The organism is Acidovorax sp. K2F (assembly GCF_025246485.1).
Lineage (GTDB): Bacteria > Pseudomonadota > Gammaproteobacteria > Burkholderiales > Burkholderiaceae_C > Acidovorax > Acidovorax delafieldii.
In genome coordinates this window covers 1-54,656 of sequence record NZ_JAOBSQ010000001.1, presented here as the reverse complement: position 1 = coordinate 54,656, position 54,656 = coordinate 1, and the positions used below count along the sequence as shown (strand labels likewise).

General features: G+C 66.7%; 54 protein-coding genes and 1 riboswitch (1 of these 55 running past the window's edge). Of the genes, 35 read left to right on the top strand and 19 right to left on the bottom strand.

Annotated features, from left to right (window positions below; translation table 11 throughout):
- On the top strand, window positions 1-239 hold the 3' portion of the coding sequence (locus N4G42_RS00270; protein ID WP_260665714.1) for an acylphosphatase. It extends 64 nt beyond the left edge of the window; 239 of the gene's 303 nt are visible here — the last part of the coding sequence; its start codon lies beyond the left edge, outside the window; its stop codon occupies window positions 237-239.
- Here the strand turns inward: N4G42_RS00270 and N4G42_RS00265 are convergent.
- From N4G42_RS00265 to N4G42_RS00255, 3 genes are all read right to left on the bottom strand, one after another.
- The gene (locus N4G42_RS00265) at window positions 217-1,029 is read right to left on the bottom strand and encodes a DUF72 domain-containing protein (RefSeq protein ID WP_409557787.1); all 813 of its coding nucleotides are present in this window, start codon (window positions 1,027-1,029) and stop codon (window positions 217-219) included. The genes N4G42_RS00270 and N4G42_RS00265 overlap by 23 nt on opposite strands.
- A gap of 61 nt (window positions 1,030-1,090) precedes the next feature.
- Window positions 1,091-2,410: an ATP-binding protein gene (locus N4G42_RS00260; RefSeq protein ID WP_260665712.1), complete on the bottom strand. Its 1,320-nt coding sequence runs from the start codon at window positions 2,408-2,410 to the stop codon at window positions 1,091-1,093.
- A complete protein-coding gene (locus N4G42_RS00255; protein ID WP_056743182.1) occupies window positions 2,407-3,165 on the bottom strand; it encodes a response regulator in 759 nt (252 codons plus the stop codon). The genes N4G42_RS00260 and N4G42_RS00255 overlap by 4 nt, the downstream gene beginning before the upstream one ends.
- Window positions 3,166-3,344: 179 nt before the next feature.
- On the opposite strand from N4G42_RS00255, the gene N4G42_RS00250 reads away from it, so the two are divergent.
- From N4G42_RS00250 to N4G42_RS00230, 5 genes are all read left to right on the top strand, one after another.
- Window positions 3,345-3,857, top strand: a complete 513-nt coding sequence (locus tag N4G42_RS00250; protein ID WP_056056836.1) for a DUF2147 domain-containing protein — start codon at window positions 3,345-3,347, stop codon at window positions 3,855-3,857.
- A complete protein-coding gene (locus N4G42_RS00245) occupies window positions 3,854-4,576 on the top strand; it encodes a cytochrome c biogenesis CcdA family protein (protein ID WP_260665709.1) in 723 nt (240 codons plus the stop codon). The genes N4G42_RS00250 and N4G42_RS00245 overlap by 4 nt, the downstream gene beginning before the upstream one ends.
- 36 nt (window positions 4,577-4,612) lie before the next feature.
- Window positions 4,613-5,185, top strand: a complete 573-nt coding sequence (locus tag N4G42_RS00240) for a thioredoxin family protein (RefSeq protein ID WP_056742590.1) — start codon at window positions 4,613-4,615, stop codon at window positions 5,183-5,185.
- Between the two features lie 71 nt (window positions 5,186-5,256).
- Window positions 5,257-6,579, top strand: coding sequence for a serine hydrolase (locus N4G42_RS00235; RefSeq protein ID WP_260665708.1), 1,323 nt, complete (start codon window positions 5,257-5,259; stop codon window positions 6,577-6,579).
- A 47-nt stretch (window positions 6,580-6,626) separates the two neighbouring features.
- Entirely contained in the window at window positions 6,627-8,267 is a 1,641-nt protein-coding gene (locus N4G42_RS00230) for an AMP-binding protein (protein ID WP_260665706.1), read from the top strand.
- Window positions 8,268-8,345: 78 nt separating this feature from the next.
- Here N4G42_RS00230 and N4G42_RS00225 read toward each other — a convergent pair whose 3' ends face one another.
- The 5 genes from N4G42_RS00225 to dnaA form a co-directional block, all read right to left on the bottom strand.
- The gene (locus tag N4G42_RS00225) at window positions 8,346-8,759 is read right to left on the bottom strand and encodes a YkgJ family cysteine cluster protein (RefSeq protein ID WP_260665705.1); all 414 of its coding nucleotides are present in this window, start codon (window positions 8,757-8,759) and stop codon (window positions 8,346-8,348) included.
- A complete protein-coding gene (locus tag N4G42_RS00220; RefSeq protein ID WP_056742599.1) occupies window positions 8,756-9,274 on the bottom strand; it encodes a GNAT family N-acetyltransferase in 519 nt (172 codons plus the stop codon). The genes N4G42_RS00225 and N4G42_RS00220 overlap by 4 nt, the downstream gene beginning before the upstream one ends.
- A 99-nt stretch (window positions 9,275-9,373) precedes the next feature.
- A complete protein-coding gene (gene gyrB / locus N4G42_RS00215) occupies window positions 9,374-11,992 on the bottom strand; it encodes a DNA topoisomerase (ATP-hydrolyzing) subunit B (protein WP_192419351.1) in 2,619 nt (872 codons plus the stop codon).
- 155 nt (window positions 11,993-12,147) lie between these two features.
- The gene (gene dnaN / locus N4G42_RS00210) at window positions 12,148-13,266 is read right to left on the bottom strand and encodes a DNA polymerase III subunit beta (protein ID WP_056056813.1); all 1,119 of its coding nucleotides are present in this window, start codon (window positions 13,264-13,266) and stop codon (window positions 12,148-12,150) included.
- Between the two features lie 156 nt (window positions 13,267-13,422).
- Window positions 13,423-14,847: a chromosomal replication initiator protein DnaA gene (gene dnaA / locus N4G42_RS00205; RefSeq protein WP_082522279.1), complete on the bottom strand. Its 1,425-nt coding sequence runs from the start codon at window positions 14,845-14,847 to the stop codon at window positions 13,423-13,425.
- A gap of 387 nt (window positions 14,848-15,234) precedes the next feature.
- On the opposite strand from dnaA, the gene rpmH reads away from it, so the two are divergent.
- The 7 genes from rpmH to N4G42_RS00170 all read left to right on the top strand — a co-directional run bounded on the left by rpmH (window position 15,235) and on the right by N4G42_RS00170 (window position 21,133).
- A complete protein-coding gene (gene rpmH, locus N4G42_RS00200) occupies window positions 15,235-15,369 on the top strand; it encodes a 50S ribosomal protein L34 (RefSeq protein WP_005798102.1) in 135 nt (44 codons plus the stop codon).
- A 73-nt stretch (window positions 15,370-15,442) separates the two neighbouring features.
- Complete coding sequence (locus N4G42_RS00195; RefSeq protein WP_146870493.1) at window positions 15,443-15,946, top strand: ribonuclease P protein component; 504 nt, start codon at window positions 15,443-15,445, stop codon at window positions 15,944-15,946.
- Entirely contained in the window at window positions 15,943-16,236 is a 294-nt protein-coding gene (gene yidD / locus N4G42_RS00190; protein WP_082522278.1) for a membrane protein insertion efficiency factor YidD, read from the top strand. The genes N4G42_RS00195 and yidD overlap by 4 nt, the downstream gene beginning before the upstream one ends.
- A complete protein-coding gene (yidC, locus tag N4G42_RS00185; protein WP_260665698.1) occupies window positions 16,233-17,969 on the top strand; it encodes a membrane protein insertase YidC in 1,737 nt (578 codons plus the stop codon). Before yidD ends, yidC begins: the two co-directional genes overlap by 4 nt.
- A gap of 89 nt (window positions 17,970-18,058) precedes the next feature.
- Window positions 18,059-19,480: a tRNA uridine-5-carboxymethylaminomethyl(34) synthesis GTPase MnmE gene (mnmE, locus tag N4G42_RS00180; protein ID WP_260665697.1), complete on the top strand. Its 1,422-nt coding sequence runs from the start codon at window positions 18,059-18,061 to the stop codon at window positions 19,478-19,480.
- Between the two features lie 81 nt (window positions 19,481-19,561).
- Window positions 19,562-20,053: a Crp/Fnr family transcriptional regulator gene (locus tag N4G42_RS00175; RefSeq protein WP_043565827.1), complete on the top strand. Its 492-nt coding sequence runs from the start codon at window positions 19,562-19,564 to the stop codon at window positions 20,051-20,053.
- 111 nt (window positions 20,054-20,164) lie between these two features.
- On the top strand, window positions 20,165-21,133 hold the full coding sequence (locus N4G42_RS00170) for a hypothetical protein (protein WP_260665696.1): 969 nt from the start codon (window positions 20,165-20,167) through the stop codon (window positions 21,131-21,133).
- Window positions 21,134-21,193: 60 nt separating this feature from the next.
- On the opposite strand, the gene N4G42_RS00165 is transcribed toward N4G42_RS00170, so the two are convergent.
- Window positions 21,194-21,748, bottom strand: a complete 555-nt coding sequence (locus N4G42_RS00165; protein WP_043565825.1) for an adenine phosphoribosyltransferase — start codon at window positions 21,746-21,748, stop codon at window positions 21,194-21,196.
- Window positions 21,749-21,971: 223 nt separating this feature from the next.
- Here N4G42_RS00165 and N4G42_RS00160 point away from each other — a divergent pair, with 223 nt between their 5' ends.
- The gene (locus tag N4G42_RS00160; RefSeq protein WP_260665695.1) at window positions 21,972-25,025 is read left to right on the top strand and encodes an EAL domain-containing protein; all 3,054 of its coding nucleotides are present in this window, start codon (window positions 21,972-21,974) and stop codon (window positions 25,023-25,025) included.
- Between the two features lie 114 nt (window positions 25,026-25,139).
- Here the strand turns inward: N4G42_RS00160 and N4G42_RS00155 are convergent, their stop codons facing one another.
- Entirely contained in the window at window positions 25,140-27,125 is a 1,986-nt protein-coding gene (locus tag N4G42_RS00155; protein ID WP_260665694.1) for a monovalent cation:proton antiporter family protein, read from the bottom strand.
- Window positions 27,126-27,338: 213 nt separating this feature from the next.
- On the opposite strand from N4G42_RS00155, the gene N4G42_RS00150 reads away from it, so the two are divergent.
- The 4 genes from N4G42_RS00150 to N4G42_RS00135 are packed head-to-tail and all read left to right on the top strand — an operon-like array spanning window position 27,339 to window position 30,353.
- Window positions 27,339-28,340: an SIS domain-containing protein gene (locus tag N4G42_RS00150; RefSeq protein WP_056056797.1), complete on the top strand. Its 1,002-nt coding sequence runs from the start codon at window positions 27,339-27,341 to the stop codon at window positions 28,338-28,340.
- A 2-nt stretch (window positions 28,341-28,342) separates the two neighbouring features.
- Window positions 28,343-28,912: a KdsC family phosphatase gene (locus tag N4G42_RS00145; RefSeq protein ID WP_260665692.1), complete on the top strand. Its 570-nt coding sequence runs from the start codon at window positions 28,343-28,345 to the stop codon at window positions 28,910-28,912.
- Window positions 28,909-29,529, top strand: a complete 621-nt coding sequence (gene lptC / locus N4G42_RS00140; RefSeq protein WP_056056794.1) for an LPS export ABC transporter periplasmic protein LptC — start codon at window positions 28,909-28,911, stop codon at window positions 29,527-29,529. The genes N4G42_RS00145 and lptC overlap by 4 nt, the downstream gene beginning before the upstream one ends.
- Before the next feature lie 41 nt (window positions 29,530-29,570).
- A complete protein-coding gene (locus N4G42_RS00135; RefSeq protein WP_199170858.1) occupies window positions 29,571-30,353 on the top strand; it encodes an SDR family oxidoreductase in 783 nt (260 codons plus the stop codon).
- A gap of 118 nt (window positions 30,354-30,471) precedes the next feature.
- Here N4G42_RS00135 and N4G42_RS00130 read toward each other — a convergent pair whose 3' ends face one another.
- A complete protein-coding gene (locus N4G42_RS00130; protein WP_260665691.1) occupies window positions 30,472-31,023 on the bottom strand; it encodes an RNA recognition motif domain-containing protein in 552 nt (183 codons plus the stop codon).
- 271 nt (window positions 31,024-31,294) lie between these two features.
- Window positions 31,295-31,678, bottom strand: coding sequence for an RNA recognition motif domain-containing protein (locus N4G42_RS00125; protein WP_056056787.1), 384 nt, complete (start codon window positions 31,676-31,678; stop codon window positions 31,295-31,297).
- A 245-nt stretch (window positions 31,679-31,923) separates the two neighbouring features.
- Window positions 31,924-32,116: riboswitch (yybP-ykoY riboswitch) on the top strand.
- Between the two features lie 9 nt (window positions 32,117-32,125).
- Here N4G42_RS00125 and N4G42_RS00120 point away from each other — a divergent pair.
- The 4 genes from N4G42_RS00120 to N4G42_RS00105 all read left to right on the top strand — a co-directional run bounded on the left by N4G42_RS00120 (window position 32,126) and on the right by N4G42_RS00105 (window position 35,870).
- Entirely contained in the window at window positions 32,126-32,692 is a 567-nt protein-coding gene (locus tag N4G42_RS00120) for a TMEM165/GDT1 family protein (RefSeq protein WP_056056786.1), read from the top strand.
- A gap of 246 nt (window positions 32,693-32,938) precedes the next feature.
- Entirely contained in the window at window positions 32,939-34,069 is a 1,131-nt protein-coding gene (locus N4G42_RS00115; RefSeq protein ID WP_146870497.1) for a homoserine O-acetyltransferase, read from the top strand.
- Complete coding sequence (gene metW / locus N4G42_RS00110; RefSeq protein WP_108498592.1) at window positions 34,066-34,650, top strand: methionine biosynthesis protein MetW; 585 nt, start codon at window positions 34,066-34,068, stop codon at window positions 34,648-34,650. Before N4G42_RS00115 ends, metW begins: the two co-directional genes overlap by 4 nt.
- Window positions 34,651-34,733: 83 nt before the next feature.
- Complete coding sequence (locus N4G42_RS00105; RefSeq protein ID WP_260665689.1) at window positions 34,734-35,870, top strand: glycerophosphodiester phosphodiesterase; 1,137 nt, start codon at window positions 34,734-34,736, stop codon at window positions 35,868-35,870.
- On the opposite strand, the gene N4G42_RS00100 is transcribed toward N4G42_RS00105, so the two are convergent.
- Window positions 35,848-36,489, bottom strand: coding sequence for an NAD(P)H-dependent oxidoreductase (locus tag N4G42_RS00100; RefSeq protein ID WP_260665688.1), 642 nt, complete (start codon window positions 36,487-36,489; stop codon window positions 35,848-35,850). The two genes, N4G42_RS00105 and N4G42_RS00100, sit on opposite strands and share 23 nt — an antisense overlap.
- Before the next feature lie 72 nt (window positions 36,490-36,561).
- Window positions 36,562-37,032: a MerR family transcriptional regulator gene (locus tag N4G42_RS00095; RefSeq protein WP_260665687.1), complete on the bottom strand. Its 471-nt coding sequence runs from the start codon at window positions 37,030-37,032 to the stop codon at window positions 36,562-36,564.
- A 170-nt stretch (window positions 37,033-37,202) separates the two neighbouring features.
- On the opposite strand from N4G42_RS00095, the gene N4G42_RS00090 reads away from it, so the two are divergent.
- The 6 genes from N4G42_RS00090 (at window position 37,203) to N4G42_RS00065 (ending at window position 44,730) form a co-directional block, all read left to right on the top strand.
- On the top strand, window positions 37,203-38,036 hold the full coding sequence (locus N4G42_RS00090) for a hydroxypyruvate isomerase family protein (RefSeq protein ID WP_260665686.1): 834 nt from the start codon (window positions 37,203-37,205) through the stop codon (window positions 38,034-38,036).
- Window positions 38,037-38,172: 136 nt separating this feature from the next.
- A complete protein-coding gene (locus N4G42_RS00085; protein ID WP_260665685.1) occupies window positions 38,173-40,236 on the top strand; it encodes a methyl-accepting chemotaxis protein in 2,064 nt (687 codons plus the stop codon).
- Window positions 40,237-40,335: 99 nt separating this feature from the next.
- Window positions 40,336-41,562, top strand: coding sequence for a GGDEF domain-containing protein (locus N4G42_RS00080; RefSeq protein ID WP_260665684.1), 1,227 nt, complete (start codon window positions 40,336-40,338; stop codon window positions 41,560-41,562).
- A gap of 70 nt (window positions 41,563-41,632) precedes the next feature.
- Entirely contained in the window at window positions 41,633-43,123 is a 1,491-nt protein-coding gene (locus N4G42_RS00075) for a M20 family metallopeptidase (protein ID WP_108498586.1), read from the top strand.
- Window positions 43,124-43,190: 67 nt separating this feature from the next.
- On the top strand, window positions 43,191-43,718 hold the full coding sequence (locus N4G42_RS00070; RefSeq protein WP_082522276.1) for a peroxiredoxin family protein: 528 nt from the start codon (window positions 43,191-43,193) through the stop codon (window positions 43,716-43,718).
- A 139-nt stretch (window positions 43,719-43,857) separates the two neighbouring features.
- Window positions 43,858-44,730, top strand: a complete 873-nt coding sequence (locus N4G42_RS00065) for an alpha/beta hydrolase (RefSeq protein ID WP_108497648.1) — start codon at window positions 43,858-43,860, stop codon at window positions 44,728-44,730.
- Window positions 44,731-44,794: 64 nt separating this feature from the next.
- Here N4G42_RS00065 and N4G42_RS00060 read toward each other — a convergent pair whose 3' ends face one another.
- The 4 genes from N4G42_RS00060 to N4G42_RS00045 all read right to left on the bottom strand — a co-directional run bounded on the left by N4G42_RS00060 (window position 44,795) and on the right by N4G42_RS00045 (window position 47,889).
- Window positions 44,795-45,181, bottom strand: a complete 387-nt coding sequence (locus tag N4G42_RS00060) for a hypothetical protein (protein WP_260665682.1) — start codon at window positions 45,179-45,181, stop codon at window positions 44,795-44,797.
- Window positions 45,182-45,255: 74 nt separating this feature from the next.
- On the bottom strand, window positions 45,256-45,690 hold the full coding sequence (locus N4G42_RS00055) for a DUF2628 domain-containing protein (RefSeq protein WP_108497646.1): 435 nt from the start codon (window positions 45,688-45,690) through the stop codon (window positions 45,256-45,258).
- Between the two features lie 216 nt (window positions 45,691-45,906).
- Window positions 45,907-46,389 (bottom strand): YidB family protein, encoded by a 483-nt coding sequence (locus N4G42_RS00050; RefSeq protein ID WP_260665680.1) that lies wholly within the window; start codon window positions 46,387-46,389, stop codon window positions 45,907-45,909.
- A gap of 129 nt (window positions 46,390-46,518) precedes the next feature.
- On the bottom strand, window positions 46,519-47,889 hold the full coding sequence (locus N4G42_RS00045; RefSeq protein WP_260665679.1) for a M20/M25/M40 family metallo-hydrolase: 1,371 nt from the start codon (window positions 47,887-47,889) through the stop codon (window positions 46,519-46,521).
- Between the two features lie 158 nt (window positions 47,890-48,047).
- Here N4G42_RS00045 and N4G42_RS00040 point away from each other — a divergent pair, with 158 nt between their 5' ends.
- Window positions 48,048-48,974 carry a LysR family transcriptional regulator gene (locus tag N4G42_RS00040; RefSeq protein ID WP_260665678.1) on the top strand — a complete coding sequence of 309 codons (927 nt, stop codon included), beginning with the start codon at window positions 48,048-48,050 and terminating at the stop codon, window positions 48,972-48,974.
- Here N4G42_RS00040 and N4G42_RS00035 read toward each other — a convergent pair.
- On the bottom strand, window positions 48,960-50,144 hold the full coding sequence (locus N4G42_RS00035) for an MFS transporter (protein WP_260665677.1): 1,185 nt from the start codon (window positions 50,142-50,144) through the stop codon (window positions 48,960-48,962). The genes N4G42_RS00040 and N4G42_RS00035 overlap by 15 nt on opposite strands.
- 240 nt (window positions 50,145-50,384) lie before the next feature.
- Here N4G42_RS00035 and N4G42_RS00030 point away from each other — a divergent pair, with 240 nt between their 5' ends.
- From N4G42_RS00030 to N4G42_RS00005, 6 genes are read left to right on the top strand one after another with little or no spacing between them, the layout of a single operon-like run.
- Window positions 50,385-51,437, top strand: coding sequence for a peptidase U32 family protein (locus N4G42_RS00030; RefSeq protein WP_260665676.1), 1,053 nt, complete (start codon window positions 50,385-50,387; stop codon window positions 51,435-51,437).
- Window positions 51,438-51,475: 38 nt separating this feature from the next.
- Window positions 51,476-52,438, top strand: a complete 963-nt coding sequence (locus tag N4G42_RS00025; protein ID WP_260665675.1) for a U32 family peptidase — start codon at window positions 51,476-51,478, stop codon at window positions 52,436-52,438.
- A gap of 20 nt (window positions 52,439-52,458) precedes the next feature.
- A complete protein-coding gene (gene trhA / locus N4G42_RS00020) occupies window positions 52,459-53,079 on the top strand; it encodes a PAQR family membrane homeostasis protein TrhA (RefSeq protein WP_056056758.1) in 621 nt (206 codons plus the stop codon).
- Between the two features lie 15 nt (window positions 53,080-53,094).
- Window positions 53,095-53,616: an SCP2 domain-containing protein gene (locus N4G42_RS00015; RefSeq protein ID WP_260665674.1), complete on the top strand. Its 522-nt coding sequence runs from the start codon at window positions 53,095-53,097 to the stop codon at window positions 53,614-53,616.
- Between the two features lie 2 nt (window positions 53,617-53,618).
- Window positions 53,619-54,032 (top strand): putative zinc-binding protein, encoded by a 414-nt coding sequence (locus N4G42_RS00010; RefSeq protein ID WP_056742644.1) that lies wholly within the window; start codon window positions 53,619-53,621, stop codon window positions 54,030-54,032.
- On the top strand, window positions 54,025-54,621 hold the full coding sequence (locus N4G42_RS00005; protein WP_260665673.1) for a UbiX family flavin prenyltransferase: 597 nt from the start codon (window positions 54,025-54,027) through the stop codon (window positions 54,619-54,621). The genes N4G42_RS00010 and N4G42_RS00005 overlap by 8 nt, the downstream gene beginning before the upstream one ends.
- Window positions 54,622-54,656 lie beyond the last annotated feature (35 nt).

Genomic DNA, 54,656 nt, shown 5'->3' with positions numbered 1-54,656 from the left:
TGGGCTACCGCTGGTCCATGGTGCAGGCCGCCAATCGACTGGGCGTGACGGGCTGGGTGCGCAACCGCCAGGATGGCCGCGTGGAGGCCTGCGCCTGGGGCCCGGAACCCGCCGTGCTGGCGCTGATCGACTGGGCGCACCAGGGGCCAGCACATGCGCGGGTGGACCGCGTGGTGGTAGGCAATGTGCCCGATGGCGGCGAGGCGCCGCAGGGCTTCACTCAGCGCGAGACGGTGTAGCGCCCAGCTGCCTGAGCAACTCCATCGCCCCTGCCGGCGCCCGCTCTTTGGCGCCGTTGATGAAGTACACAAACACATCGCGTGGCCGCTCGCCGCTGGTCCAGGAGCGCACGCCCTGTGCCCATTGCGCAATCGCATCGGCGGTGTAGCCCGTGAGCACATCGGCCTGGCTCCGCATCAGCCGCAGGTAGGCAAAGTCGGCCTCCGCATCCGCGATGGCCGGAAATTGGTCGGAGTCGGTGTACACAGGCACGCAGCCATACCGGCGCGCCAGCGCCACAAACGCTGGCGTCGCAAAACTCGTGTGGCGCACATCCAGCGCGTGGCGCAGGCGCAGGCCCTCCACCTGCTGCGGCAGCAGGGCCAGAAAGGCCTCGAAGTCGCCCGGCTCAAACGCCTTGGTCGGCATGAACTGCCACACGATAGGCCCGAGCTTGTCCCTCAGTTCCGAGATGCCACTGTCGACAAACCGCGCGATCGAATCGCCCGCGTCCGCCAGCACGCGCCGGTGCGTGGCAAAGCGGTTGGCCTTGAGTGAGAACACAAAGCCTTCGGGCGTTTCATCGCGCCATTTGGCAAAGGTGGGTGGTTTGAAGGTGCTGTAGTAGGTGCCGTTGACCTCAATCGCGGTGAGCTGTCGGCTGGCGTATTGCAGCTCCCTGCTGTGCGCAAGCCCTGCGGGGTAGAAGTTGCCGCGCCAGGGCTCGAAGGTCCAGCCGCCGATGCCGACGCGGATGCGTGGGTTGCTGGCGCTGATCTCGCTCTGCGGGGTGCTGACAGGTGTGTCCACGGCGTTGCCCTTTTGAGAGTCCACGGAGCGGCCACTGTAGCAGCGGCGCTGGCGCGCATGCCTATGCCGAGAGCGCCTCTGGCAGCTCCACCCGCGCCTCCAGCCCCTGCGCGCCGTCCGCGCGTGGCCCCAGCACCAGGCGGCCGCCCAGGGCCTTGGCCAGCTCGCTGGCAATGGCCAGGCCCAGACCGGTGCCACCGGTGCCCCGGTTGCGCGAATCTTCCAGCCGCACATAGGGCTGAAGCACTGCGGAAAGGTCCGCTGGAGGGATGCCGGGCCCGTGATCCAGCACGCGCACCAGCCACTGGCCCGGCCTCTCTGCCTCCAGCATCAGCTCGGCAGAGCCGGCAAACTTGAGCGCGTTGTCCACCAGGTTGCACAGCAGGCGGCGCAGGGCCTGGGGGCGGGTGTCGCAGGTCACATCCACTGCCTGCAGCACTTGTACCGGCAGGCCGGCATCGGCGTAGTCGCGCGCAATGCTCTCCACCAGCGCGCGCAGGTCCACGCGCTGCGGGGGCTCGCGCACGGCCTGCGATGAGCGCGCGTAGGCAATGCCCTCTTCCACCAGCGACTGCATCTCGGCCAGGTCGGCGTGCAGCTTGTCCCGCAGCGTGGTGTCGTCCAGCAGATCCGCGCGCAGGCGCAGCCGGGTGATGGGTGTTTGCAGGTCGTGCGAGACGGCGGCCAGGATTTGCATGCGTTCCTGGAGATGCGCCTGGATGCGCTGCTGCATATGGTTGAAGGCAACGGCGGCGCGCACCACTTCGCGCGGGCCGTCTTCAGCCAGCGGCACGGTGGGGTGGTCGGCGCCCAGCGCATCGGCTGCATCGGCCAGCGTGCTCAGGGGCCGCGTGGCTGCACGCACGGCCCACGCGCACAGGCCCACCAGCAGCGCCAGCTGCAGTGCCAGCGCGCCCAGCACCCAGGGCGATATCTGCAGCCGGGGCTCGTCCATGTCCACGGCCAGGGGCGTACCGTCGGCCAGGCGCAGTTGCAGCCGCAGCTCGATGCCCGGCACATGGGGGTCGATCACCTGCACCGGGCGGTCAGTGGGCAGTGTGGCCGCCACAGCGCTGGCAACGAGGCGGGCCAGCTGGGACGGGTCGGCAGGTGCGTCCAGGGGTTCGGCCAGTGCAAAGCGGTAGTTGCGGCGCGCCAGCCGGTCCACCCACTGTGCGCGCTCGGTGGCAGGCAGGCGTTCCAGCATGGCGACCGAGCTGGCCACGTCGCTGGCGAAATACGACACCATGGCCCGCCGCATGGTCATGCTGCGCTCGGTGAACGCCAGCACAAACGTCAGCGCATGCGCCAACGCCAGGCCCAGTGCCATCACCAGCAGGATGCGTCCGAACAGTGAGCGCGGCCACCAGCGCGACGTCATTGCGCAGCTCCTGCGGCAGCTGCCGCAGTTTGCACATCGGCGCAGAACACATAGCCCTCGTTGCGCACCGTCTTGATGTAGCGCGAGCCGCGCGCGCCATCGCCCAGCCGCTGGCGCACACGGCTTACCAGCAGGTCGATGGAGCGGTCGAACACATCGGCATCGCGCCCCTGTGTGAGCTGCAGCAGCTGGTCGCGTGTGAGGATGCGCTGCGGGTGGTCCAGCAGCACACGCAGCAGGCGGTATTCGGCGCCCGACAGCGCCACCACTGCGCCCGTGGCATCGAGCAGGTGGCGTGCGGTGGTGTCCAGCCGCCAGTCCCCAAACGTGAGGTGGCGCGCGGGTTCGGCCTTGGCCAGATTGGGCGGCAGCATGCGCGTGCGCCGCAGCACCGCGTGGATGCGTGCCAGCAGCTCGCGCGCGGCGAAGGGTTTGGTCAGGTAGTCGTCCGCACCCAGCTCCAGGCCCAGGATGCGGTCCGCTTCGTCGCTGCGTGCGGTGAGCATGATGATGGGCAGCGGTGGGGCGCCCGGGCTGCGCAGCTCGCGGCACAGTGCGATGCCGTCGGTGCCTGGCAGCATCAGGTCCAGCACCAGCAGGTCGATGCGCTGCGTGGCCAGCACCTCGCGCATTTGCCGCCCGTCGGCGGCCACGCTCACCTGCAGGCCCTGGCGCTGCAGGTACTCGGCAGCCAGTTCGCGGATGCCGGCGTCGTCATCGACGATCAGGATGTGGTCGGGAGCGGGCGTCGTCATGGCGGCCATTGTCCGGGCTTTGGTGGTGCAGCGGTATGGGCCGGGTGGGCAGATATGTATCTCAACTTGTCTGCCCGGTGCATCGACAAGCGCGCATACCAAAAGCCCCTGGCCAGACAAATCGCCGATACCTGCGCTGGCTTCAATGAGGTCTTCCTGAACTTCACGAGGACCTTGCCATGAAACCATCCATCGCCGTGACCGCCCTGCTGACCCTGGGCCTGGCGCAGGCAGTCAGCGCGCAAGAGGCTGCGGCAGCGCCGCCAGCCGCTGTGGCACCAGCGCCGGGCACCGCTCACCCCAAAGCCCCCCTGGGCCGCTGGATCACCGAGAGCGGCAATCTGGAAGTGAACATCGCTCCTTGCAATCCCGCTGGCGGCAACGCCCTGTGTGGCAAGGTGGTGCGCGTGCTGGCCAACCGCTCCATGAGCGCGCCGGGCGCCGACATGGCGGCGGCCGACGCGCGGCCTGCGCTGGGCATGACCCTGCTGTCGGGCCTGCGCCCGGCGGAGGGCGGCAGCAGCGAGTACCAGGGCGAAATCTACAACCGCGAGAACGCCAAGACGTACCGCGTCAACCTGACGCCGGCCGAGCCGGAACAACTGCTGGTGCACGCGTACGTGGGCATTCCGCTGTTCGGCAAAACCCAGGTGTGGCGCCGTCCGGCGGCCGAGCAGGGGAGCGGGCAATGACCATGGCCACCACCTCGCCCTGGCTGGCCGTGGCCGCCGGCATGCTCACGGTGGGGGCGCCCTGCGTGTTGCCCATGCTGCCAGTGGTGCTGGGGGCCTCGGTGAGCGGCGCCGACTCAGCGCAGCGCACACGCCCACTGTTCATTGCCCTGGGCTTTGCGCTGTCGTTCGCGGCCGTGGCCCTGCTGTTCAGCAGCTTCACGCAGGTGCTGGGTGTGTCTCAGGAAGGCCTGCGCCGGTTTGCCGCCGTGATGCTGCTGGTGTTTGGCGTGCTCACGGTGTGGCCCCGGCCGTTCCAGTGGCTCAGCCAACATGCGGGCGGCGTGCTCAACCGCATGGCCAGCCTGGGGATGGGCAGCGGGGGCGGCAACTGGGGCGGACTGCTGCTGGGCCTGAGCCTGGGCGCGGTCTGGACACCCTGCGCCGGGCCGGTGCTCGCCTCCATCCTCACCCTCATCGCTACCGAGCCACCGGGGGTGGGCACCGCCGTACTGCTGCTCGCGTATTCCACCGGCGCAGCGCTGCCCATGCTGGCCATTGCCTATGGCGGCCAGGCCGCGGCCACCCATGTGCGCCGCATTGCACGCCACGCACACCGCGTGCAGCAGGTGTTTGGCGTGGTGGTCATTGCCATCGCGCTGGCCATGCTGTGGGAGGTGGACGGGCAGATCACCGCCTGGCTTACGCAGTTTTATCCCTCGGGCTGGGGCGGCCTGTAAGGGGCGACACCCCACCGATTGCAAGGAGCTTTCACCATGACATTGCACCCCTCTTCCCCGCGCTTTTCCGAGCGCCGCGCTTTCCTGGCGTCGATGGCCGCTGCACTGGCGGCCCCTGGCTTGGCATATGCAGCGGGCCCCGCCAGCCCCGCCGCAGCGTTGCCCGACTTGGGCGCTGCGCCCGAGTTCACCGGCATCGAGCGCTGGCTTAACTCCGAACCGCTGAGCCTGGCGCAGTTGCGGGGCCGCGTGGTGCTGGTGGATTTCTGGACGTACGCCTGCATCAACTGCATCCGCACCCTGCCCCATGTGAACCGCTGGGCCGAGCAGTACACGCCCCAGGGGCTCACCGTGGTGGGCGTGCACACGCCAGAGTTTCCATTTGAGCGCCCGACCGCCAACGTGGAAGCCGCCATGCGCCGCCATGGCGTGAAGCACCCCGTGGCACAGGACAACCGCTACGGCACCTGGAAGGCCTACAGCAACCAGTACTGGCCCGCCACCTACCTCATCGATGCGCAAGGCCGCATTCGCTACAAGCACTTTGGCGAAGGCGAGTACGAGCGCACCGAGGGCGTGATCCGCACCTTGCTGGCCGCGCGGGGCTGATCGGCCCGACCGATTCCGCGTCCTTTTTTGTTCTTCCCCATCCCACGTTTCTTGACCGAGGCCTTCTCACCATGCGCTCTTTTCATCGCCACCTCACCCCTTCCTTCACCGCCGTCGCCTTGGCCTGCACCCTGCTGGGCGCCGCTCCTGACAGTCAGGCCCAGGCTCCGCAGCTGCCGCCGCCGGACGCCACCAACCCTGTGACCCTGCAGCTGATGCAGGGCTTCCCCCCGGCGCCCGACAAGGTCGTGCGCCTGGCCAACATCCTCAAGTACCCCAACGTGCGCTGGGCCGCGCAGCACCTGCGCGAACTGGGGCCCACGGCCACCATCTGGCGCGGTGCAGCAGCGCCCAGCGCACTGCCCGCCGCGCCGCGTGCCTTGCCCGACACGCTGGCGTTTGCCGACGACAAGGGCGCGCCCACCACGCTGGCCGACTGGCAGAAGGCCACCTACACCGACGCCCTGCTGGTGCTGCACCGGGGCCGTGTGGTGTATGAGCGTTATCACATCGGCATGCAGCCGCAGCAGCCACATGTGCTGTGGTCCATGAGCAAATCGCTGGTGGGGCTGCTGGTGACCGAACTCATCCAGGAAGGCGCCATCGACCCCAGTGCGCGCATCGTGCGTTACCTGCCCGAGCTGGCCAACAGCGCCTGGGCCGATGCCACCGTGCAGCAGACCCTGGACATGACCACCGGCGTCAAATACGCCGAAGACTTTGCGGACCCCACCTCCGGTGTCTTTCAGTACCTGGCCGCTGCGGGCCTGCAGCCTGCGCGCCCCGGCAGCAACGGGGCCAAGAGCATGGCCGAACACCTGCCCACCGTGCAGAAGGACGGTGAGCACGGCACCGCGTTTGCCTACAAGTCGGTGGACACGGAAGTGCTGGGCTGGCTGCTGCAGCGCGTGACTGGCAGGAGCTACGCCACGCTGTTGTCAGAGCGCATCTGGTCCAAGCTGGGCACGCAGGAGGACGCGTATGTGTTTGCCGATGCCAACGGCGGCCAGGCCACCAGCGTGGGCGTGAACGCCACTTTGCGTGACCTGGGCCGTCTGGGCGAGATGCTGCGATCCAACGGCCGTTTCAACGGCCAGCAGATCGTCTCGCCCGCCACCATTGCCGAGCTGCGCAAAGGGGCCGACCCCGCCCAGTTCAGCAAGGCCCCGGGCACGGCCATGCGCGCGGGCTACTCGTACCACAACCAGTGGTGGATACCCCACGATGCCGATGGCACCTTTGAAGCCAAGGGCCTGATGGGCCAGCACATCCACATCAACCCGGCAGCCGAGCTGGTGGTGGTGAAGTTCTCCACGCACCCCGTGCCCAACACCGCCTTCACCCACGCGCTGGACCGGCAAGCCTTCGCCGCACTGGCCAAGGCCGTGCGCTGAGCCTGCCCGCACGTTGCTGCTCCACCCCCCACGAGGACCGATTCACCATGTCCCCCCAACCCTGGCTGGCCAGCTACGGCGCCATCCCTGCCCACATCGATCCCGACAGCCATCCCAGCATCGTGCACCTGCTGTGTGCCGCCATGCAGCGGTATGCGCACCGGCCCGCATTCACCTGCCTGGGCCAGACGCTGACCTATGCACATGTGGACCAGCAATCCCGCGCGTTTGCGGCCTACCTGCAGAACGTGCTGCGCGTGCGCAAGGGCGACCGCATCGCGGTGATGTGCCCGAACCTGATGGCGTTTCCCATCGCCATGCTCGGCATTGCGCGCGCGGGCTGTGTGCAGGTGAACGTGAATCCGCTGTACACCCCGCGGGAGCTGGAGCACCAGCTACAGGACGCAGGAGCGAGGGTGATGGTGATTTATGCAGGGTCTACTGCGACCCTGGCTGCCATCCAAGACCGGGTGGAACTGCACAGCATCATCACCGTGGCGCCCGGCGACGGCACCGCAGCCGACCAGCCTGGGCCGCCGGTGGATGCCCACCTGCACACCACCACCTCGTTTGCGCGCGCCCTGGCCGAGGGCGCCACCCTGCCTTTTGCGCCACCTGTGCTGGAGGGGGGCGACCTGCTGTTCCTGCAATACACCGGGGGCACCACGGGTCTGTCCAAAGGGGCCATGCTCACGCACCGCAACCTGGTGGCCAACGTGGAGCAGTTCAAGGCCTTCGTGCCCGATGCCCTGCGCCCCGCACAGGAGGTCGTCGTCACGGCCATTCCGCTGTATCACATCTTCGCGCTCATGGTGAACCTGATCAGCTACTTTGCGGTGGGTGCGCGCAACTGGCTGGTGCCCAACCCGCGTGACCTGGACGCGCTGATCGACGTGCTGAATGCCGCGCGCCCCAGCGTGTTCATGGGGGTCAACACGTTGTACGCCGGGCTGGCGGCGCACCCCGGCACGCAGGGCGTGGATTTCTCCAACCTGCGGCTGGCGGGCGGCGGCGGTGCTGCCATCCTGCCCTCGGTCTCTGCCCGCTGGCAGGCCATCACCGGCCAGTTCATCCGCGAAGGCTACGGCCTGAGCGAGACCAGTCCCGTGGTGGCCTTCAACCCCGCATCGGTCACGGCTTTCAGCGGCAGCACCGGCCTGCCCCTGCCTTCCACCGACGTGCTGCTGCTGGACGACCAGGGCCACCCCGTGCCCTTGGGCCAGCCCGGCGAGGTCTGCGTGAAAGGCCCCCAGGTCATGGGCGGCTACTGGCAGCAGCCCGAGGCCAACGCAGCCGCCTTCACCCCCGACGGCTACTTCCGCACCGGCGACATCGGCCAGCTGGATGAGCGTGGTTTTCTCAAGATCGTGGACCGCAAGAAGGACATGGTCATCGTCTCAGGCTTCAACGTCTTTCCCAACGAAGTCGAAGCCGTGGCCACCGCCTGCCCCGGCGTGCTGGAATGCGCCTGCATCGGCGTGCCAGACGAAAAGACGGGCGAGGCGTTGCGGCTGTATGTGGTGCGCGCGGCGGGCACTGCGCCACCGGTGGATGCAGACCACATTGCAGCCCACTGCCGCGCAGCGCTCACCCCCTACAAGGTGCCCCGGCAGATCGTGTTTGTGGAGGCCCTGCCCAAGTCCAGCGTTGGCAAGATCTTGCGCCGCGAGCTGCGCGACATGGCGTGAGCTCGGGGAGCGGTGGTTTCAGACGGTGGCGGGCTTGTGCAGATGAGAGTTGCGAGACACCTAGGCACTTGTCTGTCATCAGCCCCGCCGCTGCAGATCCCGCGCCCCATAAGCGCAGTAACCCGGCTTGGGACTCTTCTTTTGCGGGTGCAGGCGGCAGGTCTCGGGCCGCTTGTCATACACCGTGCACAGCCGCGTTGTGGGGTCGAGAAAGTTGCAGTCCCCACTCGCCCGCCGCGCCATCGTGAAGATCGCGTTCTTGTGGTTGAAGTGGTCAATCAGCCGCGCCTTCTGCAGCCGCTTGGCAATGTGGCGGATTTCCTCATGCTCGGCCTCGAACGGGTCCACCAGTTCAAGCCGCACCAGGTCCGACAGCTGCACCTCCAGCGGCATGGTGCAGCAGTTGGCCGCGCAGGTGTCGCACAGGCCTGCGCGGTAGCGGGTCCAAGTGTCCAGGCGGTCTACGTCAACGATGGCGATGGGGGATCTCATGGCGCAGTGTTGGACGGCTGCAGGAGCGGCTGCGACTGCGCCGCCAGCGCGTGCAACTCGTCTCCTGTGAGTCGGTAACGGATCCACTCGCTCTGCGGGCGGGCACCCAGGCTGTCATACAGCGCGATGGAAGGTGTATTCCAGTCCAGCACACTCCACTCGAAGCGCCCGCAGTCGTGGTCCACGGCGATGCGCGCGAGTTGCCTCAGCAGCGCCATGCCCGCGCCCTTGCCGCGGTGCTCTGGCGACACGTACAGGTCTTCCAGATACAGACCGTGGCGGCCCTGCCAGGTCGAATAGTTAAAGAAGTACACCGCGAAGCCCACGGGGGTATCGCCGTCCTGGCAGATCAGGCCATGCACCTTGGGATTGGTGCAGAACAGCGTGCGGTGCACATGTGCGGGTGTGGCCAGCGCCTCCTGCTCAGCCTTCTCATAGATCGCCAGTTCCCGCACGAAGTGCAGGATCAGGTCGGTGTCATCGATGGTTGCGGGACGGATGGCAAGATGGGTCATGCGAAGAAGGTCGGGCAAAGGGCACAAAGGCCACCCGAGGGTGGCCTTCCTGAATGCGCGAGCGGCGGCAGGGCGCGGCGGCGACGATCAAGCGATCGATCAGACGTCGATATTCCCCGCCCGCAGCGCATTGGTTTCAATGAAATCCCGGCGCGGCTCGACCTCATCCCCCATCAGCATCGTGAACACGCGGTCGGCTTCGATCGCGTCGTCGATCTGCACGCGCAGCAGGCGGCGTACGTTCGGGTCCATCGTCGTTTCCCACAGCTGCTCGGGGTTCATTTCGCCCAGGCCCTTGTAGCGCTGGCGGCTGGTGGTGCGTTCGGCTTCGGCAATCAGCCACTTCATGGCCTGGCGGAAGTCGCTGACCTTTTCTTCCTTCTGCTTGTCGCCTTCGCCACGCATCGCTTTGGCGCCTTCGGCCAGCAGGCCGCGGAAGGTTTCGGCGGCTTCGGCCAGGGCGGCGTAGTCGGCGCCGTGCACAAAGTCCTGCGTGATGACGCTGCTCTTGATGTTGCCGTGGTGGCGGCGGCTGATGCGCAGCAGGGGCTTGTCGGTGCGGGCGTCGAATTCGCCGGCCACTTCGGCGGGGGCGCCGGTGGTGTTCAGTTCGCGCAGCTTGGCCTGCAGGGCCACGGCGCTGGCTTCGGCTTCGGCCACGGTGTCCAGCTTCAGGCTCACGCCGTCGGCAATGGCGCGCAGGGCTTCGGCGTCCATGAAGTTGCCCAGGCGGGCGATGACGCTTTCAGCGATCTGGTGCTTGCGCGCCAGTTCGGCCAGGGTCTCGCCCGTCAGGGTTTGCGGGTTGGCGCCGCCGGTGGTCACGCTGGCGTGGTTCAGCGCAATGCGCAGCAGGAAGCCGTCGAGCGCGGGGGCGTCCTTCAGGTACAGCTCTTCCTTGCCGGCCTTGACCTTGTACAGCGGCGGCTGCGCGATGTAGATGTGGCCGCGCTCCACCAGTTCGGGCATCTGGCGGTAGAAGAAGGTGAGCAGCAGGGTGCGGATGTGGGCGCCGTCCACGTCCGCGTCGGTCATGATGATGATGCGGTGGTAGCGCAGTTTGGCCACGTCGAAGTCATCACCCCCGGTGGTGCCGCCAGCCTTGCCGATGCCGGTGCCCAGGGCCGTGATCAGCGTGAGGATTTCGTTGCTGGTCAGCAGCTTTTCGTAGCGGGCTTTTTCCACGTTCAGGATCTTGCCGCGCAGGGGCAGGATGGCCTGGAACTTGCGGTCGCGGCCCTGCTTGGCTGAGCCGCCGGCGGAGTCACCCTCCACGATGTAGATCTCGCACAGGGCGGGGTCTTTTTCCTGGCAGTCGGCCAGCTTGCCGGGCAGGCCCATGCCGTCCAGCACGCCCTTGCGGCGGGTCATTTCGCGGGCCTTGCGGGCGGCTTCGCGGGCTCGGGCGGCCTCCACGATCTTGCCGCAGATGATCTTGGCGTCGTTGGGCTTTTCTTGCAGGTAGTCGGTGAGCAGCTTGCCCACGATGTCTTCCACGGGGGCGCGCACTTCGCTCGACACCAGCTTGTCCTTGGTCTGGCTGCTGAACTTGGGCTCGGGCACCTTCACGCTGAGCACGCAGCACAGGCCTTCGCGCATGTCGTCGCCGGTGACTTCGACCTTGGCCTTCTTGGCCAGCTCGTTTTCTTCGATGTACTTGTTGATGACGCGGGTCATCGCGGCGCGCAGGCCGGTCAGGTGGGTGCCGCCGTCACGCTGGGGGATGTTGTTGGTGAAGCACAGCACTTGCTCGGTGTACGCGCTGTTCCACTGCATGGCCACTTCCACGCCAATGTGCGTGCCAGGGATGCCACCGTACGTCTCTGCCGGGCGCTCGCCTGCGGCGTAGAACGAGGTGGGGTGCAACACCGTCTTGCCCTTGTTGATGAACTCGACAAAGCCGCGCACGCCGCCCGCGCCCGAGAAGTCGTCTTCCTTGCCGCTGCGCTCGTCCTTGAGGCGAATGCGCACGCCGTTGTTCAAAAACGAGAGTTCGCGCAGGCGCTTGGCCAGAATCTCGTAGTGAAAGTCGTTGTTCTCTTTGAAGATCTCGGTGTCGGGCAAAAAGTGCACTTCGGTGCCGCGCTTTTCGGTCTCGCCGGTCACCTTCATGGGGCTGACTTCAAAGCCGTCCACGGTGGACAGCAGGCGGTCTTGCACAAAGCCGCGTGCAAATTCGATCTGGTGCACCTTGCCTTCGCGGCGAACGGTCAGGCGCAGCCATTTGCTCAATGCGTTCACGCAGCTCACGCCCACGCCGTGCAGGCCGCCCGAGACCTTGTAGCTGTTCTGGTTGAACTTGCCGCCTGCATGCAGCTCGGTCAGGGCGATTTCTGCGGCACTGCGCTTGGGCTCGTGCTTGTCGTCCATCTTCACGCCGGTGGGAATGCCACGGCCGTTGTCGGTCACGCTGATGGAGTTGTCGGTGTGGATGGTGACCACGATGTCATCGCAGTGGCCGGCCAGGGCCTCGTCGATGGAGTTGTCGACCACCTCGAACACCAGGTGGTGCAGGCCGGTGCCGTCACTGGTGTCGCCGATGTACATACCGGGGCGCTTGCGCACGGCTTCCAGGCCTTCGAGGATGGTGATGGCGCCTTCGCCATAGCTTTCGCTGGCGCCGGCCTGGTTGGTGTCGATCTTGTTGACGGTGGGCTCCACATGGCCGGAGACGCCGGAGGATTCGGGCTCGGAGGGAATGTTGTTGTCAACGGTCATGGTGGGCCTTGGGATCCGTGGAAACCGTGGTTTCCAATATGTTCAATGGTCTAATTGGGCGCAAGCGCATATTGAATATGCGCTTGCAGCTATCAATAAAGTAGCGTTCGCGGTGTGGCGCTGCGACTGTGGTGCACGGCGGGTGTCACGCAGCTTCAGATGCGCATGGGCATCACGACGTACTTGAAGCTGTCGTTGTCGGGGATGGTCAGCAGCGCAGAGCTGTTGCCATCCGAAAGCTCCACCTTCACCATGTCCTGGCCCATGTTGGCCAGGGCGTCGATGAGGTAGGTCACGTTGAAGCCGATCTCGATGGTGTCGCCACCGTAGTCGATGTCGAGCTCGTCCACGGCCTCTTCCTGCTCGGCGTTGTTGGACGCCACGCGCAAGGTGCCGGGCTCCAGGTTCAGGCGCACGCCCTTGAACTTGTCGCTGGTCATGATGGCCGTGCGCTGCAGGCTGGCCAGCAGCGGGGCGCGACCCAGGGTGATGCTGTTCTTGTGGTTCTTGGGGATCACGCGGTTGTAGTCGGGGAACTTGCCCTCGACCAGCTTGGTCACGAACTCCATGCCGCCAAAGGTGAACTTGGCCTGGTTGTTGGCGAACTGCATCTCGATGTGGGGCTGGTTCTCGCCACCCGCATCAGACAACAGGCGCTGCAGCTCGATCACGGTCTTGCGCGGCAGGATGACTTCCTGCTTGGGCACTTCGACGTCCAGCGTGGCGCTGGCAAAGGCCAGGCGGTGGCCGTCGGTAGCGACCAGACTCAGGGTCTTGCCCTCGGCCACGAACAGGATGCCGTTGAGGTAGTAGCGGATGTCCTGCACCGCCATTGCGAACGACACCTGGCCGAGCAGGTCCTTCAGCGTCTTTTGGGGCACGGCGAACACGGGGCCAAAGGCTGCGGATTCCTGCACCAGCGGGAAGTCTTCGGCCGGCAGGCTTTGCAGCGTGAAGCGGCTCTTACCGCCCTTGAGGATGAGTTTGGACTGGGCCGATTCGAGGCTGACCGTCTGGTCGCCCGGCATGGTGCGCAGGATGTCGATGAGTTTGCGCGCCCCCACGGTGGTGGTGAAGTCGCCGGTGTCGCCACCCAGTTCGGCCGTGGTGCGGATCTGGATTTCGAGGTCGCTGGTCGTCAGCTGCAGGGCATTGCCCGTCTTGCGGATCAGCACATTGGCCAGGATGGGCAGCGTGTGGCGGCGCTCCACGATGCCAGCCACGGACTGCAGAACCGCGAGAACCTTGTCTTGTGTTGCCTTCAGGACGATCATGTCATCAACCTCTTGTGGTTTTGGGACGGTGCGTGGACAGCGGCACAGGTCATGCCTCCCCCTGCTATCTATAACCCGCCATTTTGCCCCTTAACGGGGTCGCTTCTTCGTGGGGCTGCCCGACGGGCGTTTCCCGCTGGTTATCTACCCTTGGCGCTACCCTTTGAGCGTCTGCTCCAGCACGTGCAGCTGCTGGTTCAACTCGGTCAGCTGCTGGCGTTCGCCCGCAATCTTGCGCACAGCATGCAAAACCGTGGTGTGGTCGCGCCCGCCAAACAATTCTCCGATCTCGGGAAGGCTCTTTTGCGTCAGCTCCTTGGCCAGGTACATCGCAATCTGGCGCGGGCGGGCAATGCTGGCCGGGCGCTTCTTGCTGTACATGTCGGCGACCTTGATCTTGTAGTAGTCGGCCACCGTCTTCTGGATGTTTTCCACAGAAATCTGCCGGTTCTGGATGGACAGCAGATCACGCAGCGCCTCGCGGGCGAGCTGGATCGAAATCTCTTTCTGGTTGAAACGCGAGTACGCCAGGATCTTGCGCAGCGCGCCTTCGAGCTCGCGCACGTTGGAGCGCACGTTTTTGGCCACGAAGAAGGCGACTTCCTCGGGCATCTCGGTGCCCTCGACGCGGGCCTTGTTGATCAGAATGGCCACGCGCATTTCGAGTTCGGGCGGCTCGATGGCCACCGTCAGGCCCGAGTCGAAGCGCGAGACCAGCCGCTCGTGGATGTTGGCCAGGCCCTTGGGGTAGGTGTCCGACGTCATCACGATGTGCGACTTCTTGGCCAGCAGGGCCTCGAAGGCATTGAAGAATTCTTCCTGCGTGCGGTCCTTGTTGGCGAAGAACTGTACGTCGTCGATCAGCAGCAGGTCGAGCGAGTGATAGCGCTCCTTGAACTCATCGAAGGTGCGGCGCTGGTAGGCCTTAACCACATCCGATACAAACTGCTCGGCATGGATGTAGAGAACTTTGGCATCGGGCTTGTCCTGCAGCAGGCGGTTGCCCACAGCGTGCACCAGGTGGGTCTTGCCCAGGCCCACGCCGCCGTAGATGAACAGCGGGTTGTACAGATGGCCGGGCATGCCGGCCACGTGCATGGCCGCAGAGCGCGCCATGCGGTTGGCCGTGCCTTCCACCAGGGTCTCGAACGTGAGGGCGGCGTTGAGGCGGTTGCGGAACGCGCCCGCTGAGGCCTCATCGTTGCTACTGGAGGGGGTTTCGGCTGGCGCTGCGGGGCTGGAGGGCTCCTGCGATGTGGGCCGTACATAAGTCCTGGCAACGGATTCGCGCTGAGCGAGTGCTAACTCCAGTGTGACCGGTTGGCCATACAGGCCTTCGAGCAGCGCGGCAATGCGGCCGGCGTACTGGGCGCGGATCCAGTCGAGCTTGAAGCGGTTGCCCACGAGCAGCGTGACTTTGGAGAAGTCTTCGGCCACTTGGGCAATCAGGGGCTTGATCCAGGTGTTGAATTGTTGTTCTGGCAGGTCTTGTGCCAGTTGCTCAACGCAGGCTTGCCACAGGCCCTGACCGGCATCTGAGCCGGGCGAATTGATAGGGCTGCGGGTGGGTTCCTCGGTCATTTCTGGGGAATTCTTATTGTGGATAGGAGGAACGGGGTGAGGCGGTGGATTGTAGCTTGTCAAGGAGTTATCCACAATTTGAAGGCGGCTGTCATCCGGGGGAATCCGGGGTTGTCATGCGGGGAAGAAGTGGCCTGAAAGGGTCGGGCACTGCTGCCTCTGCGACCCGCTGGTAAAGGCCTGTCCGTCGAAAGGCATTGCCAGTCGGCCACAAGCCTGCGATAATTTTGGGTTTCCCTGAATGTGTTCAGGGTGATTTGACCCGGCGCGCCGTTATTTCTGCCCCGTGGGTCTGCCTCCAGGCGATGTTTTATACATAGTGTGGGTGTGCAGATTGCAGGGGGTTCAAGAGCAGCAGTCCGGAACTGAACCTCAAGGAATAGCACCATGAAACGTACTTACCAGCCCTCCAAGACGCGCCGCGCGCGCACCCACGGTTTCCTCGTCCGCATGAAGACCCGCGGCGGCCGTGCCGTTATCAACGCACGCCGCGCCAAGGGCCGCAAGCGCCTGGCCGTCTAAGGCCGATACGGTCTACGGCCTGCTCCCCGCCTGTTCCCGGTTTGTACCGCCAGGTTCCAAACGGGGCGCTTGCATGCACAGGCTAAAAACCCGGCCGCAGTTCCAGGCTGCGATGGCGGGGGGCACTGTCTCCCGCACGGCGCATTTTGCGTTGCACCGTTTGGCACTGGACGCCAACAGCACCGCAGTTGCCAGCCAAGCCGCCGCTGTTGCACCTACAGGGCCCGGCTCCTTGCCGCACACGCAAGGGCCGCAGGCCCTGTTTGTCGTTCAGGGCGTCTGGATGGGTGCCATGGTGCCCAAGCGCTGGGCGCGCCGCGCCGTGACGCGCAACACCATCAAACGGCAGATCTACACCGTGGGCGCCACGTTTGAGGCGCGTTTGCCGCAGGCCGCCCATGTGGTGCGCCTGCGCTCGGCGTTTGATCGCAAGCAGTTCGTGAGCGCCACGTCCGACCAGCTCAAACAGGCGGTACGCGCGGAGCTGCTGCAGCTGTTCGGATATGCCACCCGGCATTCGGGCGCAGCGGTTGCTGCGCCTGTGCCGCCGGTGGCAGAGCCGGTGACTGCCCCATGATGCAGCGCCTGCTGATCGGCGTGGTCAAAGGCTATCGGCTGTTTCTCAGCCCCTGGCTGGGTTCGGCCTGCCGCTTTGAGCCGACCTGCTCGGTCTATTCGCTGCAGGCGCTGGAGCAGCACGGCGCTGCAGCAGGCAGTTATCTGACGGTGCGCAGGCTGGTACGCTGCCACCCCTGGTGTGACGGGGGCCATGATCCGGTCCCGCAAGATCTGCCGCGCAGCCTGCGGCTTTTCTCTAGGCTCACCCCTTCCACCACTCCCCCATCCTCACCAAAGAAGTCTTCATGAACGACATTCGCCGCACCATCCTGTGGGTGATTTTTGGCTTTTCCATGGTTCTGCTGTGGGACAAGTGGCAGCTGCACAACGGCAACAAGGCCACCTTTTTCCCGACCACGCCCGCTGTGACAGCGCCTGCTGCTGCCGCAGGCGCGGCCTCCGGTGCGACCGGGGCCGCAAGCGTGCCAGCCACCAGCGTGCCCGCAGCCACAACGGCCGCGCAGGGCGCAGCAGCGGTGCCCGGTCAGCCCGCAGCAGCGGTGCCCGGTCAGCCCGCAGCAGCGGCTGCGCCTGCCAAACGCGAACGCATTGAGGTCAAGACCGACCTGTATCGCCTGGTGTTCGACAGCGAAGGCGGCTCGATCACCCAGGCCGAGCTGCTCAAGCACGCCGACATGACCGACAAGGCCCGCAACTTCCTGTTGCTGGACGAGAGCGCGCAGCGCGTCTACGTGGCGCAGACCGGCCTGGTGGGCGGCACTTTCCCCACGCACAAGACGGTGATGACGGCCGTTCCCGGCCCGCGCGAACTCAAGGACGGTGAAGACTCCATGAGCATCCGCTTCGAGTCGCCCGACCAGGGCGGCGTGAAGCTGGTCAAGACCTGGACCATCAAACGCGGTGCTTATGACATTGCCGTCAAGCACGACATCGTCAACACCGGCAGCGCCGCTGTATCGCCCCAGCTGTATCTGCAACTGGTGCGTGACGGCAACAAGCCGCCAGGCGAGTCGTCGTTCTACTCCACCTTCACCGGCCCGGCGGTTTTCACCGAAGCCAAGAAGTATCAGAAGATCGAGTTCAAGGACATCGAAAGCGGCAAGGTCGACATTCCCAAGGACTCAGCCAATGGCTACGTCGCCATGGTGCAGCACTATTTCGCCACTGCATGGCTGCTGGCCGACGGCGTGCAGCGCGAGCCCTTCACCCGCAAGGTGGACACCAACCTGTACTCCGTGGGCATGCTGACCTCCCTCGGCACCATCGAGCCGGGCGCCACCAAGACCATCGACGCGCGCCTGTTCGCCGGCCCGCAGGTCGAGACCATGATGGAAAAGCTGTACCCCGGCCTGGAGCTGGTCAAGGACTACGGCTGGCTGACCATCTTGTCCAAGCCGCTGTACTGGCTGCTGGACCAGCTGCACAAGCTCTTGAACAACTGGGGCTGGTCCATCGTGGCGCTGGTGCTGCTGCTCAAGATCGCGTTCTACTGGCTCAACGCCAAGGCCTACGCCAGCATGGCCAAGATGAAGGCCATCAACCCCAAGATCATGGAGATGCGCGAGCGCCTGAAGGACAAGCCGCAGCAGATGCAGCAGGAGATGATGCGCATCTACCGCGAGGAAAAGGTCAACCCGATGGGCGGCTGCTTCCCCATCATGATCCAGATCCCCGTGTTCATCGCCCTGTACTGGGTGCTTCTGTCCAGCGTGGAAATGCGCAACGCGCCCTGGATCGGCTGGATCCACGACCTGTCGGCCCCGGACCCGTTCTTCATCCTGCCGCTGCTGATGACGCTGTCGTCGCTGCTGCAAACGGCCCTGAACCCCGCGCCACCAGACCCGATGCAGGCCAAGATGATGTGGTTCATGCCGCTGATCTTCAGCGTGATGTTCTTCTTCTTCCCGGCTGGCCTGGTGCTGTACTGGCTGACCAACAACATCTTGTCGATTGCGCAGCAGTGGATCATCAACACCCGCATGGGCGTGCCACCGCAGTTCAATCTGCCCAAGTTCAAGTGATGCCGCAGCGGCAACGCTGACATCCACGAACTGACCCCCAAAGGCCGCGCAAGCGGCCTTTTTTCTGTCACCTTGTAAAGTCCCTGCCCATGCTTGCACGCCACCACGACCCCATCGTTGCCATCGCCACTGCCCCCGGGCGCGGGGCCGTCGGCATCGTACGGGTGTCGGGCAAAGGGCTGGAGGCCCTGGTGCAGGCGCTGTGCGGCCGCACCCTCAAGCCCCGCGAAGCGACGTACCTGCCCTTTCGGGATGCACAGGGCCGGGCCATCGACCAGGGGCTCGCGCTGTACTTCCCCGGTCCGCACAGCTACACCGGCGAAGACGTGCTGGAGCTGCAGGCGCATGGGGGCCCGGTGGTGCTGCAGCTGCTGCTGGCGCGCTGTCTGGAGGCGGGGACTGCCACCCAACCGGCGACCGGCCAGCCCTGTCTGCCGGGCCTGCGCGTGGCCCAACCCGGGGAGTTCACCGAACGGGCTTTCCTGAACGACAAGATCGACCTGGCCCAGGCCGAGGCGATTGCCGACCTGATCGACGCCAGCACGGAAGCCGCAGCCCGCAGCGCCAGCCGCTCGCTGACCGGCGCGTTTTCTGCAGAAATCCACAGCCTGCGCGACGCACTCATCCATCTGCGCATGCTGGTGGAGGCCACGCTGGACTTTCCTGAAGAAGAAATCGACTTCTTGCGCAAGGCCGATGCGCATGGCCAGCTATCGAACTTGCAGCAAACGTTGGCCTCGGTGATGCAGCGCGCGCGCCAGGGCGCTTTGCTGCGCGAGGGCATCAAGGTGGTCATCGCCGGGCAGCCCAATGCCGGCAAAAGCTCACTGCTCAATGCGCTGGCAGGGGCCGAGCTGGCCATCGTCACGCCCATTGCCGGCACCACGCGCGACAAGGTCCAGCAGACCATCCAGATCGAAGGGGTGCCGCTGCACATCATCGACACCGCCGGCCTGCGCGACAGCAGTGATGAGGTCGAGCGCATCGGCATCGCCCGCGCCTGGGACGAGATTGCTGGGGCAGACGCCGTGCTGTTCCTGCACGACCTGTCGCGGCAAAGTGCTTCTGAATATGTAGCTGCAGACGCAGGTATCGAAAGCGCCTTGGGGCAAAAATTGCCAAAAAATATCCCCGTGATCGATGTCTGGAACAAGCTGGACTGCGCGGCCGGTGTTGCGCCTACGGCCAACCCCCGGCGCCCTGCGGTGCATCTGTCGGCCCGCACCGGTCAGGGGCTGGACGGCTTGCGACGGCTGCTGCTGGACGTGGCGGGCTGGCAGTCGGCACCCGAGGGCATCTACATTGCCCGGGCGCGGCATGTGCAGGCGCTGCAGGCTGTGTCGCTGCACCTGCAGGAAGCTGCTGACCAACTGCAGGCCCAGGGCCCGGCGCTGGACCTGCTGGCCGAGGAGCTGCGGCTGGCGCAGAACGCCCTGAGCGCCATCACTGGCGAGTTCACCTCCGACGACCTGCTCGGCGTGATCTTCTCCAGCTTCTGCATCGGTAAATAGCGACCGTTGGTCGCCCTATCTTGTAAACGGACGTAAACAGCGCTTGTGTCCGATCTGTAACAGGGTTACTTTCGGCGGACCATGAATGTTCCCATGCCCGTTGCCTCCAAGGTGGACCTCAAAGGTCTGATCGACGCCATTGCCCAGACCACGGCGGAGGACAGCATGACCAACCCGCTGACGGCCGCCCAGTGGGAGGTGCTGTCGTCCTACCTGCTCCCGGTGGTGTTGCCGGCGGGCCAGGTGCTTTTCAGCCAGGGTGCTACGGACCGCACCCTGTACCTGGTCGAAAGCGGCAGCCTGAGCGTGCACTACCAGGACGAAAAAGAACGCCTGCGTCTGGCGATTGTGGGCGCGGGGTCGGTGGTGGGTGAAGGCGCTTTCTTCTCGCACCGCGCGCGCAGTGCCACCGTCCAGGCCAGCGCGCCGTGCAAACTGTGGAGCCTCACGGCCATTCGCTTCACCGAGCTGACCAACCGCCAGCCCGCGATTGCCTTGGGTCTGGCCATGGCGGCAGGGGCTGTGCTGGCCAAGCGCCTGGGCAACCGCCGCCGCCGCGTTGCGGCCACCTGACAGGCGGGGCCTGTCGGGGGTTTCCCTCGGGCTTCTTCCGCCTTCTGCGGGGGGATGGCGCGTTACACTCGATTTGGATTTTGTCCAGGCACCATCCGAAGAAAGCAAGCCATGTCCCTGTTCAGTTGGTTCAGCCGCAAACCCGCTCCCGCCAAGCCCCGCGTAGCGGCCGAGCCCTCCGGCCTGTTCAACGCCGACGCCACCGTGCCCCTGCAACCTGGGCGCCAGGGCAAGCCGCTCGTGGAGCCCCAGCCCCCAGAGCACGCAGCCAACCGCAAGAACGAGCGCATGGAGCGCCGCGAGCTGCTCTATACCGTGGTGCGCGACGCCATGGTGCGCGCTGGCGTGCTGTCGGCCAGCTACAAGTTCAAGGTGCTGTCGCTCGACCAGCGCGGCCGCCAGTTCCTGGTGATGATGGACCTGGCCCGGGAATACGGCGGCGAGACGGTGCGCCTGAGCGAGATCGAGGCGCTCATCGCCCAGACCGCCAAAACCCGTTACGACATCCTGGTGACGGCCGTGTACTGGCGCATCAACGACCATGTGGCGGTGGGCATTCCGCAAAAGGGCGTGGCGCCCCAGGGCGCTGCGCTGCCGTTGCAGGCGGCTTCTACAGCGGTGCGCCGTCCGCCAGCAGCAGCGGCCACTGCCCCGGCACCCCTGGCCCCGTCGCCTGCACCGCAGGTGGGCGCACGCCCCGCCGCGGCTGCCGCGGCACCTGTTTCCCCTGCTCCTTTGGCGCCCGCTGCGGCCCCGCTGGCTGCGCGCCGCCCGCTCGGTGCGGTGTCGGCCCCCGCGCCCCTCGTGTCTGCACCCGCACCGCTGGCTGCCACGCGGCCTGCCTCTTCTGCCCGCTTTGAACCCATCGAGGCCGACGAGGTGGCCGCGTTCAAGCGCGCGCTGGCCAACGCCGCAGGGTCATCGGTGGCCACTGCTGCGGCCGCCAAGCCAGGCGTGCCGGTGCGCTCCGGTCCGCTGCTGCCACCGTCCCAGCCCACTGGGTTTGAGGACACCGAAATGCCCGGTGCCGACGGCCCGGCCCCCGACCTCAGCAGTACCCAGTACGGCGAACTCAACTGATTCAGGGGTCATGTGGTGCACGCCCACAGGGGGCTGTGCACCCATGCCACGGCCCTCGGATCAGTGCCCTGCAAAGTCCACCAGGGTGTACAGCGGCAGGCCCGCATCGCGCAGGCGCTGTGATCCGCCCAACTCGGGCAAATCGACAATGGCGGCGCCTTCGGTGACGGTGGCCCCCAGTTTCTCCAGCAGCTTCTTGCCGGCCATCATGGTGCCGCCGGTGGCGATCAGGTCGTCGATCAGCAGCACGCGGTCGCCGGCCTTCACGGCGTCGGTGTGCAGCTCCACGGTGGCGCTGCCGTATTCGAGTTCGTAGGTTTCCTCCACCGTGGTGAAGGGCAACTTGCCTTTCTTGCGGATGGGCACGAAGCCCACGTTCAGCTCGTAGGCCACCACGGCGCCCAGGATGAAGCCCCGCGCATCCAGGCCCGCCACAACATCGGGGCGCAGCGCCTTGTCCATGTAGCGGTGCACGAAGGCATCGATCAGCACACGGAAAACTTTCGGGTCCTGCAGCAGTGGCGTGATGTCGCGGAACTGCACGCCGGGCGCGGGCCAGTCGGGGACGGTGCGGATGTGCTGGCGAAGGTACTGGTTGACGCTGAGGGGCTGCATGGGCGGGTGGGGAGTGATGACGCGGGGGGAGGCCCGGGCAGGGCCAATGCCTGGGTGTGCGCCAGGGGCTGGCCAGTGGCGCGAGGCACGGAAAGTGCGAGAGTGTAAACAGCCCGGCGGTCCCCGCGCGCGCCTGCACCAGACGCCATAATGTGTTTCACTGGCGTTACAAACTCGCGCCGCCTGCGGCGGACGGTGCCCCAACCCCCACGACGATCGGCCCATGCCCATCTCCGTCCTGCTGATCGAGAGTGATCACCCCCACGCACAGGCCGTGGCGGGGGCGCTGGCCGATCCCTGGTCGGGCTGGCGCGTGGACGTGGTGGAGTCCATCACCGAGGCGCGCGACCACCTGCTGCGCCACCGGCCCGACATCGTGCTGGCGGCCCAGCGCACCATGGACGGATCGGCCTTTGACCTGCTGCAGCTGCTCGACGGCGTTCCGGCCATCATCATCGTGCGCATGGGGGCGGAGACCCACGCGGCGCAGGCCATGCGCCACGGCTTTGACGACTTCACCGTGCAGGACCCGGCGCTGGACTACCTGCTCACCCTGCCCGCGCAGATCGAAGCCGTGCTGGAGCGCACCTCCAGCGCCCGTGCCCGCCGCGCGGCCGAGGCCATGCTGGCGCGCCAGCACCGGCTGCTGCAGGCCATCTCGCGGGCCCAGGGCATGTTCATTGCCAGCTCGGGCCCCCGGGCGGCGTTCGAGGCGCTGCTGGGCGAGTTGATGACGCTGACCCAGAGCGCGTTCGGCCTCGTGGGCCAGGTGCAGCGGGCCGATGACGGGCACCCTTACCTGCGCGTGCACGCGATGACCGACATCAGCTGGGACGAGGCCTCGCGCCAGCGCTATGCCCAGCATGCCGAGGATGGCATGGTGTTCGACAACCTGCACTCGCTGGTGGGCGCTGCGCTGGTGACGGGCGAGCCGGTCCTCAGCAACGATGCCAACCACGATGCCCGCAGCGCGGGCACGCCGCCCGGCCACCCCACGCTGCGCACCTACCTGGGCCTGCCCATTCATGCGGCGGGCGAGCTGGTGGCCATGGTGGGGCTGGCCAACCGCAGCGGTGGTTACACCAACGCCGATGTGCAGTTTCTGCAGCCCTTGCTGAACACCATTGGCCAACTGGAGACCGCCCGCCGCGCCGAGCTGGCCCGCAGCCATGTGGAGGCCGAACTGGCCCGCACCAGCGCCCTGCTGGCCGAGAAGACCCGAGCCCTCGAAGGCACCCTGGACAACATTTCGCAGGGCATCACCAACGTGGACGCCGAGGGCCGCATCCGCGTCTACAACCAGCGTTACCTGGAGCTGCTGGACCTGCCCGAGTCCCTGCTGGCCACGCAGCCGCTGGTGGAAGAGGTGGTGCGCTTTCAGACCGAGCGGGGCGACTTCGGGCCCGAGTTCCAGCTCATCGAGCCCATGGCCCGCAACTATGTGGCGTCGGAATACGCGGCGCATGGCGGCCGCATGAACATGCCGCAGAGCTACGTGCGGCGCACCCGGCAGGGCCGCTACATCGAGGTGCGCACCCGTGCCCTGGAGCTCGGCGGGCGCGTGCGCACGTTCACCGATGTCACCGACTACCTGAGCACGCTGGAGGCCCTGCGCCAGAGCGAGGCGCGCTGGCGCAGCCTGACGGACCTGTCGTCCGACTGGTACTGGGAGCAGGACGACCAGTTTCGTTTTGTGCGGCTGGACGGCAACCCGTACCACACGGAGGGCGTGCCCGATGAGATGCACTACGGCCTGACCCGCTGGGAGTTGCCCGACACCTTCGTCAACGAAGGGCAATGGCGCGAGCACCGCGAGCAGCTGGAGGCGCACCAGGTCTTTCACGACTTCGAGATGCAGCGCCTGTCCCAGGACGGCAAGCCCGTGTGGGTGTCGATCAGTGGCGAGCCCATCTTTGACGAAGAGGGCCGCTTTACCGGCTACCGGGGCGTGGCGCGGGACATCACCGAGCGCAAGCTGGCCGAGGCCGAGATCCAGCGCCTGGCGTTCTACGACGAACTCACCGGCCTGCCCAACCGCCGGCTGCTGATGGACCGGCTGGAGCGCGCGGTGGCCACCACCCAGCGCGACGGCCGCCATGGCGCCCTGCTGTTCCTCGACCTGGACAACTTCAAGGGCATCAACGACACCATGGGCCACGAGTGGGGCGACCGCCTGCTGGTGCAGGTGGCCGCGCGCATCGGGGCCAGCGTGCGGGCCACCGACACCGTGGCGCGGCTGGGTGGCGATGAGTTTGTGGTCGTGGTGCAGGGCCTGCACGGCCATGAGGTCGAAGCCGCGGCCGAGGCCGAGGCCGTGGCCCAGAAGGTGCTGCTGGCGCTGAACCAGCCCTATGTGGTGGATGGCTGCGATATGCACAGCACCCCCAGCATCGGCATTGCGCTGTTCCAGGACGCGCAGCAGCCCGTGCAAGAGCTGCTCAAGCGCGCCGACCTGGCCATGTACCAGGCCAAGGCGCAGGGGCGCAACACCCTGTGCTTTTTCGACCCCGCCATGCAGGCTGCCGCGTCGGCGCGTTCGGCGCTGGAGGGCGATATCCGCCAGGGCCTGGCGCGCAACGAGTTCCTGCTGCACTACCAGCCGGTGGTGGACGCCACCGGCCACCTGCTGGGGGCCGAGGCGCTGGTGCGCTGGCAACACCCGCAGCGCGGCATGGTCTCGCCCGCCGATTTCATACCGCTGGCCGAGCAGACGGGGCTCATCCTGCCCCTGGGGCGCCAGGTGCTGGCCCTGGCCTGCCGCCAGCTGGCCCAGTGGGCCACCGCCCCGGCGAAAGCCGCGTGGACGCTGGCCGTGAACGTGAGTGCCCAGGAGTTCCGCCAGCCCGATTTTGTGGAGCAGGTGCTGGCAGCGCTGCGCGATGCGGCCGCCAACCCGCGCCTGCTCAAGCTCGAACTCACCGAAAGCCTGCTGCTGCACGACGTGGAGGACAGCATCCTCAAGATGCAGGCGCTGCGCACGCTGGGGGTGGGCTTTTCGCTCGACGACTTTGGCACCGGGTACTCATCGCTCAGCTACCTCAAGCGCCTGCCGCTGGACCAGCTCAAGATCGACCAGAGCTTTGTGCGCGACGTGCTCACCGACCCCAACGACGCCACCATCGCCTGTACCATCATCACGCTGGCCCGCAGCCTGGGCCTGGACGTGGTGGCTGAGGGCGTGGAAACCGAGGGGCAGCGCAGCTTCTTGCTGCGCAACGGCTGCCGCCAGTTCCAGGGCTACCTGTTCGGGCGGCCTGGGCCGGAAGAGCTGCTGTAGTTTGCTATTAAATGTGTAGCTGTCAGCGCATATTGCACTAGCGCTACAGGCCGATTTCATTCAAATGGGGTGCCCAACCACCCGCTGAGCTGCCAGCGGCGGGCCGTGGGCCAGTCAGCCTTTCAGCAGCTTGTCTTCCGCCAGCGCCAGCGCCGCCGGATGGCCCGACAGCACCAGCGTGTCGCCTTCGGCCAGCAGGGCCTCGTCCACTGCTGCGCTCACATGGCCATTGCCGCGCCGCAGGTTGACCACGCGCACGCCCATGGCGGGTAGGGCCAGCTGGCCCAGGCTGCGGCCCAGGGCGGTGGAGCCCGGGGGCAGGTTGATGGTGGACAGGCGCTCCTGGTCGCGTTCGTTCACCGTGTCGTCGTCCGCGCCATGGAAGTAGCCGCGCAGCAGGTTGTAGCGCGCATCGCGCTGGTCCTGCACCAGCCGCAGCACGCGGCGCATGGGCACGCCCACCAGGGCCAGGGCGTGGCTGGCGAGCATGAGCGAGCCTTCGATGGCCTCGGGCACCACCTCGGTCGCACCGGCCTCCTGCAGCTTGTCCAGGTAAAGGTCGTCCTGCGTGCGCACCACCACCGGCACCTGTGGCGCGTGCGACCGGGCATTGGCCAGCACCTTCAGCGCGGCGGGCACATCGATGTAGGTCACGGCCACGGCGCTGGCGCGCACCAGGCCCGCCGCCATCAGCGCCTGCAGACGGGTGGCGTCGCCATACACCACCGAGTCGCCGGCCGCAGCGGCCTGGCGCACGCGGTCCGGGTCCAGGTCCAGCGCCATGTAGGGGATGCCCTCGTGCTCCAGCATGCGCGCCAGGTTCTGTCCGCAGCGGCCGTAGCCGCAGATGATCACGTGCTTGCTGGTGTTGATGGACTTGCGCGCAATCGATGTCATCTGCAGCGACTGCTGCAGCCAGTCGCTGGCCACCAGCTTCATCACGATGCGGTTGCTGTACATGATGAGGAAGGGCGTGGCCAGCATCGACAGCACCATGGCCGCGAGGATGGGGTTCATCAGCGCTGGCTGCACCAGCCCGTTGTTCTGCGTGAGCGACAGCAGCACAAAGCCGAACTCGCCCGCCTGCGCCAGGTACAGCCCGGTGCGCAGCGCCACACCGGTGGTCGCGCCCATGCCCCGCGCCAGCACCAGGATGATCCCCAGCTTGAGCACCAGGGGCACCGTGAGCAGCATCAACACCAGCGCCCAGCGGTCCACCAGGATGTGCCAGTCCAGCATCATGCCGATGGTGATGAAGAACAGGCCCAGCAGCACATCGTGAAAGGGCCGGATGTCCGTGCCCACCTGGTGGCGGTACTCGGTCTCGGACACCAGCACGCCCGCAATGAAGGCGCCCAGCGCCAGGCTCAGGCCCGCCAGCTCGGTCAGCCAGGCCAGGCCCAGCGTAATCAGCAGCAGGTTCAGCATGAACAGCTCGTCGCTCTTGCGCCGCGCGACTAGCGTGAGCCACCAGCGCATCAGCCGCTGGCCGCCCGTGAGCAGCAGGCCCACCAACATCGTGGCCTTGATCAGCGCCCAGCCCAGCGAAGTCAGCAGCTGGTCGGGCGACGACCCCAGCGCCGGAATCAGCACCAGCAGCGGCACCACCGCCAGGTCCTGGAACAGCAAGATGCCCATCACCCGCCGGCCGTGTTCACTCTCCAGCTCGGCCCGCTCGGCCATCAGCTTGACCACAATCGCCGTGCTGCTCATGGCCATCACGCCTGACAGCGCCAGCGCCGTCTGCCAGCCCATGTCCCACACCCCACCCGCCCAGCGCGACAACGCCAGTGCCATGCCGGACACGACCGCCATCGTCAGCACCACCTGCATCAGCCCCAGGCCAAACACCTGCTTGCGCATGGCACGCAGCTTGGGCAGGCTGAACTCCAGCCCGATGGCAAACATCAGGAACACCACGCCAAACTCGCCCAGGTGGCGCACGCCTTCGGAGTTTTGCGCCAGTGCCAGCGCGTGCGGGCCAATGAGCACCCCAGCGGCCAGGTAGCCCAGCATGGGCGGCAGCTTGAGGCTGCGGCAGGTCACCACGCCCAGCACCGCGGCCAGCAGGTAAAGCAGTGTGAGGGCGAGTGAAGACATGGGTTCGATGCTATCCGAGGCTTGCGTTGTGTAACACAGGATTCAAGCAAGCCATTGGCCGGGGCTGCAGGCCGCTGCTGCCTCCCTGTTTGTGCAAGTCTGGCAAGCCTTGTGGGCCGGGCAAGGGCTTTTCTACCCGGATGCACGGACCGTGCCAGTGGACTTGGCCCATGCGACGGCCCGGCAGGCATGCCCGGTCGATAGAATCCTTGCATGACTCCCGCCCCCGCCGCGCTGCCCCCTTTTGATGCCGACCAGGCCCTGCGCCTGGCCCGCGAGACCTTCCACATCGAGGTGGAGGCCCTGAATGGCCTGGCGGCCCGCGTGGATGGTGTGTTTGCCCAGGCGGTGTTGATGGTGCTGCAGGCCCGGGGCCGCGTGGTGGTGATGGGCATGGGCAAAAGTGGCCACGTGGGGCGCAAGATCGCCGCCACACTGGCCTCCACCGGCACCCCCGCGTTTTTTGTGCACCCTGCCGAGGCCAGCCACGGCGACCTGGGCATGGTCACCGGCGACGATCTGGTACTGGCCATCTCCAACAGCGGCGAAAGTGGCGAACTCACGGCCATCCTGCCCGTGCTGCGGCGCCTGGGCGCGCCCATGATCGCCATGACGGGCGGCCTGCAGTCCACCCTGGCGCGTTATGCCGACCTGGTGCTCGACTGCAGCGTGGCGCGCGAAGCCTGCCCGCTCAACCTGGCCCCCACCGCCAGCACCACGGCCCAGCTGGCCATGGGCGATGCGCTGGCTGTGGCCCTGCTGGACGCCCGGGGCTTCCGCCCCGAAGACTTTGCCCGCTCGCACCCCGGCGGTGCGCTGGGCCGCAAGCTGCTCACCCATGTGAGCGACGTGATGCGCTCGGGCACCGAGGTGCCGCGCGTGGCCCCCGATGCCTCGTTCAGCGATCTCATGCGCGAGATGAGCGCCAAGGGTCTGGGCGCCTCGGCCATCGTCGATGCCGACGGGCAGCTGTTGGGCATCTTCACCGACGGCGACCTGCGCCGCCGCATCGAGGCCGGGGCGGACCTGCGGTCCACCACCGCAGCCCAGGTCATGCACGCCAACCCGCGCCGCATTGCCCCCGACGCCCTGGCCGTGGACGCCGCTGAAATGATGGAAGCCCACGCCATCACCAGCGTGCTGGTGGTGGACGCAGCGGGCGCCCTGGTGGGCGTGGTGCACATCGGCGATCTGATGCGGGCGAAGGTGATCTGACGATGGCGCTGGTTCCTCAGACCTCTCCCTCTCCGGCCCTGCAGATTGAACCGGAGCTGCTGCTGCGCGCCCAGGGCGTGCGCGTGGCCTTTTTCGACGTGGACGGTGTTCTCACCGACGGCGGCCTGTACTTCAGCGAAACGGGCGAGACCCTCAAACGGTTCAACACCCTGGATGGCCACGGCCTCAAGCTGCTGCAAAAGGCAGGCATCACCCCCGCCGTGATCACCGGTCGCGACTCTGCCCCATTGCGCGTGCGCCTCAAGGCCTTGGGCGTGGAGCACGCCGTGTTTGGCACCGAAGACAAGCGCCCCGCCGCGGAGCAGATTCTGGCCACCCTGGGCCTGACCTGGGCGCAGGCGGCTGCCATGGGCGACGACTGGCCCGACCTGCCCGTGATGCGCCGCAGCGCCTTTGCCTGCGCGCCCGCAAACGCCCAGACCGAGGTGCGCCGCGCGGCCCACTTCGTCACCCAGGTGCGCGGGGGCGACGGTGCGGCGCGCGAGCTGTGCGACCTGCTGCTGGTGGCCACGGGCCGCTATGCGGCGCTGCTGGCGGACTACACCGCATGATCCGCGTGATACGCCAGGGCTGGGACCAGCTCTCGATCTACCTGCCCGTGGTGCTGATGGGCCTGCTGGCCCTGGGCACCTGGTGGCTGGTGCGCAACGCGCCCATGCCCCAGCTGCCTGCGATTGACCGGCCCGTGCAGCACCAGCCGGACTATTTCATGAAGTCCTTTTCGGTGAAGACATTCGATGCCACGGGCCGCCTGCAGAGCGAGGTGCAGGGTGACGAGGCGCGCCATTACCCCGACACCGATACGCTAGAGATCGATCAGGTCCGCATGCGTTCGGTCAGCCTTGATGGCCGGGTCACCGTGGCCACAGCCAACCGGGCCCTGAGCAACGCCGATGGCTCCGAAGTGCAGTTGTTCGGCAACGCCATCGTCAAGCGTGAACCGCTGCCCGCCAAGCCCGGGGCGGCAGCGCAGCCCCCCATGGAGTTCCGTGGTGAGTTTCTGCATGCCTTCACCAACACCGAGCGGGTGCGTTCTGATCAGCCGGTCACGCTCACCCGTGGCAACGACCGCTTCACCGCCGACAGCATGGATTACGACAACCTCGACCAGGTGCTGCAACTACGCGGGCGCGTGCGCGGCATGATCCTGCCGGGCACCACGCGGTAGCCTCCACCTATCCTGCCTAGCCGCCCACTGTCGGAATGCACATGACCACTCCCCTTGTCTTCATCACCGGCGCATCCAGTGGCATCGGCCAAGCCCTGGCCCAGCGCTATCACCAAGCGGGGTTTCGCCTGGCTCTGGTGGCGCGGCGCACTTCCGAAGTCAAAACATGGGCAAGTGCTCAAGGAATAAGCCCTGAAAGCTATGAAATTTATAGTGCTGATGTGTCGGTGACTGACAGCATCGTGGCTGCAGGGCGCGATTGCATCGCACGCCAGGGTGTGCCGGATGTGGTGATCGCCAATGCCGGCATCAGCGTGGGCATGGACACAGCGGTGCGGGACGATATCGACGTCATGGCCCGCACCTTTGCCACCAACAACATCGGCATGGCGGCCACCTTCCAGCCGTTTGTAGACGCCATGGTGCAGCGCGGCAGCGGCACCCTGGTGGGCATCGGCAGCGTGGCCGGCATCCGGGGCCTGCCCGGCCATGGCGCCTACTGCGCCAGCAAGGCGGCTGTCATCAGCTACTGCGAAAGCCTGCGGGGTGAATTGCGCCCCCACGGCGTGCGCGTGGTGACGGTGTCGCCGGGCTACATCGACACCCCCCTCACGCAACAGAACCGCTACAGCATGCCGTTTTTGATGCAGCCCGCCGATTTTGCCGACCAGGCGTTTCGCACCATTCAGGCGGGCGTGAGCTACCGGGTCATCCCCTGGCAAATGGGCGTGGTCGCCAAGCTGCTGCGCATGCTGCCCAACCCATTGTTTGACAAGGTGCTGGCGGGCCGCCCGCGCAAGCGCCGCCAGAGCGAAATGCAGTAGGGGCGGGATTGCACAAGGCGCCCCAAGGCGCCGGGGGCGATGGATATTGCTATCTCGACGTGCAGCTGCCATGAAAAAGGGCCCTGAAGGGCCCTTGTGACAGAAAAACGGGTGTGGTTCAGTAGCCGCCGTTGCCGCCGCCACCGTAGCCACCACCGCCGCCATTGCGGCCGCCGCCACCACCGTTGCGCGAACCCGAGCCGTACGGGCTGCGAAAGCCACCTTCGCTGCGGCCACCGCCGCCATAGCTCCCGCCACCACCTTCGCGGCCGCCGCCGTAGCCACCGCCGCCGCCCTCGCGGCCACCACCATAGCCACCGCCGCCTTCACGGCCGCCGCCATATCCGCCACCACCGCTGCGGCCGCCGCCGTAGCCGCCGCCACCACCACCGCCGAAACCACCGCTACGGGGTGGGCGTGGTTCCATGGGGCGGGCTTCGTTCACCACAATGCTGCGGCCGCCGAGGGGTTGGCCGTTCATGCCGTTGATGGCGGCCTGGGCTTCTGCGTCGCTGCCCATCTCCACAAAGCCAAAGCCTTTGGAGCGACCCGTGTCGCGCTCCATCATGACCTTGGCGCTGGTCACGGCACCGAACTGGCCAAAGGCCTGTTCCAGATCACCGTCGCGCACCGAGTAAGGCAGGTTGCCGACGTACAGTTTGTTGCCCATCGAGGGACTCCTCAAAAACACATGGATAAAGCGATGGAGTCCCCAAAACGCAGCCAGCTAATCTCAATGACGCTCTCAGCGCGAAACTGACGGATCACCGCAAACTTGAAATGCGGGCCAAACCCGCCAGACCATTATGCGCCACACTTTTGGGGAAAAAGCAAGGGGCTTTGCGCGCTGTGGTGTCCGTGCCGCGCCAGAACGCAAAAAGGAGCCCGAAGGCTCCTTTTTTTGCCGTCGGCAGGCCCTGAGGACTGCCGATAAGGACTTATTAGTAGCTGCTACGGCCACCGCCGTAACCACCACCGCCGCCACCGCCGTAGCCGCCGCCACCGCTACGGCCACCGCCGTAACCGCCGCCGCCGCCATTGCCGCCACCGAAGCCACCGCTACGGGGAGCGCGGGGCTCCATAGGACGGGCTTCGTTGACCACGAGGTCACGGCCACCGAAGTTTTGACCATGCACGCCTTGGATGGCGGCTTGGGCTTCAGCATCGCTGCCCATTTCGACAAAGCCGAAACCCTTGGAGCGGCCGGTGTCACGTTCCATCATGACCTTGGCGCTGCCAACCGAGCCGTACTGGCTGAAGGTCTGCTGCAGATCTTCGTCGCGGAAAGAGTAGGGCAGGTTGCCCACGTAAAGTTTGTTGCCCATGAAGGACTCCTGAAAAAACACAAAAACGCGATGGAGCCCGACGCAATCAACAAACCTGTGACGACTTCAAAGACGCGAAACTGACCATTCACCGCTAAGCTAACTGCCCTTCTGCAAGCAGAAAAGCGAATCCATTATTAATCACTTTATGGGGCCCGTGGGGTTTTATTTCTGGGCAGATGGGCTCAAAACCCCGGGGCAGCGTGGTTTTTCGGGGAATTTCAGGGCAAACCATAGGGTAAAATCCGTGGGTCTTTGGGGAGTAGCCCGCCCGGCCGCGCAATGCGCCGGGGGCATGCGTCAACACACTTGGGTTCTTTGAGACCTATGGCGTATGCGGTTTTTGAGCTGGGCGAGACCATTGACTGCAAACCGATCCACATGGCCGGAGTCGGGGTGCAGTCAATGCGTTTTCCACCCATCCGGCCGGATAGGACCCCCTCCCCCATGGAAGCCTTCTTCATTTCCACCGCCATCGTCGCGCTCGCCGAGATGGGCGACAAGACGCAGCTGCTCGCTCTGGTGCTGGCAGCACGCTTTCGCAAACCCTGGCCCATCGTGCTGGGTATCCTGGTGGCCACGCTGGTCAATCATGGCCTGGCCGGCGCTGTCGGTGCCTGGGTGACCACCTTCCTGGGCCCCCAGGTGCTGCGCTGGATTTTGGGCGCCTCATTCATCGCCATGGCGGTCTGGATGCTGATCCCCGACAAGCTGGACGAAGGCGAAGCCGACGGATCGCCACGCTGGGGTGTGTTTGGCACCACCGTGGTCGCATTCTTCCTGGCTGAGATGGGCGACAAGACCCAGATTGCCACGGTCATGCTGGCTGCCAAATACAACGCTTACCTCTGGGTGGTGGCGGGCACCACGTTGGGCATGATGCTGGCCAATGCGCCCGTGGTCTGGCTGGGCGAGCGCATCACGCGCAAGGTGCCCATCCGCGCGGTACATCTGGTGTCTGCTGCCATCTTTCTGGTGTTGGGGCTGCTGGCGATTTTTTCGTCCGCAGGCTGACCTGATCGGTGCGACGGGCTGGGCGACGCGGCGCTGCTTTGGTATATTTGCCAGACGCGCCGATTTGCCACAGCTTGCGGGCGCTTTATAAATTCTGCTAAAGACCCGTCCGACACACCTGCCCGGCCTCGTTTTTAGCGACGCCGGGTATTTTTTTGCCGAGGTTTTGCCCTCGGTGACAGCGGCTCCTCAAGGGGCTTGCGGCGTGTGCAAGCGGTGGAACGTGAGGGCTTACCAGTTCCAACTATGTCGTTCATCGCCACACCCCAGTCCATGCATTTCCCGGATGCGCTGCCGCTGCAAAGCGGCGCGTCCATCCGCGACTACCACCTGGCCTTTGAGACCTACGGCACGCTCAATGCCGACTGCTCGAACGCCGTGCTCGTGTGCCACGCCCTCAACGCCTCGCACCATGTGGCGGGCGTGTACGCCGGGCAGGACAAGAGCGAAGGCTGGTGGGACAACATGATCGGCCCCGGCAAGCCCGTGGACACCGACCGCTTCTTCGTCATCGGCGTGAACAACCTGGGCTCGTGTTTTGGCTCCACCGGGCCCATGCACCACCACCCGGACACCGGCGAGGTTTATGGCGCGGACTTCCCCGTGGTCACAGTGGAAGACTGGGTCAACGCCCAGGCGCGGTTGCTGGACCGTCTGGGCATCCAGCAACTGGCGGCTGTGCTGGGTGGCAGCCTGGGCGGCATGCAGGCGCTCAGCTGGACGCTGCAGTACCCCGAGCGCATGCGCCACGCGGTGGTGGTGGCCAGTGCGCCCAACCTCACGGCCGAGAACATCGCCTTCAACGAAGTCGCCCGCCGCGCCATCGTGACCGACCCGGATTTCCACGGCGGCCACTTTTACCGCCACGGCGTGATCCCCAAGCGTGGCCTGCGCATTGCCCGCATGATCGGCCACATCACGTACCTCAGCGACGACGTGATGAACGAGAAGTTCGGGCGTCAGCTGCGTGAAGGTATCGACCTGAAATACAGCACGCAGGACATCGAGTTCCAGATCGAAAGCTACCTGCGCTACCAGGGCGATAAGTTCAGCGACTACTTCGACGCCAACACCTACCTGCTCATCACCCGGGCGCTGGACTACTTCGACCCCGCGCGCACCCATGCCGGCAACCTCACGCGGGCCCTGGCCCGGGCGCAGGCCAGGTTCCTGCTGGTGAGCTTCACCACCGACTGGCGCTTTTCGCCCAAGCGCAGCCGCGAGATCGTGAAGGCCCTGCTCGACAACCGCCGCAGCGTGAGCTACGCCGAGATCGACGCGCCCCACGGGCACGATGCCTTTTTGCTCGATGACGCCCGATACATGGGCGTCATGCGCTCTTACTTCGATAGCATTGCCAAGGAGTTGCAACCATGACCGAAAAAGCGGCGATGCAAGCCCTGGCGCGCTTGGTGCCCCCCGGCTCGCGCGTGCTCGACCTGGGCTGTGGCAACGGCGCCATGCTCGACTACCTGCAGCGCGAGCGCGGCTGCAGCGGCTATGGTGTGGAGATCGACGACGCCAACGTGCTGGCCTGCGTGCAGCGCGGGGTGGATGTGATCCAGCTCAACCTCGACGAGGGGCTGGCCATGTTCGACGACAACAGCTTTGACGTGGTGCTGCAGATCGACACGCTGCAGCACCTGCGCAATGCCGAAACCATGCTGCGCGAGACCGCGCGCGTGGGCCGCACGGGTGTGGTGGCGTTTCCCAACTTTGCGCACTGGCCCAACCGCCTGTCCATCCTGCGCGGACGCATGCCCGTGACGCGGCGCCTGCCTTACCAGTGGTACGACACGCCCAACATCCGCGTGGGCACCTACAAGGACTTCGAAGTGCTGGCCACCAAGAACAGCCTGCGCATCCTGGATTCCTTCGGGCTGCAGGATGGACAGGAAGTGCGCTGGCTGCCCAACGCGCGCGCGGGCACGGCCGTCTTCCACTTCGAACACGCGTAGCGCTTACCGGGGTGTACGCCCCGGCGACACGCCGCTGTCAAGCGCATCGGCTAAGGTGCGGGCTCCGTTTGTAGGAGACCCGCATGAAACGCATTGCACTGCGCGCCGTGACCGCTGCCGCGCTGTTGACCACCTGGGCGCTGGGCGCCGTCGCCCAGGCCTGGCCGCCCACCCCCACCGTCATTGCCCACCGGGGCGCATCGGCCCTGCGGCCCGAGCACACGCTCGCCGCGTACCAGAAGGCCATTGACGACGGCGCCGACATCATCGAGCCCGACCTGGTCATCACCAAGGACGGCGTGCTGGTGGCGCGGCACGAGAACGCCATCGCCATCCTGGGCGCCGATGGCTCTGTGAAGGAAGCCACCACCGACGTGGTGGACCGCCCCGAGTTTGCGGGCCGTAAAACCACCAAGACCATCGACGGCCAGGCCATCACCGGCTGGTTCACCGAAGACTTCACGCTGGCCGAGCTCAAAACCCTGCGCGCCCGCGAACGCATCCCTGCACAGCGCCCGGCCAACGTGGCCTATAACGGCCAGTTCGAGGTGCCCACATTGCAGGAAGTGATCGACCTTGCCAAGGCGGCGACGGCCAAGACCGGTCGCACCATCGGCATCTACCCCGAGACCAAACACCCCACCTACTTCCAGTCCATCGGCCTGCCGCTGGAGGCGCCACTGCTGGCCGTGCTGGAGAAGAACGGCTGGAACCACAAGGACGCGCCCGTGTTCGTGCAGTCGTTCGAGGTCAGCAACCTGCAGGCGATCCGCAAGCTCAGCAGCGTGCGTCTGGTGCAGCTGGTTGCCCCTTCGGGCCGGCCATATGACTTTGTGGCCCAGGGCGCGGCCAACACGCGCGCTTATGCCGACCTGATCACGCCCGAGGGCCTGAAGCAGGTGGCCACCTACGCCAACGCCATTGGGCCATTCAAGACCCTGGTGGTGCCGGTGAAGGACGGTGTGCCCGGCGAGCCCACGCCGCTGGTCGCGCAGGCCCATGCCGCCGGGCTGGCAGTGCACATCTGGACGCTGCGGCCCGAAAACGCCTTCCTGCCCGCCGGTCTGAAGAAGGCGCCGATCACTGATGGCATCGTGCGCGGCGACAGCGTGGCCGAGATCACGGCCTATCTGCGCGCGGGCATCGACGGTTTCTTCACCGACGACTCGGCGGTGGGCCGTGCTGCAGTGCAGGCCTTCACGGCGAAGGCGACGAAGTAACAGGTGCCGGGCGCGGCTTGCCCGGCGCGGAGCGTGCCCCCTGGCGCAATCCCAGTTGCCGCGCCTTCTCCACCCACACTGCCAACCGGTCGGCGCTGGCGCTGCGCACGGGGCCAAAGCTGTGCACCTGCACGGGCCGGATGCCGCAGAACTCCAGGATGGCCTTCTTCATCTGGTGGTGCCCCGGCATGCGCGTGACCCAGCGGAAGTACCAGGGCGGCGAGTCCATGGTCACCAGCAGCTCGGCCGATCGGCCGGTCAGCAGCTTGTCCCACAGCGATGAGCCTTTGCGGTACTTGAAGGCATAGCCGGGCAGCAGCACGCGGTCGATAAAACCCTTGAGCAGCGCGGGCATGGCGCCCCACCAGATGGGGTACACCCACACCAGGTGGTGCGCCCAGCTGATGTCAGCCTGTGCGGCCAGCAGGTCGGGTTCCAGCGGCTGGGCAGCGCCATAGCCCTGGAACAGGGGGTTGAAGGTCAGCTGACCCACGTCCAGAAAGCGCACCTGCGCCCCGGCGTGCCGGGCGCCCTCGGCATAGGCACGTGCCATGCCCGCGCACAGGCTCCCGGCGGCGGGGTGGCCCAGAATGACCAGAATGTTGTGTTGCTCTGCCACAGACGCTCCATCTCGGTGTTGTTGATGGCGCCATGGTCACCTTGCCCCACGGGGCAGAGTCAAGCGGTCAGGTCAAGTTGCGGTGGATCTCGCAGCGCCCGCTGTGGTCAATGCACTAAATTGCGCGGGGTTGTGCGCTGGAGGTGCCACCGCCAGTATGGAGGGCGCAGCGCAGGCTTCGGGTGCCACGGGCACGGCCAGCGTGTCGCAGGTGTGCAGCTCGGCTTCCAACAGCGCCAGCTGCGCGTCCAGCGCTGACAGGCGCGCCAGCTCCTGCGCCACGGCGGCCCGCCGCCCGGCCACCAGTTGGGCCATGCGGTCCCAGCCTGCAGCGGTGTCGATGCGGGGCAGCCCGTCCAGCTCCGACAGCCGAAAACCCAGCGCCTGGGCCCGGCGGATCAGCAACACGCGCGCCACATCGGCCTCGCCATAGTGGCGGTAGCTGCCCGCGCGCGCCACCGTGCCCAGCAGGCCCCGTGACTCATACAGCCGGATGGCCTTGGGCGTGGTGCCGGTGCGTTGGGCGAGTTCTCCGATGCGCATGGGTGATCCTGAGATTGCTATAAAATGTGTAGCTTTAAAGGCATATGAAACTAGCGCTAGAAGCGAATTTGGCACAAATTCAGGCTCCACGGCGCTCTGGGCGGGCAATGGGCTCGTTGGCTACACGATAAGCTGCGGCGCTTTGAAGTTGCCTCTTCGCACTGCCCCCCATGCCCCAGTTTGCCGCCCACCTGAGCCTGATGTACACCGAGCTGCCCTTGCTCGACCGTTTTGCGGCTGCGGCGCACGACGGGTTCCGGGCGGTGGAACTGCACTTCCCCTACGCTTTCGAGCCCCGCGAGATCGCTGCCCGGCTGCAGGACAACGGCCTGCAGCTGGTGCTGTTCAACGCCCCGGCGGGCGGGTTCAAGCCCACCGACATGGCCCACGCCTGGGACCAGGGCGCACGGGGCCTCGCCGCGCAGCCGGGGCGGGAGGCAGAGTTTCGCGCCGGAGTGCTGGAGGCCCTGCGGTATGCCGAGCAACTGTGCTGCCCGTTCATCAACCTGCTGTGCGGCACCGTGCCGCCGGGGGTGGAGCGCGAATCGCTCAAGGCCCTGTGCGTGGGCAACCTGCGCTGGGCGGCAGAGCAGGCCGCGCGTGCAGGGTGTGACATCCTCATCGAGCCCACCAACCTGCGCGACGTGCCGCGTTATTTCCTGAACCGGCAGGACCATGCGCACGAGCTGCTCGATGCGGCCCAGGTGCCCCACCTGAAGGTGCTGATGGACCTGTACCACTGCCAGCTGGTGGAGGGGGACCTGCACGGCAAGCTGCAGCGTTACCTGCCCACGGGCCGCGTGGCCCACATCCAGGTGGCGGGCGTGCCCACACGCAATGAGCCCGACCGGGGCGAGCTGCACTACCCGTTCCTGCTCGACACCATCGACGCCCTGGGCTACACGGGCTGGGTGGGGTGCGAATACACCCCGGCGGCAGGCACGTCACAGGGGCTCGGCTGGCGGGACTTGGCCCTGCGCAGCCGCGCCCCGCACCCCGCATAGATCGTTTCGGCGGTCGGCACCAATACGCGCGAATGCGTAAGGGAATGCGTGAATAAATGTAACAAGGTGCTGCGCTTAGAGTGAATGCAGACCGGCCCAGCCGGCTTTTCGCATTCCATTCCAGGAGACACCCCGCATGCCCGCATCCCTTGCCAACAACCGATCCGTCGCGCGCCAGGTCACGTTGACCGCCATTGCGCTGGTGGCCTTGGTGCTGGTGCTGGTGGGGCTGGCGATTGCCGTGCTGACCGAGCGCAGCACCCGCGCCCAGGTGGTGGCCAGCGTGGGCGACACGGCACAGAGCGTGGCGCAGTCGCTGGACGCGGCCGACAACACCAACCGCGAGCTGGTGCAGCTGACCATGAAGGGCTTTCAGCGCTACTTCGAGGCCGCCATGCAGCTCGACGAAGCCTCGGGCGAGCTGCGCAGCTACGGCGCGCTGGTCAACGAGGACTATGGCTCGGTCGACAAATTCGCCAGCGAGACGGGCGGCATTGCCACCGTGTTCGCCAAGAAGGGCGACGATTTCATCCGCATCACCACCTCGGTCAAGAACGACAAGGGCGAGCGCCAGATGGGCACGCCGCTTGGCCGCACCGACCCGGCCTACGCCACGGTGTCCAAGGGCGAGCCTTTTACTGGCGTCACGGTGGTGAACGGCAAGCCCTTCATGGGCCACTACCTGCCCGCCAAGGACGCCTCGGGCAAGGTCATTGCGCTGCTGTTCATCGGCAACGACATCAGCGTGTTCCACGCCATGCTGCAAAAGCAGGTGGCGCAGACGAAGTTCTTCGAACACGGCGGCACCTACGTGATCAACCCTGGCACCTCGCTGGACCAGGCCGTGTTCGTGTACCACCCCACGGCGCGCGGCAAGCGCGTGCTGGAGGCCTACCCGCAGGCGCGCCCCTTCTTTGAAGCGCTGGCTGCATCGCAGGACGGCTTTGTGCGCGAGGCCGCAGACGTGCTGGGCACCGGCGCCGAGAACCCCTGGGCGCTGGTGCGCAAGACCGGTGGCGGCTGGTGGGTGGTGGCCGAAGTGGCCGACGGCGAGGCCATGGCCAGCCAGCGGCGCGTCACGCTGGCCGTGTGGGGCCTGATGGCCGTGGCCGTGGTGCTGCTGGCCATCGGCCTGTTCGTCATGCTGCGCCGGGGCGTGAGCCGCCCGCTGCAGGACCTGACCCAGGCCATCACGCTGGTCGCGCAGGGCGACCTGACCGAAGCCTTTCACACCACGCGGCGCGACGAGATCGGCGCGCTGGTGCAGGAGGTGGAGGGCATGCGCCAGCGCTATACGCAGATGCTGCAGCAGGTGCGCAATGCCGTGGACAGCATCACCACCGCCAGCGCCGAGATTGCCAGCGGCAACCAGGATCTGTCGGCCCGCACCGAGGCCACGGCCAGCAGCCTGGCGCAGACCGCACAAAGCATGGAGCACCTGACCTCCACCGTGCGCCAGTCGGCCGACGCCGCGCGCCAGGCCAACCAGCTGGCCAGCACCGCGGCCGAGGTCGCCGCGCGCGGCGGCCAGGTGGTGGGCGAGGTGGTCACCACCATGGGCGACATCAACCAGAGCTCGCGCAAGATCGCCGACATCATCGGCGTGATTGATTCGATCGCGTTCCAGACCAACATCCTCGCGCTCAACGCTGCGGTGGAAGCCGCCCGCGCGGGTGAGCAGGGCCGGGGTTTTGCCGTGGTGGCCAGCGAAGTGCGCAACCTGGCCGGGCGCAGCGCCGAGGCGGCGCGCGAGATCAAGGCGCTGATTGGTGCGTCCGTAGAGCGGGTGGAATCGGGCGCGCGCCTGGTGCAGAACGCGGGCAGCACCATGGACGAGATCGTGGGCTCGGTCAAACGGGTGGGCGACATCATTGGCGAGATCACGGCCGCATCGACCGAACAGTCCGACGGCATCGGCCAGGTCAACACCGCCGTCAACCAGCTCGACCAGATGACGCAGCAGAACGCCGCGCTGGTGGAGCAATCGGCCGCCGCTGCGCAAAGCCTGCGCGAGCAGGCCACGCGGCTGGCCGGGGCGGTACAGGTGTTCAAACTCTCGCGGGGCGACGGCGCGGCGACCCACGGTGGCCTGGGTTACTCGGCGCGCGAGGCCCTGGCTGCGCCCATGGCGCAGACCGGCGACGGCGAGGGACAGCACGCGCCCGGCAGCGGAGCCCGGGCGCCCGCCCAGCTGCAATAGGGCGCACGAATGGTGGGGGTGGTCATCCGGCGGTTTGCGGTCTGTGGCCCTTGGTTTATGCTGGTCTGATTCCTTTCACTCCCCCGCCCACCTGCATCCATGGCCGCCCACGTCCCCACCATGCTGGCAATGATCATTGCCAGCTCCCTCATGATGGCGGCCTCCATGGCCGTGGTGGGCTGGGGTCGGCGACGCGACGGCCTGGGTCGCTGGGCGGCGGCCCTGCTGGTCAACGCCATCGGCCACTTGCTGATCATGCTGCGCGGCCTGATTCCCGATGTGTTGTCCATCGTGGTCGGCAACCTGATGTTGTCCAGTGTGTTCGTGGGCATGATCGCAGCGGTCTATCAGTTCCAGGGGCGCCCCGTGCGCTGGCCCGTGCTGCTGGCACCACCGCTGCTGGTGCTGGTTTTTGTCTCGGTGTTCATCGACAACTTTCCGGCGCGGGTGAGTTTTGTGGGCCTGGTCATCGGGCTGCAGGCCGTGTGGGCGTTGCTGGCGGCGCTGTCGCACCGGCACGCCACCGTGGGGCGCGGGCAGTGGCTGCTGGTGGCGGGTCTGTCGCTGGAGGCCGTGGTGCTGGGGGGGCGTGCGCTGGTGGCCATCAGCACCCATTCCGAGGCCACCAACATCCTGCAAAGCAGCGCGCTGCAGACGCTGACTTTTCTGGCCACCTTCTCGGTGGTACTCGTCAGCTCGGTGGGTTTTGTGTTCATGTCGCGCGACCGGGCCGACGAAAACAACCGCGTGCTGGCCGCGCTGGACCCGCTCACCGGCGTGGCCAACCGCCGCTCGCTGATCGCGGCGCTGGATCGCGACGTGGCCCGCGCCCAGCGCATGCGCGAGCCCATGGCCCTGATGATGGTGGACATCGACCACTTCAAGGACGTGAACGACCAGTACGGCCATCCGGCGGGGGACCGCGTGTTGTGCAGCGTGGTCAACGTCCTGCGCCAGCGCGTGCGTGCGCAGGACTTGGTGGGCCGCTACGGGGGCGAAGAGTTCATGGTGCTGCTGCCCGACACCGGCCTCGTGGGGGCCGAGCAGCTGGCGCGCGAGCTGTGCAAGGCGGTCGAGGAGTCCCGCTGCCCCGCCGACGGCGTGCCCGGCCCCGGCATTGCGGTCACGGTGAGCATTGGCGTGTTTGGCGGGCGGCTGGAGTCGGGTGACAGCTGGGACATGCTGATTGCTGCCGCCGACCGCGCGCTGTACCAGGCCAAGAACAACGGCCGCAACCGCGTCGAGGTGGCTACGGGCCTGCGCCGCCCCAGCGCCCAGCTGGCGGCCCAGGCCAATCCCGAGACCCTGCCCGAGTCTCTGTATTGATCGATGGCGCCCGGCGGGGGGTTGTGTTGGAATGGCGGATTGATCACCTTCTGCCTTCAGGAGCCCCACCATGAACGCCCGCGTGCCCTCCCAAGTCCTTCAGCCTGAGCTTGCCCTGCAGCGTGTCAGCCAGGCCTGGGACAGTGACATTGTTCGCCAGCTCACCGACTACATCGCCATCCCTGCCAAGTCCCCCACGTTCGCTGCCGACTGGGCCGAGCTGGGCCTGCTCGACACCGTGGTGCGCAACGCCGCCGCCTGGGTGGAGTCGCAAAAGGTCGAGGGCCTGACGCTCGAAATCGTGCGCCTGGAAGGCCGCACCCCGGTGCTGTTCTTCGAGATCGCCGCCACCCAGCCCGGCGCCACCGACACCGTGCTCATGTACGGCCATTTGGACAAGCAACCCGAGTTCTCTGGCTGGCGCAGCGACCTGGGCCCTTGGACGCCCAAGTACGAAGACGGCAAGCTCTACGGCCGGGGCGGCGCCGATGACGGCTATGCGGTGTACGCCAGCATCGCTGCGGTGCAGGAACTCAAGCGCCAGAACGTGCCGCACCCGCGCATCGTGGGTCTGATTGAAACCTGCGAGGAAAGCGGCTCGCGCGACCTGCTGCCCTACATCGATGCACTGAAGCCTCGCATGGGCAACGTGGCGCTGGTCGTGTGCCTGGACTCGGGCGCCGGCAACTACGACCAGCTGTGGCTCACCACCAGCCTGCGCGGCATGGCCAGCGGCACGCTCAAGGTCGAGATCCTGACCGAGGGCATCCACTCGGGCGATGCCTCGGGCCTGGTGCCCTCGTCGTTCCGCATCATGCGGCAGGTGCTCGACCGGCTGGAAGACAGCGCCACCGGCCGCCTGCTGCCCCAGAGCTTCCATTGCGAAGTGCCCGCCGACCGGCTGGCCCAGGCCCGCGCCACGGCGGCCATCCTGGGCGAAGAGGTGTACCGCCGCTTCCCCTGGGCGCACTACGACTGCGGCGGCTCCACCACGTTTGCACTGCCCACCACCACCGACCCGGTGCAGGCATTGCTCAAGCGTACCTGGGAGCCCACGCTCAGCGTCACCGGTGCCGAGGGCTTCCCGGCGCTGCAGGACGCGGGCAACGTGCTGCGGCCCTACACCGCCTTCAAGCTCAGCCTGCGCCTGCCCCCGCTGGTGGACGCCGCGCAAGCCGTGCAGGACCTGAAGGCGCTGCTGGAAGACAACGCGCCCTACCAGGCCAAGGTCACCTTCCAGAGCGGCGGCGGTGCCACGGGCTGGAATGCCCCGGCCACCACACCCTGGTTCGAGCAGGCGCTCAACGAGGCTTCGCAGGCGCACTTTGGCGCGCCCTGCGGCTACATTGGCCAGGGCGGCACCATTCCGCTCATGAACATGCTCAGCGAAGGCTTTCCCACCGCGCAGATGATGGTGTGTGGCGTGCTGGGCCCCAAGAGCAACGCGCATGGCCCCAACGAGTTTTTGCATGTGCCCTATGCCAAGCGCCTCACCGCCTCCGTGGCACACGTGATGGCGGCCATGGCCCAGCAGGCAGCCGCTGCGGCCACGGCCCCCTGACACCAGAGGGCGCCACACCGGGCGCCCTGGGTGCTCTTCCTCACGCCTTCCATCACCGGGTCACACCATGGAAAAACGCGCCTTTCTCCACGCCTGCTCTGCAGCTGCCCTTGCCACTCTCGCGCCGGCGTCCGGTACGGCCCAGACCCCGGCTGGCAGCAGCACACCGGGCCCTCTTCACACGCTGACCGGTACCAACAGCGAAGGCAAACCGGTCATGCTGACGGACTATGCGGGCAAGGTGTGTCTGGTGAGCTTTTTCACCGCTGGCTGCGCTCTGTGCACCAACGAGTTGCGCCTCATGCGCGAGTTTTACACCGCCAATCGCCAGCGCGACTTTGTGCTGCTGGGCGTGAACATGGATGAGAAGGCTGCTGACTTCATGCAGTACATCGAGCTGCTCAAGGTATCAGTGCCCGCCGAGCAGCGTTTTCCCATTGCCTGGCGAAACGCTGAGGGGCACAAGGACAGTTTTGGCGCCATTTCGCGACGTCCCACGCACTTCGTGCTCAACCGCAAGCACCAGCAAGTGCTGCGGCGCGAGGGCAATTTCCTGCCCACCGACTGGGATGACCTCTGGGTATCTCTGGCTTGAAAACCCCGGAGCAGCTTCGCCCGATCAGGGGTCACGCTCTCTGGGTCTTGCCGGCAGTACAAGCCTGACCATTTAGTGCATCGGGTATTTGGGTGCGCCGGGTATGCTGTCCCATCGCGTCTCGAATGCCCTGCTTTCCATGACTTCTGACGAACTGCTTCCTTCGACCCTGACCACCTTCACCGCGAGCGATGGCGAGAACCTGGCTGTGCAGGACTGGCCCCTGCCGCAGGGCGAGCCCTGCCGGGGGACGGTGCTGCTGGTGCACGGCCTGGGCGAGCATGTGGGCCGCTACGACGCGCTGGCCCGCCGCCTCAACGACTGGGGGTTTGCGGTGCGGGGCTACGACCAGTACGGCCACGGCGAATCGGCCGGGCCGCGCGGCGGGCTCACGTCGGACATGCGCCTGCTGGACGATCTGGCAGACCTGGTGGACGCCACCCGCGCCCGCATGCCGGCAGGGCAACCCCTGATGCTGCTGGGCCACAGCATGGGCGGGCTGGTGGCCTCGCGGTTTGTGTCCCTGCACCTGCGGCCGGTGGATGCGCTGGTGCTGTCCTCCCCCGCGCTCGATGCCGGCCTGGGCGCCGTGCAAAAGCTGCTGCTGGCCACGCTGCCGCGCATCGCGCCCAACCTGCGCGTGGGCAACGGGCTGGACGCGCAGTACCTTTCGCACGACAGCGCCGTGGTGGCGGCCTACCTGGCCGATCCGCTGTGCCACGACCGCATCAGTGCCCGCCTGGCCCGCTTCATCGCCGAGGGTGGCCCCGCCACCGTGGCCCGCGCTGCGCACTGGAGTGTGCCCACGCTGCTGATGTGGGCGGGCAGCGACAAGCTGGTCAACCCCGCCGGCAGCCGTGCGTTTGCGGCGGCCGCACCCCAGGCCGTGGTGCATTCGCACTGCTTTGAGCCCTTGTTCCACGAGCTGTTCAACGAAAGCCCTGAGCTGGCGGAGCCGGTGTTCGACCTGTTGCGGCAGTGGCTGGTGCGGCGCTGTCCCGTGGTGGCCTAGGCGCACGGGCCGTTTTTTGGATAAAAAGGCCTTCAAGCGCTAGTGCATCATGCGTCAGTAGCTATCATTTTTGAACTGATGGAGATAGCGTCGGTAGTACGGACCGGCGCAACCGCCTGTGGTGGACGACCGTGCCGTAGACGCCCAGCGCGTACACCACCAGCAGCACCGCGGCCATCAGCAGGCCGCCGCTGGTACAGGTGTCCAGGCTGTCCAGAAAATCACTCCAGCCGGGTTCCTCACGCATCTCCAGGTCATTCCACACCCACAGCACCTTGGCGGCGGTGAAGTAAACGAACATGAGCACGGCGGCGATGCGGCTGCGGCGGTAGATGCCCCACGCGAGCACCCCGCAGATACCTACGTCCAGCCACATCCACGGGGTGAACGTCACCCCGTTGGAACCCAGTGCGGCACCGGTCGTGTTGGCTGCGGTGAGTGCAAACGTCACCAAGGCAGCCCCCCAGGCCCAGCGAATGCAGTGTTGTGCGGCGCGGCTGGGGGTTGTGGGTTGGGGGCCGGGTGTCACAGCCAGCCGTTGTCGCCCAGCATGACCTTCTTGTAGTAGTCGCGGTTGGCCATCATGGCAAACAGGGCGACCCATGCGCCGGTGTAGTGCACCCGGCTCAGCAGGTGCCCAAAGCCCGCCACCGTCACCAGCGTTTCCAGCACCAGGATGCCCGCAATGCCCAGCCCCCAGTACGCCAGCCCCTTTTTCCACATGCCCTTGGCGATGTAATAAAACGGGCCGAACAGGCCCGCCAGCAGGTTGAAGGTGCACGCCGTGCGCTCAAAGAAGCTCAGGTCCTTGAGCTTGGTGAGCTTGAGTCCCCCCGCCCGTTCTATCAGTGCAAAGCGTTTTTGCCAGACTTTGGGCAAGTCGGTGGGCACCGCCGTGGGGGTGCCACTGGCTGCGGCCGATGCCGCTTGGGGCGTTGCAAATGGAGTGCCTTCGTTCATGCTGAAAATTCCCTCGGTCGTGTGTTGTTGTGTGTGCCGCAGTGCTTGCCGATGGGCCCGCCTTGCACGGCGCCCGCGATGCTAGGGGCACACCCGTGGGAATTTTTGTGAGCAGTCCTCTGAGTTGTTTGCAGCGGTAACGCGCTGGCCCCGCCGAGGGCGCAGGGTGGTGATGAAAATAGCTGCCAGTGCTTTCAAATCAAGTGCTGGCAGCTATCACTTTTGAAGCAATCCGCCCAGCATCCCCAGTAGGTCGTTAGCATTGCCAAACCCGCCATGGGGAGCCTGGCCCTGGGGGCTCAGGTGGTCGACCAGGCCCGGCAACACCTGGGCCAGCTGCCCGGCGGCTGCACCGGGGGCCACACCCAGCTGCGCGGCCATCTGCAACAGGGGGCCGCTGCCCAACACCTGCGACAGCTGCTCACCCGAGATCGCCTGGTTGGGCCCGGCGCTCAGCCACGACGCAATCACGTTGCCCAGCCCGGCTTGCTGGAACTTGGCTATCAGCCCCGGAAGGCCGCCCACCGGGCCATCGTTGCTGATCAGGGACATCACGGCCTGCACCAGTTGCGGGTTTTGTGCGGCCAGGCTGATCAGCCCTCCCAGGCCACCACCGGCCCCACCCGCCGCAGCGGCGCCACTGCCACCTTGCGACGCGTTGTTGATGACGGCACCCAGAACGGAATCGAGCAAACCCATGGTGTTCTCCTGCAGAGGGATGAAGGGCGGCAGTGTGCCAGCCCGGACGGAACCACCCATGGTACGCACCTCGGCGGCGCCTTCGTGTCAACAATCGTGAACGGGGGGCGCCGCTGCGGTGCCGTGCGACTACCTGGTGCGGGGTGGGCGCTTTTCCAGCAGCGGCGCACTCACGCCCTGCACCCCCACCAGCCCCAGCACCGTGACCAGCGAGGTCTGGGCGCCCTTCCAGGCATCCGTCAGGTCGATCCACTCCGACAGCGCGTGGAAGCCGCCCGTCTTGCCGCCGCCCCCGATCACGATGGCGGGGATGCCCAGCGCCATGGGCACGTTGGCATCGGTGCTGGCACCGGCCAGCACCGTCTTGCGGCCAAAGGCGGTGTTGGCGCGCACGGCAGCCTCGACGATCAACGCGTCGGCGGCGGTGCGGCCACCGGGCCGGTCGCCGATGAGCTTGGTCGATGCGCTCAGGGTGTTCACGCCCCAGCGTGCGTTCTCCTCGGTCACGGCGCTGTCCACGGCGGCCAGCACCTGCTTTTCGGTGGCCAGCAGCGGGGCCATTTCGTCGGAGCGGATGTCCACCGCCATGCGCGCATCGGGCGCGATGGTGTTGACGGACGTGCCGCCGCCCACCGTGCCCACGGTGAAGGTGGTCTTGGGGCTCTTGGGCGTGCGGATCTCGGCGATCTTGGCAATGGCGCGGCCCATGCCGTGGATGGCGCTGGGCACCTCGCCGAACGCGGCGTAGCTGTGGCCGCCGGGGCCCTTGAAGGTCACCTCGTGGCGGTGGCTGCCCGTGCCCAGCACCAGCACCGTGCCATCGGGCGCGGGCTCCAGCGCCACCATGCCGTCGATGTCCAGGTGCTCCTTGAACAAATGCTTCATGCCGCGCAGGTTGCCCAGCTCTTCCTCGCCCACATTGCCCACAAACACCAGGTCGCCCACGGTGGTGATCTTCTGGTCGTTCAACACCTTGAGCCACGACAGCAGCACGGCCAGTCCGCGCGTGTTGTCGGAAATGCCGGGCGCATACAGCTTGCCGTCGCGCTCCTTCACCTTCACGTCGGTGCCGGAGGGGAACACGGTGTCCAGGTGGGCCGAGATGACCAGCTTGGGGCCGTTGCCGGTGCCCTTGCGCACGCCCACCACATTGCCTTCGGCATCGATGGCGGCGTTGGTCAGGCCCAGGGCCTGGAGCCGGGCCAGGAAGGCTTCGGCGCGCTTTTGTTCCTTGAACGGAGGCGCCTCGATCTCGGTGAGCATGCGCAGGTCTTCGGTGGCGCGGTCGTGGTCGGCCTTCACGGCGTCGAGCAGCTGCAGGATCTGGGGTGCGGCCATCAGCTGGCCATAGGCCTTGTCCACGGCAGGGCGCAGCACGGTGGGCGTGGGCGCCACGGCGCCGAACTGCGCATGGGCGGCACCGGGCAGCAAGGCGGCGCAGGCGAGGGCCATGGCACCCGCAAGGGCTGTGGCACGGAAGGTATGGAGAGGGAGAGTCATGGTGATCCAGCGAAACACGAACACAAACGGAAGGAGTGACCGGCCTGTCCAGCCATCGTGGATGGAGCCGTGGGCCGGCATGCAGTGCCATGCAATTGTTGGACCGAACCCCGCCCCCGGGCTCTGCTTTAATCTGCCCAGCCGACAGTTTTTCTTACATGCGCAAACACATCCCCAGCACCCGCGCCCTGCTTGTTTTTGATGCCGTGGCGCGCCACCACGGCGTGAGCAAGGCCGCCGAAGAACTCTGCCTCACCCACAGCGCCGTGAGCCAGCAGCTGCGTCTGCTGGAGGGCCAGCTGGGCCTGCAGCTGGTGCAGCGTGGCGCACGCGGCTCCACCCTCACCGACGTGGGCCGCCGCTACCACGCGCAGATCGTGGGCGACCTGCTGCGGCTGCAGAACCACACCCTCGAAGCCATGGCCCAGCGGCCCGATGGCGCGCGCCTGCTGGTGGGTTGCGTGCCGGTGTTTGCCGAGCGCTGGCTGCTGCCCCGGCTGCCGGCCTTCCTTGCACAGCACAAAGGCTGCAGCCTGCACCTGCAGGTGTATCCCACGCAGATCTACATGGCAGAGATTCCGTTCGACGTGGCCGTGCAGTACGACGACGCGGCCTGGCCCGGCGTGGTCCCCGCGCCCCTGATGCCCGAGGTTTGCGTGGCCGTGTGTGCACCGCAGTCGCGCCACCGGCGCGCGACAGAGCGCGGCGACTTCCGGGCCGTGCCGCTGTTGCAGCTCAGCTCCCGCCTGGGGGCGTGGGACGACTGGCTGGGCCGCGCGGGCATCACGCGCGTGCCGGCCCACACCCTGGGCGGCCACCGCTTTGATCTGTTTTCGATGCTGGTGGAGGCGGTGCGCGCCGATCTGGGTATTGGCCTGGTGCCCCGGTATTTTGTGGAGCGCGAACTGGAATCGGGCGAGCTGGTGCTGGCCCACCCGCACCACGACAGCGGTGCGCGGGGCTACAGCCTCTTTGTGGCGCCGGGGCGCCTGGAAGACCCTGCGGTGGCGGCCTTTGCACAGTGGCTGCACACCACGGCGCAGGCAGAAGGTGCTGCGGTAGGCCGGTCTTCAGGCGCCGCTTGAAACACGCTGGCGCTGCAAACCCAGCCAGGCCAGCGCCAGCCCCGTCACCACAATCGGCACCAGCGAACCGGCGTTCAATAGCGTCCAGCCCTGCGTGGTGACCAGCACGCCCGACGAGAACGCGCTCAGCGCCAGCGTGGCGTACACGCAGAAGTTGATGGCCGCCTGGGCGCGGTCCTTCTCCTCCGGCCGGTAGGCCGTCATGGCCAGCGTGGTGGAGCCGGTGAACAGGAAGTTCCAGCCCACGCCCAGGAAGAACAGCGCAATGCCAAAGTGGTGCAGCTCCACGCCCATCAGCGCCACCGCCACACACGCCAGATTGAGCAACACCCCCGTGCCCATGATGGGCAGCACACCAAACCGCTTGATGAGGTGGCCAGTGACAAAGCCGGGAGCGAACATGCCGATCACATGCCACTCCAGCACCAGTGCCGAGGCATCAAAGTCAAAGCCACACACCTGCATGGCCAGCGGCGTGGCCGCCATCAGCAGGTTCATCACGCCATAGCCCAGTGCGGCGCCCACGATGGCGACGATGAACGCAGGCTGGCGCATCAGCACCTTGAGCGGGCGCCCCTGCTCGCGCTGCCCCGCCGCATTGAGCACCACGGGCTGCGCCTCGAAGCGGATCGCCGCCATGCACAGCATGGACAACAGCGCCACGCCCATCAGCGCGATGTAGGCACCGGCAAACGGCACCGGAAACAGCGTGCGCGTGGCGCTGGCCAGGTTGGGGCCCGCCACCGCACCCAGCAGGCCACCGGCCAGCACCAGCGACACGGCCTTTTCGCGGTAGTCCGGCTTGGCCAGTTCGGCGGCCGCAAAGCGGTACAGGCCACCGTTGGCGCTGTAGTAGCCCGCCACCACGGTGGCCGTGCACAGCAGCCAGAAGCTGGCGCTGAACGCGGCCCAGGCACACAGCGCGGCCGACACCACGGCCACGGCCAGCCCGATCTGGAACGACACCTTGCGCCCCCATCGCGCCTGGCTGTGCGCCACCAGCGGCGTGGACAGCGCACCGCCCACCACATAGCCCATCACCGGCAGTGTGGCCATCCAGCCAAAGGGCGCGAGCTGCAGTCCCACCAGCCCGTTGATGGCGATGAAGACGACGTTGTTGGTCAGGAAAAGGCCTTGGCACAGGGCCAGCAACCACAGGTTCTTGTTCACGGCAGAGGGCGCCTTTTGGCGTCTTTATGAAATGGATGTCCCACGCAGGGCACTGGACGCAAGTCAAGGCCGGTGGGCAGTGTGGAACGCCGGGAAGGCTGGAGCACATCAAAACCCGACTGCTTTGCTCCGGCATTGTGCACTGCCGTTGATGAAGATCAGCGGATGCGCGGAGAGCCCCCCGTATGGTGGCGCCCAGTGCTGTGGCTCCCCACCGGGGCCAGCGTTTGAATGCTTGTGATGGATCCCTTGAAATCGACGGCCACCGCCTTGCCCGGGGCGGCTGGCCCTGCCATGGAACTGGTTTGCCCCGCGGGCAGCCTGCCCGCCCTGAAGGCCGCTGTGGACCACGGCGCCAACTGTGTCTACCTGGGCTTGCGCGACGCCACCAACGCGCGCAACTTTGCGGGCCTCAACTTCGACGAGGCGGCCATTGCCCAGGGCATTGGCCATGCGCATGCGCGCGGCTGCAAGGTCTTCATGGCACTCAACACCTACCCGCAGGCGGCGAACCCGGGGCCGTGGCGCAGCGCCCTGGACGAGGCGGTGGACCTGGGCGTGGACGCGGTCATCCTGGCCGACCCCGGGCTCATGCAATACGCGGTGCAGCACCACCCCCGGCTGCGGTTGCACCTGTCGGTGCAGGGCTCGGCCACCAACTACGAGGCCATCAACTTCTACCGCGAACAGTTCGGCATCGTGCGTGCCGTGCTCCCGCGTGTGCTGTCGATGGAGCAGGTACGCCAGGTCATCGACCGCACGCCGGTGGAGATCGAGGTGTTCGGTTTTGGCAGTCTGTGCGTAATGGTCGAGGGGCGCTGTGCGCTGTCGTCGTACGCGACGGGCGAATCGCCCAACACGCACGGCGTGTGTTCACCGCCGAAGGCCGTGCGCTGGGTGGAGACCCCACAGGGCCGCGAGTCGCGCCTGAACGGCGTGCTCATCGACCGCTATGCGCCCGGCGAGAACGCGGGCTACCCCACGCTGTGCAAGGGCCGCTTTGACGTGGGGGACGACGAGAACTACTACGCCATCGAAGAGCCCACCAGCCTCAACACGCTGGAGCTGCTGCCCCAGCTGCTGAAAATGGGCGTGCGCGCGATCAAGATCGAAGGCCGCCAGCGCAGCCCCGCCTATGTGGCGCAGGTCACCCAGGTCTGGCGCGAGGCCATGGACCAGTGCCTGTCCTACCCGCACCGCTATGCGCCCAAGACGCGCTGGATGGCCAGCCTGGACCAGGTGGCAGAAGGCCAGCAGCACACGCTGGGTGCCTACCACCGCCCCTGGAAGTAGTGCTTCTCCACAATGACAAAACCCCCGGAGACCGCCCCATGAAACTCTCTCTCGGCCCGCTGCTGTACTACTGGCCCCGCGACACCGTGTTCGCGTTCTACGAGGCCATGGCCGCCACGCCCGTGGACGTGGTGTACCTGGGCGAGACGGTGTGCTCGCGCCGCCACGAGCTGCGCCTGACCGACTGGCTGGCGCTGGCGCGCATGCTGCGGGACGCGGGCAAGGAAGCGGTCTTGTCCAGCCAAGTGCTCATCGAGTCCAGCGCCGACGTGGGCGTGATGCACAAGATCACAGGCAACGGCGAATTTCTGGTCGAGGCCAATGACATGGGGGCAGTGAGCTGCCTTGCGCGTGTACCCGCCGGGCCGCAGGCCTTTGTGGCCGGGCCGCACCTGAACCTGTACAACGCGCCCTCGTTGCAATGGATGGCGCAACGGGGCGCCACGCGCTGGGTGATGCCGCTGGAGATGTCGCAGGACGCGCTCGCTGCTGTGCTGGCGCAGCGGCCCGCAGGCATCGAGACCGAGGTGTTTGCCTACGGCCGCATGCCCCTGGCCTATTCGGCGCGCTGCTTCACCGCCCGGCACCGCAACCTGCCCAAGGACGACTGCCAGTTCAGCTGCCTGCAACACGCCGACGGTCTGCCGCTGCGCACGCGCGAGGGCGAGGGTTTTCTGGTGCTCAACGGCACACAAACGCAATCGGCGCGCGTCTACAACCTGGCCAACGAACTGGCGGCGATGCAGGCCCTGGGCGTGGACGTGGTGCGGCTGAGCCCGCAGGCGCAGCACATGGCGCAGGTGATCGCCGCGTTTGACGAAGCCCGCCGCGCAGTGCTTGCGCAAGAGACTGCTGAAAAGACCCCCGACTTTGCGGAGCGCATGCAGCCCTTCATGCCCGATCTGCCCTGCAATGGCTACTGGTTCGGGCGTCCAGGCCTGGAGCAGGGGCTGCAAGGGGCCTCGGGTGGTGGTGCCGCGCGGCCTGCGATGCATCCATAACGAAAAAAGCGAATTACCGCATGTACCCCGGAGAACGTTTCAACAGCATCAGCCACCTGGTGGGTGCCCTGCTCGCCACGGCAGGCACGGCCGTGCTCATCACCCTCGCGGCGCGCCTGGGCGACCCGTGGAAGGTGGTGGCGTTCAGCATCTACGGCGCCATGCTGGTGGCGCTGTACGCCGCCTCCACCGCGTACCACAGCGTGCGCCGGCGCACCATCAAGGCCGTGCTGCAAAAGCTGGACCACTGCAGCATCTACCTGCTGATTGCGGGCAGCTACACGCCGTTTGCGCTGGTTTCGCTGCGCGGCGCCTGGGGCTGGTCGCTGCTGGGCGTGGTGTGGGGGCTGGCCCTGCTGGGCATTGCGCAAGAGATCTGGTGGGCGCGTGGTGCACGCGTGCTGTCGCTGGTCATCTATGTGCTCATGGGCTGGCTGGCGCTGGTGGCCGTGGTGCCGCTGTGGCAGGCGCTCACCCCAGCCGGGTTTGCCTGGCTGCTGGCGGGCGGGGCCTGCTACACGCTGGGCATCGTCTTCTATGCGCTGGACCACCGCGTGCGCCACGGCCACGGGCTGTGGCACCTGTTTGTGCTGGGCGGCAGCGTCTGCCACTTTTTCACCGTGTTTTTCTACGTGGCCTGAGGGCCCTTCTGTCTCATGGCGGCTTCTCCCCTTCCTTTCCCCCTGGTCGTTCCTGCGCCCGTGGGCGCTGTGCTGGCACGCCTGCCCGCCTACCCCGGCTCCCAGCTGCTGGTAACCGCGCTCAACCTGGCGCTGGCGCGGCACCTGCCTGCGGACGTGGGCCAAGTGCTGCTGCACAAGAAGATGCGGGTGCAGGTGCGCGATGCGCGCGTGGCGTTCGACTTTGCCTGGACGGGCCAGCGCTTCGCCCCCCATGCACCGCTGGTGCCGCCGCAGGTGGCCGATGTCACGCTGAGCGCCACAGCCCATGATTTTTTGCTGCTGGCCCAGCGCCAGCAAGACCCCGACACGCTGTTCTTCAGCCGCCGCCTGTCGATGGAGGGCGACACCGAGCTGGGCCTGGTGGTGAAGAACGCGCTCGATGCCATCGAGCTGCCGGTGCTGGACCCGCGCCAGTGGGTGCACAAGCTGGCGCCGCGCCAGGTGCTGGGCCACCTGCGCCGCCGCCTGGACCCCACTCCATGCAACGGAGGGTGAGCATGACCACCGACACCCATCCCCAGAACCATCCCTTGGTCTATTCCTGCTCTGGCTGCTCCAGCGCCGCGCAGCTGGCCAACCACGTGGCGCTGCAGCTCGACCGGCGCGGCGTGGCCGAGATGTCGTGCATCGCCGGGGTGGGCGGCGACGTGCCGCACCTGATGAAGACCGTGCGCTCGGGCCGGCCCATCATCGCGCTCGACGGCTGTCCGCTGGTCTGCGTCAAAAGCACGCTGGCGCGCCACGGCATCGTGGCCGACCGGCATTACCAGCTGCAGCAGTACGGCGTGAAAAAGCGCACGCACGAAGACTTTGACCCCGTGCAGGCCGCGCTGGTGCTGGAGCAGGTGGAGGCTGACCAGCAGGCCCAACCCCTGCGGCGCCCTTCTGTGGTGGAGCCCTCGCATGGATGATGCTGCCCACACCCGCCGCATCATCGTCGCCATTTCGGGCGCCAGCGGCGCCGTGTACGGCGCGCGCCTGCTGCAGGTGCTACAGGGCCAGAGCGGCATCGAGACCCACCTGGTCGTCTCCGACGCCGGCTGGCGCAACCTGCAGCACGAGCTGGACATGGACCGCGCTGCGGTGGAGGCCCTGGCCCACCGCGCGCACGACGTGGCCAACGTGGGCGCGGCCATCGCCAGTGGTTCGTTCCAGTGCCATGCCATGGTGGTCGCGCCCTGCTCCATGCGCACGCTGGCTGCCATAGCGCATGGGCTTGCCGACAACCTGCTCACGCGCGCGGCCGACGTGGCCCTCAAGGAGCGCCGCCGCCTGGTGCTGATGGTGCGCGAGTCGCCCCTGCACCTCACGCACCTGCGCAACATGGTGGCCGTGACCGAGATGGGCGGCATCATCTGCCCGCCGCTGCCCGCCTTCTACCTGCGCCCGCAGACCGTGGGCGAGGTGGTGGACTACAGCGTGGCGCGCGTGCTCGACCTTATCGATGTGCCGCACGCCCTGGCGCCTCGGTGGCAAGGTCTGGAGCTGAATGCTCCTTGATTGATAGCTGTTTGCGCTTTTTGGAAAAGCGCTAG

Excerpts from the sequence above, each read along its gene's own strand:
- N4G42_RS00125 (WP_056056787.1), bottom strand. The coding sequence starts at position 31,678 with ATGGGCAACAAACTTTACGTGGGCAACCTGCCCTACTCTTTCCGCGAC.
- N4G42_RS00145 (WP_260665692.1), top strand. The coding sequence starts at position 28,343 with ATGGCGCTGGTTCCTCAGACCTCTCCCTCTCCGGCCCTGCAGATTGAA.
- N4G42_RS00195 (WP_146870493.1), top strand. The coding sequence starts at position 15,443 with ATGCACAGGCTAAAAACCCGGCCGCAGTTCCAGGCTGCGATGGCGGGG.
- N4G42_RS00005 (WP_260665673.1), top strand. The coding sequence starts at position 54,025 with ATGGATGATGCTGCCCACACCCGCCGCATCATCGTCGCCATTTCGGGC.
- lptC (WP_056056794.1), top strand. The coding sequence starts at position 28,909 with ATGATCCGCGTGATACGCCAGGGCTGGGACCAGCTCTCGATCTACCTG.
- N4G42_RS00260 (WP_260665712.1), bottom strand. The coding sequence starts at position 2,410 with ATGACGTCGCGCTGGTGGCCGCGCTCACTGTTCGGACGCATCCTGCTG.
- N4G42_RS00070 (WP_082522276.1), top strand. The coding sequence starts at position 43,191 with ATGGAAAAACGCGCCTTTCTCCACGCCTGCTCTGCAGCTGCCCTTGCC.
- N4G42_RS00095 (WP_260665687.1), bottom strand. The coding sequence starts at position 37,032 with ATGCGCATCGGAGAACTCGCCCAACGCACCGGCACCACGCCCAAGGCC.
- N4G42_RS00225 (WP_260665705.1), bottom strand. The coding sequence starts at position 8,759 with ATGAGATCCCCCATCGCCATCGTTGACGTAGACCGCCTGGACACTTGG.
- N4G42_RS00055 (WP_108497646.1), bottom strand. The coding sequence starts at position 45,690 with ATGAACGAAGGCACTCCATTTGCAACGCCCCAAGCGGCATCGGCCGCA.
- rpmH (WP_005798102.1), top strand. The coding sequence starts at position 15,235 with ATGAAACGTACTTACCAGCCCTCCAAGACGCGCCGCGCGCGCACCCAC.
- N4G42_RS00245 (WP_260665709.1), top strand. The coding sequence starts at position 3,854 with ATGACCATGGCCACCACCTCGCCCTGGCTGGCCGTGGCCGCCGGCATG.
- N4G42_RS00115 (WP_146870497.1), top strand. The coding sequence starts at position 32,939 with ATGTCGTTCATCGCCACACCCCAGTCCATGCATTTCCCGGATGCGCTG.
- N4G42_RS00090 (WP_260665686.1), top strand. The coding sequence starts at position 37,203 with ATGCCCCAGTTTGCCGCCCACCTGAGCCTGATGTACACCGAGCTGCCC.
- gyrB (WP_192419351.1), bottom strand. The coding sequence starts at position 11,992 with ATGACCGTTGACAACAACATTCCCTCCGAGCCCGAATCCTCCGGCGTC.
- N4G42_RS00170 (WP_260665696.1), top strand. The coding sequence starts at position 20,165 with ATGTCCCTGTTCAGTTGGTTCAGCCGCAAACCCGCTCCCGCCAAGCCC.
- N4G42_RS00075 (WP_108498586.1), top strand. The coding sequence starts at position 41,633 with ATGAACGCCCGCGTGCCCTCCCAAGTCCTTCAGCCTGAGCTTGCCCTG.
- N4G42_RS00065 (WP_108497648.1), top strand. The coding sequence starts at position 43,858 with ATGACTTCTGACGAACTGCTTCCTTCGACCCTGACCACCTTCACCGCG.
- N4G42_RS00150 (WP_056056797.1), top strand. The coding sequence starts at position 27,339 with ATGACTCCCGCCCCCGCCGCGCTGCCCCCTTTTGATGCCGACCAGGCC.
- N4G42_RS00135 (WP_199170858.1), top strand. The coding sequence starts at position 29,571 with ATGACCACTCCCCTTGTCTTCATCACCGGCGCATCCAGTGGCATCGGC.
- N4G42_RS00010 (WP_056742644.1), top strand. The coding sequence starts at position 53,619 with ATGACCACCGACACCCATCCCCAGAACCATCCCTTGGTCTATTCCTGC.
- N4G42_RS00105 (WP_260665689.1), top strand. The coding sequence starts at position 34,734 with ATGAAACGCATTGCACTGCGCGCCGTGACCGCTGCCGCGCTGTTGACC.
- N4G42_RS00235 (WP_260665708.1), top strand. The coding sequence starts at position 5,257 with ATGCGCTCTTTTCATCGCCACCTCACCCCTTCCTTCACCGCCGTCGCC.
- N4G42_RS00080 (WP_260665684.1), top strand. The coding sequence starts at position 40,336 with ATGGCCGCCCACGTCCCCACCATGCTGGCAATGATCATTGCCAGCTCC.
- dnaN (WP_056056813.1), bottom strand. The coding sequence starts at position 13,266 with ATGATCGTCCTGAAGGCAACACAAGACAAGGTTCTCGCGGTTCTGCAG.
- N4G42_RS00175 (WP_043565827.1), top strand. The coding sequence starts at position 19,562 with ATGAATGTTCCCATGCCCGTTGCCTCCAAGGTGGACCTCAAAGGTCTG.
- N4G42_RS00240 (WP_056742590.1), top strand. The coding sequence starts at position 4,613 with ATGACATTGCACCCCTCTTCCCCGCGCTTTTCCGAGCGCCGCGCTTTC.
- trhA (WP_056056758.1), top strand. The coding sequence starts at position 52,459 with ATGTACCCCGGAGAACGTTTCAACAGCATCAGCCACCTGGTGGGTGCC.
- N4G42_RS00040 (WP_260665678.1), top strand. The coding sequence starts at position 48,048 with ATGCGCAAACACATCCCCAGCACCCGCGCCCTGCTTGTTTTTGATGCC.
- N4G42_RS00255 (WP_056743182.1), bottom strand. The coding sequence starts at position 3,165 with ATGACGACGCCCGCTCCCGACCACATCCTGATCGTCGATGACGACGCC.
- metW (WP_108498592.1), top strand. The coding sequence starts at position 34,066 with ATGACCGAAAAAGCGGCGATGCAAGCCCTGGCGCGCTTGGTGCCCCCC.
- N4G42_RS00085 (WP_260665685.1), top strand. The coding sequence starts at position 38,173 with ATGCCCGCATCCCTTGCCAACAACCGATCCGTCGCGCGCCAGGTCACG.
- N4G42_RS00165 (WP_043565825.1), bottom strand. The coding sequence starts at position 21,748 with ATGCAGCCCCTCAGCGTCAACCAGTACCTTCGCCAGCACATCCGCACC.
- N4G42_RS00155 (WP_260665694.1), bottom strand. The coding sequence starts at position 27,125 with ATGTCTTCACTCGCCCTCACACTGCTTTACCTGCTGGCCGCGGTGCTG.
- N4G42_RS00015 (WP_260665674.1), top strand. The coding sequence starts at position 53,095 with ATGGCGGCTTCTCCCCTTCCTTTCCCCCTGGTCGTTCCTGCGCCCGTG.
- N4G42_RS00160 (WP_260665695.1), top strand. The coding sequence starts at position 21,972 with ATGCCCATCTCCGTCCTGCTGATCGAGAGTGATCACCCCCACGCACAG.
- N4G42_RS00025 (WP_260665675.1), top strand. The coding sequence starts at position 51,476 with ATGAAACTCTCTCTCGGCCCGCTGCTGTACTACTGGCCCCGCGACACC.
- dnaA (WP_082522279.1), bottom strand. The coding sequence starts at position 14,847 with ATGACCGAGGAACCCACCCGCAGCCCTATCAATTCGCCCGGCTCAGAT.
- yidD (WP_082522278.1), top strand. The coding sequence starts at position 15,943 with ATGATGCAGCGCCTGCTGATCGGCGTGGTCAAAGGCTATCGGCTGTTT.
- N4G42_RS00230 (WP_260665706.1), top strand. The coding sequence starts at position 6,627 with ATGTCCCCCCAACCCTGGCTGGCCAGCTACGGCGCCATCCCTGCCCAC.
- N4G42_RS00250 (WP_056056836.1), top strand. The coding sequence starts at position 3,345 with ATGAAACCATCCATCGCCGTGACCGCCCTGCTGACCCTGGGCCTGGCG.
- N4G42_RS00030 (WP_260665676.1), top strand. The coding sequence starts at position 50,385 with ATGGATCCCTTGAAATCGACGGCCACCGCCTTGCCCGGGGCGGCTGGC.
- N4G42_RS00120 (WP_056056786.1), top strand. The coding sequence starts at position 32,126 with ATGGAAGCCTTCTTCATTTCCACCGCCATCGTCGCGCTCGCCGAGATG.
- N4G42_RS00050 (WP_260665680.1), bottom strand. The coding sequence starts at position 46,389 with ATGGGTTTGCTCGATTCCGTTCTGGGTGCCGTCATCAACAACGCGTCG.
- N4G42_RS00220 (WP_056742599.1), bottom strand. The coding sequence starts at position 9,274 with ATGACCCATCTTGCCATCCGTCCCGCAACCATCGATGACACCGACCTG.
- N4G42_RS00130 (WP_260665691.1), bottom strand. The coding sequence starts at position 31,023 with ATGGGCAACAAACTGTACGTCGGCAACCTGCCTTACTCGGTGCGCGAC.
- mnmE (WP_260665697.1), top strand. The coding sequence starts at position 18,059 with ATGCTTGCACGCCACCACGACCCCATCGTTGCCATCGCCACTGCCCCC.
- yidC (WP_260665698.1), top strand. The coding sequence starts at position 16,233 with ATGAACGACATTCGCCGCACCATCCTGTGGGTGATTTTTGGCTTTTCC.
- N4G42_RS00045 (WP_260665679.1), bottom strand. The coding sequence starts at position 47,889 with ATGACTCTCCCTCTCCATACCTTCCGTGCCACAGCCCTTGCGGGTGCC.